Source organism: Synechococcus sp. R50.1 (assembly GCF_047462115.1).
Classification (GTDB): Bacteria; Cyanobacteriota; Cyanobacteriia; order Thermostichales; family Thermostichaceae; genus Thermostichus.
Genome location: NZ_JANSIN010000017.1, coordinates 1 through 44,184 on the forward strand (window position 1 = coordinate 1; position 44,184 = coordinate 44,184).

Sequence of the window (44,184 nt, forward strand, 5' to 3'; positions counted from 1 at the left end):
GTTTGGAAACAAACAGAATGCTATCGCTGCATAGTTGAACAGTGATGTTCAGCAGTGTTCAGCGTAAATGTATCAGCACGGCATTCACACTTTGGTGTACAGTCCCCTCTGCCGAGGTCTGCTGAGCGGACGGATGACGCCACAAACCACCTTCCCTTCAGGGGATATGCGAGCCGGGATCGACCCCAAGTTTGTTGAACCGCGCTACTCCCAGTACCTAAAGGCGGCAGAGGCATTGAGCCGGTTTGCTCAGGATCGCTATGGCAAGACCTTGGCTCAGTTGGCGGTGCGCTGGCTGCTGGATCAACCAGGGGTGAGTGTGGCGCTGTGGGGGGCACGCAAGCCCTATCATCTGGAGGCAATATCCGGCCTTTGGGGCTGGTCGTTGGATGCGGAAGCGATGCAGACCATCGAGGATATTTTGCAAAGGTATGTTCCCGAGTCCATTCCCCCCAGCTTTATGTCCCCGCCTGCCCGCGCTGCCTAGTTGTTGCTTTCTGTTCCCTTGCCGTTTGCGTTAGCGGTGGGGAGCACTTTGTCGCCGGGATCCCAGTCCTACGATTGAGTTTGGCAAAAAATGGGATGTAGAGCCCTGTCCTACCGCTACATAACTGGCCAGTAGGGCGAGGGGGCTGTTAACCACGGGAGAACAAAGATGGCCATCCCAGATGCATTCGCGTCAGCAGTGCGGAGCACTTTGACCCATAAAGCAGACAGGCCAAGGGATCCGGCTGACCAGAATGGGCCCACAGCGCCTTCTCAGGCGGGATCCCTGATTCTCCAGGTGGGGGGCATGAGTTGTGCCGGCTGCGTCCGCACTGTCGAGCAGGCTCTACTGAGACAGCCGGGGGTGGTCAAGGCCAGCGTTAACCTGGTTACCGAGTCGGCCCTTGTGGAATTTGCCCCTGGACTCCGGCCCGACCCGCAGCACCTGGCCCAGATTTTGACAGAGGCAGGGTTTCCCAGCCGCTACAGTTCAGAGGGTGAGGCCCTCTCCGGCGGGAGTTCCGTTCGCGTCAGCGGTGCGGAGCACTCTCAAGATCCCTCTTCCCCTCCCGGTGGGTGGGAAGAAGCCTTGGATGTGCCTGCGGATCCCCTCTCTCGGCAGCGACAGCAGACCCGACACCACATTCGCCAAGCGCTCACCGCCGCTTTTTTGCTGCTGATTTCTGCCGCCGGACACTTGGATCTCTTCGCCCGTCTGGGCTTGCCCCTCCTTAATGATGTCTGGCTGCACTGGGGCTTGGCGACCTTGACTTTTGTCGGCCCGGCTCGCGGCATTGTCCTAGATGGTTGGAGAGGGGCGCGGCGGCTGGCCCCCAACATGAACACCTTGGTTACCCTGGGATCCGGATCGGCCTACCTGGCCAGTCTAGCGGGGTTGTTGGCCCCTCAGGTGGGCTGGGAGTGCTTTTTCGACGAGCCCGTCATGATGCTCAGCTTCATCCTGTTGGGACGGGCCTTGGAACAGCACAGCCGCCTGCGGGCGGCCAGCAGCCTGCAATCGCTGGTGAGCTTGTGTCCCAGTTTGGCTCGGCGGGTTCAGCCTGCAGAGAAGGCGGGATCTCTGGCTTCCAGCCCAGAGGGGAACCTGGATCTGGGATCCCAAACCGGAGAATGGTGCCCTGTCGAACAGGTGCGAGTGGGGGATTGGCTCCAAGTGCGGGCCGGCGAACAGATCCCGGTGGATGGAGAAGTCATTGCCGGCCAGGCCACGGTCAACGAGGGGATGCTGACAGGGGAACCCTTGCCGGTGCTGAAACAAGCGGGGGATTCCGTGGTGGCGGGAACGCTGAACCAATCGGGGTTGCTGCTGTGCCGGGCGACGCGCACCGGGAAAGACACCACCTTGGCCCAGGTCATTCGCCTGGTGGAAGAGGCCCAAGCTCGCAAGGCCCCCATCCAAGGGATAGCCGACCAGGTGGCGGGCTACTTCACCTATGGGGTGGTCACGCTGGCCATTCTCACCTTTGGGTTCTGGTACTGGATTGGGATCCCGCTTTGGGGGAGCGGCGGTGCGGAGCACTTCGTCCTGGCGGGGTTCAGCCTGCACGCCCATCTGCATCTGGGTGACCATCCCCCTCACCCCACACCCCTGCTCAGCAGCCTCAAGATGGCCATTGCCGTTTTGGTGGTGGCCTGCCCCTGTGCTTTGGGATTGGCTACGCCGATGGCCATCCTGGTGGGTACCGGGCTGGGAGCCGAGCGGGGCTTGCTCATCCGAGGGGGAGATGTTCTGGAGAAAGCCCATCGCTTGCAAACGGTGGTCTTCGACAAAACCGGCACCCTCACCCAAGGGGATCCCCACCTGACGGACTGTCTCAGCCTTGACCCCTCCCTGGATCCCAATCGCCTGCTCCAACTGGCGGCCACAGTGGAAAGCGGCACTCGCCACCCCCTGGCGCAAGCCATTTTGCAAGCCGCCCGCACCCAGGGTTTGCCGTTGCTCTCCGCCGGCGAGTTTCAAACCCAACCGGGGATAGGAGTCGCCGCCCAAGTGGAAGGGCAGGAAGTGGTGTTGGGATCCCTGGATGGGCTGGCTGCTTTGGGGATCCCGCTGTCCCAGGAGGCCCAGGCCCAGGCCGAGGTGCTACTGGCAGCCGGCAAAACGGTGGTGGGCGTGGCTCTAGGGGGATCCCTGGTGGGGCTGCTGGCAGCCCAGGATCCCTTGCGGCCTGATGCGCAGGCAACACTGCGACAACTGCAAAAGATGGGCTTGCAGGTGATGCTGCTTACTGGCGATCGGGCTGAGGTGGCCAAGCAGGTAGCCGAAGCTCTGCAAGTGCCCGGGATCCGCGTTATCGCCGAGGTTCACCCGGCAGACAAAGCTCAAGTCATCCGCGACCTGCAGACCCAAGGCCAGAGAGTTGCCATGGTGGGAGATGGCATTAACGACGCTCCGGCTTTGGCCCAAGCCGATGTGGGCATCGCCCTGCACTCAGCCACTGATGCGGCCTTAGAAACCGCCGATATCATCCTCATGCGCAACCGCCTCTGGGATGTGGTGGAAGCTATCCGCCTCAGCCGCGCCACCTTCCGCAAGATCCAGCAGAACCTCCTCTGGGCCTTTGGCTACAACCTGGTGGGGATCCCAGTGGCAGCAGGCGTGCTCCTACCCCCCTTTGGCATTGGGCTTAGCCCGGCAATCGCTGGGGGTCTCATGGCCTTGAGTTCCCTCAGTGTAATCCTCAATTCACTCCTCTTGAGGCGAACTTTTGTACCCCGTAGATCTTCGAGTAGCCGCAGCTAAAAAAGTGTTAAAAACTACGAATGACTAAGTATCGATCGTTAAGTCTTCCGAGGTTTTACCGAGCTTCTGACACAATTTCCGCTGCATCCAAGCCAAAAATTCGGCAACTTCGTACATTTGATTATACATTTGATTAAAAAGATTAATCCGCTTTAACTTTTGAGGATTTGGTTGTAAGACTAGGCCGAAACCAAGCTGTAAGCGCATCTTCTGGTTTCTTGCTTAGCAAAGCAAAAACCGTGAAAATACTGAGAAAGCGCATCTTGCAGCGGTGAAGGGAGCAAAAGTATGGCGATGCTTGGAGATCTTCAGGAATTTTCCTTATGCGACCTGTTGCATTTAATGGAAAAGGGTAAGAAAGCAGGGCAATTATCCATCTGGGCACCCAATGGCATTCAGCGGATTTGGTTTTACCAAGGTCGGGTGGTCGCCGCCCTCGCCCCTGAAGAAAAGCATCGTTTGGAAAGCCTGCTGACGCGCTTTGGCTTGGTGGACGAGCAGGTGGTCAGCCAGTTGGTCGCTAGGGGCTTGGAGGAGCCTCTGGGGCGTTGCCTGCAGCGGCAAGGGTTGATCTCGCCCGTAGATTTGGCCAAGCTCTTTCGCCATCAACTGCAAACCGGCCTCTACAGCCTCTTCGCCCTCAAATCCGGACAGTTCAGCTTTTTGCCCAATGTGCCGTTGCCGTATCAAGAGATGACTGGCTTAAGCAAGGAAGCTTCGGCTGTAGTTTTGGAAGGGCTGCAGCAGCTCAAGAGGGATCAACGTTGGGAAGAAAACTTGCCCCAGCCGGACAGCTACTTCTGTCGCACCAGCTTTGAGCTACCTCTGTACAAGCTTTCACCGCTGGAGTGGTCGATCTTGGAGCAGGTCTCCCCTTCCCGCAAGCTGGCCGACCTGGCACGGGCATTGGGGGCCGACTTGTTGGAGGTGCGCTATGCCTGCGCCCGTCTGGCGAAGCTGGGGTTGATCAGCCCTTGTGAGGGGCCAACGGTTCTGGCTCGGTCTGGTCACTGGGAGCTGTCCAAGTCGATTGCTGAGGAGGTGAATCCCGAGCCGGTGAGGGAGAGGCTGGGGGCAAGGGTGCCCGGTTTTCAGGATGAGAGCGGCCCGGTTAAGCCTTCTCTGGTCAGTCGATTGGCCACCCTCCTCAAGGGCATGCGCGAAAAGTGAGGTAAACCTAACGGAAAAAAACAATCTTCTGGCTTTGTAAAGAACTTGGAAGGGTCTATAACTTTTCTCTAACTTCCGCTCACAGAGAAAGCAAAAATAGGAGTTCTATCTTACGAAGCGACATGATCCAACACAAAGCTGAAACAAAGGAAACTAGAACTCTTCTGTGAAGGGCTTCCGAGTGCTGCCTAATTGTATTCCTTGATAGATTTTCCCGGATAGTAAGTGTAACTGCTGGCGCGCAGAGTACCTAGCTACAAAGAACACAGCCGTTGATACACGGTTGTTGTCCGAGAGTACATGTACAAGAATGGGGATGTCTGAAATGTTACTAAGGCATTGATTTCCACTTATCCCACCGAATCAGAGGCTCGAAAAAATCTTATGGCCATAGTTGGAGACCTCCAAGAATTTTCCTTGCCCGATCTGTTGCAGCTGATCGAGAGAGGCAGCAAAACAGGACAGCTCTGTATTTGGGCGCCCAGAGGTATCTACAGGATCTGGTTTTACCAAGGTCGGGTCATTGCTGCCCTACCACCTCAGGAAGAACACCGCCTGGAGAGCTTGCTGGCCCATTCCGGCTTGGTGAGCGAGCGGGTGGTCGAGAAGCTGGCTTCCTTTTGCGGCTCGGAAGAGCCTCTGGGGCGTTGCTTGCAGCGGCAAGGGTTGATTACCCCAGCAGCCCTGGCCAAGCTCTTCCGCCATCAACTGCAAACCGGCCTCTACAGCCTCTTTGCCCTCGAATCCGGCCAGTTCAGCTTCCTGCCCAACGTGCCCATGCCCTACCGAGAAATGACTGGCCTCAGCAAAAGCGCTACCGCTGCCGTCCTGGAAGCCCTGCAGCAGCTCAAGCTAGAGCAGCAGCCCGAAAAAGACCTGCCAGAGCCCGATAGCTGCTTTTGGCGTACCAGCACCGAACTGCCTCTGTTCAAACTTTCTGCGCTGGAGTGGGGGATCCTGGAGCAGGTGTCGCCTTCTCGCAAGCTGACGGCTTTGGCTCAAGCACTGGGGGCAGACCTGCTGGAGGTGCGCTATGCCTGTGCCCGTCTGGCCAAGCTGGGGTTGATCAGCCCCTGTGAGGGGCCAACGGTTCTGGCTCGGTCTGGTCACTTGGAGCTGTCCAAGTCGATTGCTGAGGAGGTGAATCCCGAGCCGGTGAGGGAGAGGCTGGGGGCAAGGGTGCCTGGTCTCCAGGATGAGGGCGGCCCCGTCAAGCCTTCTCTGGTCAGTCGATTGGCCACCCTCCTCAAGGGCATTCGCGAAAAATAAAAGCATAGGGATATTTGCAGTCATGTTTTCGGTTTTCGGGTAGAAACATTAGAAATAGGGAATCAGCAGGGAGATGTAGGATGGCTAATCTGTCCTCTTTGCAGGCGATCCTCCAGAGCTATGTTGCCAACACACCGGAAGTCCAGGGAGCAGCAGTGGTCACCCCCGACGGGCTACCTTTAGCTTCCACACTGCCTGTGGGTATGGATGAAGAGAGAACCTCTGCTATGTCGGCTGCCATGCTTTCTTTGGGCGAACGGATTGGGAGAGAGCTAGGGCGCGGAGCCATAGAGAGAGTTTTTGTACAGGGGGAAAAAGGATACGGGGTTTTAACCAGTTGTGGCCCCGATGCCGTCTTGCTGACAATTGCCAGCCATGAAGTCAAGCAAGGCTTGCTCTTTTTGGAAATTAAGCGAGTCGCGGCAAGCATTGCAGAGGCAATGAAGTAAGAAAATCAAATGTGGAGGCTAAGTTTTTGATTCTGTCCTGACGTTGAGGGAAGTATGGCCATTAAACCTTCTGAGCTGCTCCAAGTCCTGATCTCACGCACGCAATTCACAGATGATGACAAGAAAATTTTGCAGCAAAGCGCCGACTGGGGCAGCAGCATTGCTGCAGAAATGTCGGATACGTTTTACAACTACCTGGATCGCGATGCTGAGATGGCAGCTGTCATTGCCAAGCATAACCGGCAGCGGCTGGGCCAAACTTTTGCCGACTGGTTCAAGGAAATGTTCACGGGCATGGACAATTGGGGCCCCCAGTATGCGGATCGCCGCTGGAAAATCGGCATAGTTCATGTGCGCGTTGGGATCGGCCCTCAACATGTTGTGCCTGCTATGGCCACAGTTGTGCAGGAGGTCAGTCGGCGGTTGGTGAAAGAAGGCAAGCCTGAGCAGTTGCGCACCAGCTTGAGCAAGGTCTGTATGATTGACCTCTCTTTTATTGAGCAAGCTTACCTTGAGGTGGCCTATAACGCCGTGCAACAGGAAACAGGCATGAGCGAGGCTTTATTCAAACGGTTAATTGCCAATGGTGCCAACAGTTTAATTTGAGTTGTTTGAGTTAGAGTGGGCTCTTGCTTACTCTACTTGCTTAATTTCTCTACCTTCTTGGGCTGAGGTGCTTGAGTTTCTGGGATCCCTCTGGAGCAGAGCTGGCGTTGATATCTTTTTTAGATTATCTTAGAAGCAACCTGGAGATAGCTTTACCTCCCGTGCGGCACATCGGTGCACTCCCCCGAGTTTTATTCAGCTTTGTCGCTAGAGCTTAGTCTGAGGCCAGTTTATGGGAAATATCTTGCGAATTGTTGTAACAGGGCCGGTGGGAGCTGGAAAGTCTACCTTTATTCGCACGATTAGCGAGATTGAGGTAGTAGACACCGATTGCAAAGCAACGGACGAGGTGGCAGAGCTGAAGAAAACCACGACGGTAAGCATGGACTTCGGCCGCTTGAGAATTGGAGAGGATGAAGAAGAGATGTGGCTGCATCTCTACGGCACTCCCGGCCAGTCTCGCTTTAACTTTATGTGGGATATTTTAATTAAGCGCGCCCACGGCTATGTTCTTCTGGTGCCTGCGCACTTGCCGGGCCAATTTCGCAACGCCCAAGCTATTCAATCTTTTATGAAAGCCAGGACAAGTGCCCCCTGCGTGATTGGGATCACTCACGTCGATCAACCCAATGCCTGGGATCCAGAAGACATTTTGTTAATTTTGGGGAATCAAGATGGCGCGATTCCCCACACCACTTTGAATGCTCAAGAGCCATCTTCTGTTGCCAACACGTTGCTTCTGTTGGTTGAGCAAATGATGCCCCAGGTGGTTGTTTGAACAGATTTTCAGGTATCCAGCAGGCTACAGCTTTTTTTAGCAACATCGACCCTAGCCAACACAGGCGTATCTTTTGTGGGACAGGGATCCCTCCCGTGAAGCCGAAAAACGGGAGATTGGATTCGGTGGAGATTTGCCGCATAATGAAATGTCCTGAGTGATCTTTCTTGCCAGCCATTGAACCAAGGGGATCCCTGCTGTGTTGCTTCTCGATTGCTCTCCCCTGACCCTTTCCCCAGAAGAAGCGCGGGAGAAACTGTTGTATCTCCTCGCCCAACTGGCCTATCGAGAAGGCTCCTTTACCCTCACTTCTGGACAGAAGAGCCCCCACTACATCAACTGCAAGCCGGTCACCCTCCATCCCCAGGGGGCTTATTGGGTGGGATCCCTGCTACACCGGCTGTTGCCTCCCGAAACCGAAGCAGTGGCCGGAATGACGCTGGGAGCGGATCCCTTGGTGACGGCGGTGAGTTTGGCCTCTCTGCATGCTGAACCCGCCAACCTACCCGCCTTGATCGTGCGCAAAGAGCCCAAGGGGCACGGTACGCAGGCCTGGATCGAGGGGCCAGAACTGCCGGCGGGCAGCCGGGTTTGGATCTTGGAAGATGTCGTCACCACCGGCGGCTCGGCCCTCAAAGCTGTAGAGCGGGTGCGGGCAGCCGGCTATCGGGCGGAAGGGATCCTGGCTTTGGTGGATCGGCTGGAAGGGGCAGAAGACCGCTACCGAGAAGCAGGGATCGCCTTTCGTCGCCTATTCACCCTTCCAGAAGTGCAGGCTTGCCATCGGGCCTTGACCTCAGGAAAATCAAAGGACTAGCCTGCCCCCTTGGTGAGCATCAAAGCTTTGGAGAGCGGACATGCTGCCCCCTGCCTACTCAGCTCTGCCCAGCCGAAATCTGCCGAGCCTACCGCATCGGGCGCGGGTGGCTGTGTACGTGGTGATGAACATCGAGCACTTCACTTTTGGCAAGCTGGGCACAGCCATTCAACCCCATCTCACCAGCTCCCCTGAGATCGCCAACTATGGCTGGCGGGACTACGGCAATCGGGTGGGCATTTGGCGCTTGTTTGAGCTGTTTGCCGAGCTGGGGATCCCGGTAACTGCCGCCCTGAACGCGGAAATGGTGGAGCTTTACCCCCCCATCATTGAAGGGATCCGCCAATACGGCTGGTCGGTGTTGGCCCACGGCTGGAACAACTCTACCGGCCACAGCGGCCTGGCCCGTGACGTCGAACAGGAGCTCATTGAGCGCAGTTTGTCCCTTTTGGAAAAGGTGTCGGGATCCCGCCCTTGGGGCTGGCTGACGCCGGGGTTTTCCGTTAGCGAGAACACCTTTGACCTGCTCAAGGCTGCCGGGATCCGCTACACCACCGACTGGGTAAACGACGACCAACCCTACTGGCTGCAGACTGCCGCCGGCCCTCTCTTGGGGATCCCCTACACTCTAGAGGCCAACGACATCAGCCTTTGTCTGAGCGCCCGCCTGCCGGCAGAAGCCTTTGCCCAAGCCCTCATCGACCAGTTTGATCAACTGTGGCAAGATGGGGAACGCTCCCCCCGCGTCATGGCCATCGGCCTACATCCTTTCATTGTCGGGCAGCCTCTGCGGATGGGATCCCTGAAAAAAGCCTTGCAGCACATCCAATCTCGCCCTCAGACTTGGCTCACCACCGGTGATGGCCTCTACGACTGGTATGCCCAAGCCTGCCCTGCTCCTGAGACGCCCTGACGGGATCCCCTGGCCAGAGGGAAAAGCGCGTCTTGGCCTTGGATCCTGCTCATTTTTTAACTTTGTTCTAATTTTGTCTTGTCTGGAGCTGTCCACCGTGGCTCCAGAAGTGACAGCATAGGCGGTGAAACCACCTAGGGCAAAAGGGCTTGGCCATGCGCATGGGCAGACTCAGTGGGATCCTCCTGCACCCCACCTCGCTACCGGGGCCATTTGGTATCGGCGATCTGGGGCCATCGGCTTATCGCTTTGTGGACTTTCTGGTGGAGAGCGGCCAACGCCTCTGGCAGGTTCTTCCTCTTGGGCCGACCGGCTGGGGCAACTCCCCCTACATGAGCTTTTCCTCCATTGCCGGCAACCCGCTTCTCATCAGCCCGGAGCTATTGGTGGGGGCCGGTTGGCTGGATCCCAACAGTTGGCAGGATCTGCCCCAATGGCCAACGATCCAAGCCGGGTCTGCCGAGCGGGTGGACTACGAAACCGTGATCCCCTTCAAGCTGGGCCTGCTGCACCGCGCCTGGGCAACCTTCAAAGAAAAAGCGTCCGCCGCCGACTGGGAAGCCTTCCAAGCCTATTGTGCTGCCGAAGCCGATTGGTTGCCCGACTATGCCCTGTTCATGGCCCTCAAGGATGTGTACGGCGAGCAAGAGTGGAACCAATGGGATCCGGCCTTGGTGCGACGGGATCCGCCGGCCCTGCAAGAGGCTCGCGACCGCTATGCCGATGCCATTACCGAGCAGATGTTTTGGCAGTATCTGTTCGCCCAGCAGTGGGGATCCTTGAGGGAGTATGCCCATCGGCATCAAGTGCAGCTCATCGGGGATGTGCCCATCTATGTTGCCCCCAACAGTGCCGACGTGTGGGCCAACCGGGAGCTGTTTCACCTGGATGAACAGGGACGGCCTTTACAAGTAGCCGGTGTGCCGCCGGACTATTTCAGCCCCACCGGGCAGCGCTGGGGCAACCCCCTCTACAACTGGGAAGTGCTCAAGGCCCGTGGCTACGACTGGTGGATCAAACGCATGCAGGCCATTCTCAAGCAAGTGGATTGTGTGCGCATCGACCACTTTCGCGGCTTCGAGAGCTACTGGGCCATTCCGGGCGATGCGGAAACAGCTGTGGAAGGGGAGTGGCAAAAAGGGCCGGGAGCAGATTTCTTTCAGGCCCTGGCCGACAAGCTGGGGGAAATCCCGGTGATTGCCGAAGATCTGGGAGACATTACGCCCGAGGTGTTGCAACTGCGGGATCAATTTGGCTTGCCCGGCATGAAGGTGTTGCTCTTTGCCTTCGGCTCTGGGCCCGATAACCCCTATTTGCCCCATGCCTATGAGCGCAACTTTGTCGTTTACACCGGCACCCACGACAACAACACGGTGGTGGGCTGGTTTCATGACCCGGATCGCTCGGAGTGGGAAAAACAAAACCTGCTGCGCTATTTGGGCTGCCAGGGATCCGGGGGCATCCATTGGGATCTGATCCGCTTGGCCCTTTCTTCCGTAGCCGACCTGGCCATCATTCCCCTGCAGGATGTGATGGGGCTGGGGGCAGAGGCGCGCATGAACTTCCCCGGCACCACCGAGAACAACTGGGCCTGGCGCTACCGCGAAGAGATGCTGCGGCAGGACATGATCCAGCGGCTGGCCGAGATGAGCGTGACCTATGGGCGCATCTCTCCTCAAGAGTTGGAGCAACGGCGAGCAGCCCTAGCCCAAGAACGGGCGGCAGGATCTTCTCAAGCTGCCCCCAGCCTCGTCTAATGCTGGATCCCGCCCATCAGCAGCCCGATCCGCTCTTCGGTGGCCTCTTCAGGCCTGAGTTCTCCTACCAGGCGGCCCTCATGGATCACCAAAATGCGATCCGACAAGCTGATCACCTCATTCAAATCCGCCGATACCAGCAGCACCCCCATGCCCTGATCCCGTGCCTGCAGGATGCGGCGATGAATGGCCTCGATGGCCCCCACATCCACCCCCCGCGTCGGCTGGGCAGCCACCAGCACCTTGGATCCACAGGAAAGCTCCCGTCCCACAACGATCTTCTGGGCATTGCCCCCAGAATAGCGGCGGGCCGTCAGGGAAATGCTGCGGGGGCGAACGTCGAAGCTCTCCACCACCTGGCGGGCATGTTGGTCAATGGCCTCTTCCCGAAAAAATCCCAACCAGCCGGTATACGGCTTTTGATGGTGATCCCCCAGGATCAGGTTGTCGCGGGTGGGGAAATCCAGCACCAAACCTCTCACATTGCGATCTTCGGGGATATGACTCAGACCCCAGCAACGCACCTGTCGGGCCGAAGCAGACAGGGATCCGGCTCCATAGCGAATTTGGCCGCGGTAGCTTCTCAAGCCGGTGATCGCCTCCACCAATTCCGTTTGGCCGTTTCCCTCCACACCGGCAAGGCCCACAATCTCGCCGGCACGTACCTGGAAGCTCGCCCCCGCCACCGCCGGCTTCCGCCCCGGTATATCCACCCACAGATCTCGCACATCCAGCAACACCTCCCCAGGGGTAGCGGCCTTTTTTTCAACGGTCAGACTGACTTCCCGCCCCACCATCAGCCGCGCCAGTTCCTGGGCATCGGTTTGGGCAGTGGGCAACGTCGCCACCACCTTGCCATCCCGAATGACGGTGACGCGGTCGGCCAGTTGCATTACCTCCTTCAGCTTGTGGCTGATGAAAATGACAGCTCCCCCCCGCCGGGCAAAGCGGCGCAAAAACGCAAACAGCTCGCCTGCCTCCTGCGGAGTCAACACTGCCGTCGGCTCATCCAAAATCAAGATGCGGGCCTTGCGGTAGAGCATTTTCAAGATCTCCACCCGCTGCTGTAGGCCTACCGGCAGATCCTCCACTCTGGCGTCGGGATCCAGATGGAAGCCCATCTCGGCAATCAACTGAGCCACCTCAGCCCTGGCCCGACGGAAATCGACCTGAAAAAGATGGCCGGGTTCGGCCCCAAGAACCACGTTTTCCGTAACCGTCAAGGGATCCACCAACATAAAGTGTTGATGCACCATCCCAATTCCCAACCGAATGGCATCGGCGGGACTGTGAATTTTGGCCGGTTGCCCATCCACTTGAATGGATCCCTCGTCCGGGCTGACCAACCCATAGACGATCTTCATCAGGGTAGACTTGCCCGCCCCGTTCTCCCCCATCAGCGCCAGAATCTCTCCCCAACGCACCTCCAGATCGATGTGGTCGTTGGCCAGCACCAGAGGATAACGCTTGGTGATCCCCTGCAAGCGAAGGGCAATATCGCTGCGATGGGATCCCTCTGCCAAAGAAGGATCAGGCCCACTCATGAGGTGCTTCTTGAACGCCTTTTCCAGCATAGGTTGTGAACTGCCATGCCAGAGGAAAGCATTTCTGGGGGTATTGTGAGAGTCTCTCTTTTTCTAAGCACTATGGTCATTTCGATTCAAACTGGGACACTGCACCCACACCTAAAACGTTGGTCACGTCGTTACGTCGTCGCATCGTCGCGTCAGCGTTGCGGTTCCCGTCAGGGTGCCGTAGGCATAGCAATAGCGCTGCGGAGCAATAATGCACGGGGCCAGAAGGCTTTTTTCAATAGCCCAGGCGTCTTACCCTAGCCTGAAACAACTATGTCTAATAACTAATGGTGCAACATCCAAGGTCGCCCACAGGATTGGGAGCGATATTTTGGCGAGTTTGGATCAGAATTTGAGTGCTGTTCACGCTTGATCAGTTTGGGTTCTCTTCCCCCCTTTGAAATAGGCAAAGAGCTGGAAAGCTGAACCATGGGAACTGAAATGAGACGTTTCCCTTCCTGATTGCAAGAAGGACAATAGGCCGGATCTCGATATTGAGATAAGGGCCGCCATACCTCAAACTCCCCACAGGTTTGACACTTAAACTCATACAGCGGCATCTTCCTATTCCACCCCCTTGAACGAGGCATCGGATAACATTCACCTAGGGAGAATATCTATGTCGAAGATTTGCGTAGGAACAGCCACCGTACAGCAAGCATTGGGAATATCGACGATCCCACTCACTCTGCCCTCCACCGGTGCAGAACTGAGCAGCAGATAAGCTTGTTCTCCCGTAAAGCCGAATTTTTTCAGATATTCGATGGCATTTAAGCAGGCGCGTCGATAGGCAATGTGAACATCCATATAATGCTGCTTACCTGTAAGCTCGTCCACAGAAATGCCCTCAAACACAAGGTATTCCGAGTAACGTGGCTCAACAGGGCCGGGCTTAAAAATGGGGTTAACCAATCTGTACTTCTCAACACCACCCTTGATTAGATCGACGTGGAGATCGATGTAGCCCGACATCTCAATAGCGCCACAAAAAGAGATCTCCCCATCCCCTTGCGAGAAGTGAATATCTCCCATCGACAGCTTGGCACCCTCCACGTAAACCGGGAAGTAGATCCGTGTTCCTTTAGACAGGTTTTTAATATCGCAATTACCGCCGTGCTCTCGCGGGGGCACCGTCCGAGCCGCTTCAGCAGCAACCCGCTCATACTCTGACTTGGGCAAAGTTCCCAAAATTGCGTTCTTGGGATTGGGCAAGGCGGCCAGCACAGGCTGATTGCCGGATAGCCCCGCGCCGTAAGTGCGCAAATCGGGAGCCGAAGCGACCAGCTCAGCTTCCCGCTTATTCCAAGCCGCCAGCAACTCGTGAGATGGGGCACAGCCAATGAGGCCGGGGTGAATGATGCCGGCAAAGCGCACATGGGGAATGTGTCTGGAAGTGGTGTAAATGCCTTGAAAATCCCAGATGGCTTTGGCCGCGTTGGGAAAATGATCGGTGAGGAATCCCCCTCCATTTTCTTTGGCAAAAATACCTGTAAACCCCCACTCGTCTCCCGGCAGTGGCCCAATGTCTAACAGATCGACAACCAGGATATCTCCAGGCTGGGCGCCGTTAACCCAAATAGGCCCACTCAAAACATGGACAACGCTTAGGTCAACCTGCTCAATGTCGGAAGGATCATCGTTGTTTTTGATTTGCCCATCCGTCCAGTCTTTACACTCAATTCGGAATACCTCGCCAGGGTTTACAGAAACCACAGCGGGAATATCAGGATGCCAGCGGTTGTGACCCGGTAGATCCTGTTGATCCATTGGCTTAGTCAGGTCAACTTTAAACAGCGTTTTGGGCATGGGATCCTATCCTTGAGTCATCACTCTGCGGTCAGACTTTGAATGCACAAAAGCCTATCTCCAATAGAGAAGCTAATACTGTAGTAAAAGCTACAATTCATAGTGCTGTTATCTACAATCGCAGAGCGGGAGATGAGGAGCTTAGATCGACAGGCTATTTCACTGCAATTCAAAGTAACTATCAATCAATTCACCAAAGTAACGGCCAATCCATTCGGCGACAGATCGATTTAGCCGTCAGCTCCTAAAGCGTTGCAGGATCCTCTCCAGAAAATCCCTAGAGAACATGGTGGGTTGTCGGCCAAATCCTGATTTTTCAATTAGCCCCCTTGGCTTCCCTTGAGAAAGGGAAACTCAAGCTCTTTCTTGAGATCCTCAGAACCTGGGATCCTCAAGTTCTGAAAACCCAGTTGCCGCAAGCCAGGGATCCCGAATGCCCAAGCTAGTCAAGTGCCTGTAGCTGGGCTAGGAAATCTGCCACCGTCAGGGATCCCAGCTCCTGCCGATGGCGCTGGCGCACGCTCACCGTTCCTGCCGCTTGTTCCTGTTCCCCCACGATCAACATAAAAGGGATCCGGGCCTTCTCGGCATTGCGGATTTTTTTGGGCAAACGATCGCTGTCGGCATCGATGTGGACGCGGATCCCGTGTTCTCGCAGTTGATCCCGCACTTGGGTGGCATAGCCCAAATACTGATCGGAAACGGGCAAAATGCGCACCTGTTCCGGGGCCAGCCAGAAGGGAAAATCCCCAGCGTATTCTTCGATGAGAATGCCGATGAGTCGTTCCAGCGAGCCAAAGGGAGCACGGTGAATCATCACCGGACGCTGCCGGGATCCATCCTCAGCTACGTATTGCAGATCAAAGCGCTGTGGGTTTTGGTAGTCCACCTGAACCGTGCCCAGTTGCCACTCCCGATCCAGCGCGTCGCGGAAAATAAAATCCAGCTTCGGCCCATAGAAGGCTGCCTCTCCGATCCCTTCAAAGTGGGGCATCGACAACTTCTCCACAGCGCGACGGATGGCATTTTCGGCTTTGTCCCAATCTTCGGGGGATCCCAGATATTTGTCCGACTTGGGATCCCGGAAGCTGAGGCGGGCGCGAAAATCCTTGAGCTTGAGCTTATCGAAAACCACCAAAATGAGATCGACAACCTTGAGAAACTCCTCCTCCAATTGATCGGGGCGAACAAACAAATGGGCATCGTCCACCGTGAAGCCACGCACTCGCGTCAGACCTCCCAATTCCCCCGATTGCTCGTAGCGATAAACGGTGCCGAACTCGGCATATCGTAGGGGCAAATCGCGGTAGGATCTCAGCTCGGATTTGTAGATTTGGATGTGAAAAGGACAATTCATCGGCTTCATGACAAAGCCCTGTTCAGCCGCACGCGCCTGCTCATTCTCCGACATCATGGGAAACATATCTTCCCGATACTTTTGCCAGTGGCCGGAGATCTTGAACAAGTCCACACGGGCAATATGAGGGGTAACCACCGGCAGGTAGCCCCGCTTGAGCTGCTCCTGCTTGAGAAAATCCTCCAGCACCGAGCGCAGAATGGTGCCCTTGGGTGTCCAGAGAGGCAGCCCCGGCCCCACCTCATCCGAAAACAAAAATAGGCCCAGTTCTTTGCCCAGCTTGCGGTGATCCCGCCGTTTGGCTTCTTCCAGCCGCCGTTTGTATTCTTTCAGCTCCTCTGGGGTCTCCCAGGCGGTGCCGTAGATGCGTTGGAGCTGCGGCTTGGTTTCATCCCCCCGCCAATAAGCGCCGGCCACACTGAGCAAATCAAAGGCTCTGGGGTTGAGATCTCGGGTGTTTTCCACGTGGGGGCCAGCACAGAGATCCCACCATTCATCCCCCAAGTGATAAATGCTGATGACCTCTCCTTCGGGAATGCTGTCCAAGATCTCCAGCTTATAGGGTTCGCCGAGGGCTTCGATTCTGCGCCTGGCTTCTTCCCGGCTCACCTCCTCGCGGATCACCGGCAAACCTTTTTTGATGATCGCCTGCATCTCTTTTTTGATGCGGTCGAGATCCTCAGGCGTAAAGGGTTCGGGATGGTCAAAATCGTAATAGAAGCCGTAGTCGGTGGTGGGGCCGATGGTCACCTGGGCCTTGGGAAACAGCTTTTGCACCGCCATAGCCAGGACATGGGAAGTGGTGTGGCGGATGCGCTCCAGTTGGGGAGACTCGTGAGTGCGCAGCAGTTTGAGGGTGCTGTTGGCCTTCTGAGGTGATTCGGCTGGCTGAGACATCGGAACCTACTTTGAAACAAACAAATCAAATACTGTGTCCCTATCTTAGGCTGGGGCGAGAGCGGCAGGGATCCCAAGCTGAGTCCATTCCCTTGTTTGCCGAGTCAATCGCAAACCTGACAACTGGGCCCGGAACAAGGGGGGAAAGTACACAGTATCCTAAAGGGGTTGACCCCCACACCCGAGCCATGATCTCTTCGCGCACCGACTTCACGGAATGCCCTGTCGCCTCTGCTCCCCCAGTTTCCGAAACCGGCCCGGCTTCTCGTCCTGAATCTTTGGCTGCCCCCGTTCTGGCCGCCATCGATGTAGGCAGCAACTCTCTCCACATGGTGGTGGTGCGCATCAATCCCCGTATCCCCAGCTTCACCATCATCTCCCGCGAAAAAGCCACCGTGCGGCTGGGGGAATACTGCAACCAGACGGGTGCCCTGACCCCTGCAGCCATGGAGCGGGCCCGAGTGGCCCTGGAACGATTTTGCCGCATTGCCGAGAGCTTTCAGGTGCATTCCATTGTTGCGGTGGCCACCAGTGCTGTGCGCGAGGCCCCCAATGGGCCGGAGTTTTTGAAGCGGATTGAACGGGAGCTGGGCCTGCGGGTGGAGTTGATCTCGGGGCAGGAAGAGGCCCGCCGCATTTATCTGGGAGTGCTCTCGGCGATGGAGTTCCACAACCGGATGCACGCGGTGGTGGATATCGGCGGTGGCTCCACCGAGCTGATCTTGGGCAATGGCCAAGAGCCGGAGTTTCTGCGCAGCATCAAGGTGGGAGCTGTGCGTCTAACCCAGGCTTTTTTGCACCACGATCCGCCCACTTCTGGCGAACTGCAAGCCCTGCGCCAGCACATCCGCGGCATGCTGGAATCCCCCATTGAGCAGATGAAACGGATCGTCGCATCTTCACAACAACAGGGATCCCTGCCTTTGGTGGGCACCTCTGGCACCGTCGAGAGCCTGGCCCAGTGGGATGCCCGCCGTCGTTTGGGCGCTCCCCCCAGTCGCCTGCAGGGGTATGAGTTCAGCTTGGAAGCCTTGCGCGGCTACATCAAAGAGCTGCGATCCCTGACGGTGGCCGAACGGCAAAAACTTCCCGGCCTAGGGGAAAGACGGGGGGAGATCATCCTGGCCGGCGCCCTGATCCTAGAGGAAGTGATGAGCCTGCTGGGGGTAGAGCGGGTTCAATTTTGCGAACGGGCTTTGCGGGAAGGGCTGATCGTGGATTGGATGATCGGCCAAGGCTTGATTGAGGATCGGCTGCGCTACCACAGCTCGGTGCGGCGGCGCAGTGTGCTCAAGCTGGCGGAAAAATATCAGGTGGAGCTGCCCTATGCCGAACGGGTGGCCGAATTTGCCCTCAGCCTCTTCGACCAGACCCGCGGCCTGTTGCATGGTTGGGGATCCCGCGAGCGGGCCCTCCTCTGGTCAGCGGCCATGCTGCACAACTGCGGCCACTTTATCAGCCATGCCGCCCACCACAAACACTCCTACTACCTGATTCGCCATGGGGAACTGTTGGGCTTCAATGAAGAAGAGGTGGAAGTGATCGCCAACTTGGCCCGCTACCACCGCAAATCGCCTCCCAAGAAGAAGCACGAAAACTTTCAGCGCCTCACCGACGAACGGGATCGCCAAATCGTCTTGGAACTGAGCCCCTTGCTGCGCATGGCTTGTGCCCTGGATCGCCGCCGTCTGCAAGCCATCCAAGCGCTGCACTGCCGTTTTCAGCTCTTGGGAGAAGGCTCTCGGCAGATGGAGCTGATTTTGGATCCCAGGCATCCCAATGATGACTGCGCCTTGGAGCTGTGGAGCTTGAACGAGAAGAAAAAAGTCTTCGAACAGCAGTTCAAGCTGCAGGTGATCCCCAAATTGTCCACTCAGATCGAGCGCAGCTCAAATCCTTTTGAGGCAGCAGTTTAGCCCCTGCCCGCAGGAGGTTTCTGGTGGGCACCTGGCAACGGTAGAATGTTTGACGATGAAGCTGTGGTTGTGGGCGGCTCTCCCGCCACTGAATGCTGAGCAAAACGGAGTTGTTGAGATGGCCAAGTTGTTGTTGGGGGATCAAGCCTTTGAGGTCGAGCTACTGACGGATACGCCCACCAATTGGCCGGGAATTAAAGTCATGTCCAAGGGGGCCAAGCTGGATATTCCGGCTGGAACTGTGGTGAAGGTGGAGTCCGAGGATGACCACGCGACCGGGTCCTACAAAGTGGTCTATCGTCTGGCCCCCGCCTATCCCCGCAGTTGGAGGCTGCTCCTAGAGCGGGAGAGCGCTGCTACCGCGCCTCAAGCGGCATCGGCCCCAGAACCAGAGGTCGCTCAGGCCAGCAGCTCAGAAGGAGGGCTGCCGAATAGCGATAAAATCTTCACCATCAAGGTATCCGGCCTTGTGGGAGGAGGCGTGCGCAGAAGCGTTGTCGAGTACAAAGTGCCCTTCAGCCGCCTTTCCCAAGAAGTGAAGCGGATTACCCAAATGGGAGGCAAAATCATCGGCATTGCTGAATCCAATCTGTTAAGCAACCTTGAGTAGCCGGTGGCTTTCTGAGAGACGCTGGGTTCTTTTGCCAAAGCCGCCGATTCAAACTCTCCCAACCAAAACTCTCTTGCTTGGAGAGCATAAGGGATCCCTGCAGTTTTTGGGTAGGCAGCGGCTGCTCCCATACCCCTAACTTAAGAATGGGGTGGTAGGCTGTCATTGGTTTTGCCGTTGTCCAGAAGGCTGCCTTTCCCCTCTGTGCTGGGGGTGGCTTTCTGTTGAGAAAAGGCGTTCCGGTGAGGGCTGAACTACTTGAGCGCCATCGACATGATTGAAAGTGGGGAGTGAGGTCATGACATCTCGACGACATCCAACGCGCTTGGGAGGGTCGATACCCCAAGGCTACTCAGGCTCTGGGTCAACAAAGGGATCCCAGCCATACTCCTCACCCACTTCACGACAGAGCTTTCCCCATCCCCCTCGACGTTCGCCGGCAAAGTCTCGCCTTAGGTCGTTCCACTTTTTCAGCTTGCTGGTGATCCTGCTGGGGTTCGGGACTGGAGCCCTGGTAGCCTGGGCAACTGCTCATCCCGATTGGGTCAGCCGCTTGCCAGGGCTATCGCCGCCTGTAGCCGAGATACCCGCTCCCCGCGCCCATGCCAAAGCGGCTCAACAGCGCTTGCCCCTTCCCCAAGAGCTGCAACTGGAACGGGATCCCTTTGCTTTGGATCCCTTGGCCAGTCTTTCCTATGTGCCCGCCATCATGTACCACGATGTGGTGGCCGGACGCAAACAGGTCTGGTTCGACACTACGGTGGCGGAGCTGCGGCAACATTTTGAGGCCATTAAACAAGCAGGACTTACCCCCATCCACATCGACCAACTCTACAAACACCTGCGGGACGGGGATCCCTTGCCGGAGAAAGCCATTTTGCTCACTTTTGACGACGCTTACCTGGGCCTGTACGAAAACGCCTACCCCCTTCTCAAGGAGTACAACTACCCCGCCGCCTATTTTGTGCAAACCGGGTTTGTCGGCGTGCCCACCAGCAAGGATCACTTCACCTGGGATCAAATGCGGGAGATGGATGCCAGCGGGCTGATCGACTTTGCCGCCCACACCGTCACCCATCCCCCTGACCTGCGGGTGCTAGACGATGCCCGTCTGCGGCGGGAAGTGTTCGACTGCAAGACCAAGCTGGAGCAGGAGCTGGGCCACCCCATCCACTACTTTGCCTATCCCGAAGGCAACCGGGACGAGCGGGTGAAGCAATACCTGGCCGATGCCGGTTACCGGATGTCTTTTACGATGGATCCCGGTTTTACAGGACAATCGCCCAACTTGCTGGAGGTGCGACGCTTTAACCAGTTTCGCATCACCGAGGCCATCATTGGCGCCCGCACCTTCACCCTCAACCGCAGCCCCGACTACCGGCTGGATGTGACCCAACCGTTGGCCTTGACCGACGAAGTGATCGACCAGGTGCGTGTTCTCACCCTTCGCGGCGGGCGGGCGGCTACGGTGCATGCGGAGCGGCGCTACGAGGTCAGCACCCTGGCCCAGCGCTACCAGGCCGATGCCGGCATCAATGGCAGCTTTTTCTCCATCCCTTGGATCAACTCTGCCAGCAATGTCATGGTGGGGCCGGTGATGGCTGCCAACCACAAGACCTTCATCCCTGGTCGCCCCGAAGACGACAAGGTGGTGCGCGGTCGCCCCTTGGTGCTGCTGGGCAGGGATCGCATCCGCTTTGTGCCCTTCGACCCCGATACGATGACCCGCTTGGAGAACATTCGCCAGTTGATGCCGGATGTCACAGATCTGTTTGTGGCCGGTCTGTGGCTGGTCAAGGATGGTCATGCCCTCTCTCAGACGGAGATCGATTCTTTCCGTCTTTCTAGCGCCGCCGAGTTCCGCCCCAGGGCTTTCTTTGGTGTGGATGACCAAGATCAGGTGGTGATCGGAGTTACCAAAACCCATGTCAACGCCGCCACCCTGGCCCGTATTTTGCCCAAAACCGGGATCCGGGAAGCCGTGCTGCTGGATTCTGGCTTTAGCACGTCGCTGGTCTACCAGGGGCAGATCTTGGGCACGGGCCATGCTGCTCCCCATCAGCCTAGCCGTCCTGTGCCCCATGCCACTTTGCTCTACGACATGAACCGCCTCTGGGCCAGGGATCCCCTTCCCGAGGCCAAGGCTGGCTCTGAGGGAGATCGGCTGGAGGGGCTGGTGCAACTTTTGCCCGGCAGCGAGCAAGAGGCGGCCAAAGCCCAACTCAAGAGCATTCTGGCCGGCCAACGCACGTTGAGGCGGGGGGATCGGGGGGCAGCGGTGGTAGCTGTGCAACTGGGGTTGAGCCGTTTGGCCGCTCAGCAGGGACGGCTGGATCTGCTCCCCTCTGGCCCCGATGGGGTGTATGGTCAAGAGGTGGCCCAGGCAATGGCGGAATTGGTGCTAAAAGAGCCCAGCGATGGGTCAGAACCTGTTGCTGAGGGATCCCTTCCTCAAGCCACCCCCACCCCCCTGGTGGCCGGAACGGCGACATCCCCCCACAGCGTGGACATCCTCGATGCTCAACTGCTGCAGCGCCTGCTGGAGCGTGTCCACTGGACTCCTCCCTCGGTACTGGTGGATACGCGCTTGGAACGGTCAGCCTTGCTCCTAGAGCGCAAGCCGGAGCGTAAGCTGCTGCCCAGCGCTTCTGTCCAACCCCACACCGGTGCTCCCAGCCCGACCTCCGGGTTAAGTCGGTAATCTGCGATACAGCCATTCCGCAACAGAGGGTCTATCCTGGCCGAAGAAGTCCGGCTTGCCTCTAGCCCTGGGGGCTAAGTTTGCTGTTTACCCTGCCGGTGGTGCTTAGGAGAGGTGTGCTGAGGGAGGTCATGACATCTGCTGCTGAAGGGGGGGCCGAGAACCCTGGGGCGACCTGGGTAATGGAGAAGCGGTCTCGGCAACCCGGCTGATCCCCTGCGGTCGGCTGCCCAGCTCGAGCCGGGCATGTGGGTACGGCTGTTGTATCCTCCTTCTGTTAAGGGGAGGCTGGGGATCGTCCTCACCCGTGAAAACCGCGACCGCTGGCTGGTGACTCTGGCCGGTGAGGGAGAAGAGGTGGTCCTGTCCCTGGCGGCACGGGAACTGGTACCCCTTGGCTGAGGTTGTCAAGGATATCTTGGCGAGGGCTGGTTCTGTTATCCTGCTCTCAATGCGGTTTTTCAGGTCGCTGCTCTATGGTTGCTGCTCTGGCCTTCAACCCTTCCTCGGATCCCCCTCGATCGCTTCTGCCCGAGGAGATCACCTGGCTGGGCAGCCTCAGCTACAACGAACAGGGCCTGATCCCGGCCATTGTGCAGGACTACCTGGATGGGACGGTGCTGATGGTGGCCTGGATGAACCGGGAGTCGCTGCAGAAAACTTTGGAAACGGGCCGCACCTGGTTCTGGAGCCGGTCTCGCCAGGCCCTGTGGCCTAAGGGGGAAACTTCCGGTCATGTGCAGTGGGTCAAGCAAATCCGCTACGACTGCGACGGCGACGCGCTGGTGATCTTGGTGGAGCAGGTGGGAGATGCGGCTTGCCACACGGGGGCGCGCAGTTGCTTCTTCCGCCCACTGCCAGGGGATCAAAGGGATCCCATCCCGGCAGCAGATACTCTGTCTCAGGTGTTTGCTGTGGTGAAGGCCCGCCAGGCAGATCCCCGTCCCGACTCCTACACCAGCAGCTTGCTGGCCAAGGGAGAGAACGCCATTCTCAAGAAACTCGGCGAGGAAACGGCTGAGGTGGTGATGGCGGCCAAGGATCAAGACCGCGCTGCCCTGGCCCGCGAGGTGGCCGATCTCTGGTACCACTGCCTCGTGGCTCTTGCTCATTATCAGGTGGATATTAAGGATGTCTATCGCCAGCTCCAAGCCCGCCGTTCCGCCAAGTGAAAGGGCCGTGTCCTCCGAAGGCGGCGCCCCTGATCTTCTGGATCCCTCTCTGGACAAAGCCCACCTGGATTTGCGAGCCACGCGGTGTGGACAAGTGGATCTGGAGACGGATCGGGAGACCTTGGCCCGTTACCTAAGAGGCCACGCCCAGTGGATCCAGCGGTGCTTTAGGCCGTTGCAGGTGGAAGCTTTGTCCGCCGAGACCTACCGGCTGCAGTTTTTTCGCATGGGCGGCCTTGGGTTTGAGCTGGAGCCCAGTTTTGGGGTGAGGATCTGGCCGGATGAAGATTACCGGTTTCGCCTGACCTCGATTGAGTTGCCCGGCGATGAGGGAATGCCTTACCGGGTTAACTGCCAAGCCGATTTCCGGCTGGAGGAGCTACAGGGATCCCTGAAAGACCTGCCCACCACCCGTGTTCACTGGGCTCTTCATCTGGAGATCTGGCTGGCTTTGCCCAGGTTTTTGCAGGTTCTGCCCCGCAAGTTGGTTTATCGGGTGGCCCATCAAGTGGTGCAGCAGGTAACCCGGGGTATGAGTGACCGCCTCACCCACAATGTGTGCAGCGATTTCTATCGCTCTATTGGGTGTCCCGATCACCCCTATCGCTTAATTGCAGTGGAAGACAAAGCGTGATATCTTAGGTGCCAAGTAAGTTGCCGGTCAGCTTTCGAGTAGTGCTCCGGCAACCGGCGATGGAGTTCGCCGCAACCGCCTCACTTGGAATTTTTCTATAGAGGAAGAGGGTTCTAACCTCAAAAGCTGAGGCTGATGACTCCTACACTTCTGGGCAAGTCCAGGGGGTAGGGGTCTTTGGCTTTGTTTGAGGCCCCACCCTGCGGACGCGATGGTGCTCCCACTCCTGACGCGGATGGCTTTTTCTCCCTGGGCTGCCCTTCAACACCCTGACGACAAGGAGATGAGGATCTGGTGATGCTGGGCAGTTGGCTGTGGATCTTGGTGATGGGCTTTTTTGTCGGCCAAATCGTGGGTCGGCTGGGGATGCCCCCCCTGCTGGGGATGATCCTCGTGGGGATCTTGCTGGGAGATGTCCTATCCCCGGAGGTGCTGGCAGCGGCGGGGGATCTGCGGGTGGTGGCGGTGATGATCATTTTGATGAAGGCGGGCCTGGGGCTGGATCGGGAGAAGCTGGCCCAGCAGGGATCCGTGGCGCTGCGGCTGGGGTTTTTGCCGGCAGCCTGCGAGGCGGTGGCGGTGGCCCTGTTGAGCACCTGGATCCTGGGGTTGGACTGGCCTACCGGTTTGCTGTTGGGCTGCGTGATTGGGGCGGAGTCGCCAGCCGTGATCGTGCCGGGGATGTTGCGCCTCAAAAGCCTGGGCTGGGGGGTGGCCAAAGGGATCCCGGATGCCATTTTGACCGGCAGCGCCCTTTCCGACGTACTGCTGTTGTTGGGGTTTAGCCTGCTGCTCAGCTTTTTGGGCCAGGGCTCTGCAGAGAGCGTTCGCCTGCTGGGGCTGGAGCTATCGCCGCTGCAGTGGCTGCCGTTCCAAGTGGGGATGGAGATCCTGCTGGGCATAGCCATAGGCTACCTGGGGGCGCGGGTTCTGGTGTCGCTGCTAACCCAACAAAACTGGACCCGCAACAGCGTGCAGGAAGTGCTGCTGGCTGCCTGCATGGCCTTGGGCTTGGTGCTGGCGCCGCAGGTGTGGCCCTATTTTTCCGGCTATCTGGCGGTGATGGCCATGGGGTTTTTTCTGATTGAGCTGGATGCCCCTTTGGCGCGGCGGCTGCGGGGTGGGTTCGATGCCCTCTGGACGGTGGCGGAGATCGTGTTGTTTGTGCTACTGGGAGCGTCGCTGGATCTGGGGGTGCTGGGATCCGTGTTTTGGCCGGGCTTGCTGCTCTTGACCTTGAGTCTGCTGCTGGGGCGGGGCCTGGGTTGGTGGCTTTCCACTCTGGGAAGCAATTGGAACGGGCGGGAGCGGCTGTTTTTGCTACCGGGCAACATGGCCAAGGCGACGGTGCAGGCGGCTATTGGTGGGATCCCTTTGGCCCAAGGGATCCCCGGTGGGGAGATCATTTTGGCTTTGGCGGCTCTGTCGATTTTGGTCACGGCCCCCCTGGGTGCTTGGCTGACCCAGGTGTGTGCTCCCCGGCTTTTGGAAAAAGGAGAGGTGGATCCCACCAAGGTGGGCAGCCAGGGCAAGGTGAGCTTTTTGGCAGCGGTGGATACCTCTCCCCTAGCCGAGGCGGTGTTGCGCAAGGCAGCCGATTTGGCGCGGCGGGTGGATGGGGAAGTGATTGTGCTGCATGTTACCGATGAGCTGCAGGGGAAAGGGGTGGAACAGTTGCGCCAGCTTGCCCAGCGCCTTTTGGCGGATATTCGCCACCAGTTCTGCCTGGCTTCCGGGCCCTTGGCGGAGACCATTGTAAACATAGCCCAGGAGCGGCAGGTTACCGACATAGTCATGGGCAAGCGGGGGCACCGCGGCTGGGAACAAGTGCTAGTGGGATCCACCTCCCAAGCCGTTCTGGAGACCAGCTCTATTCCTGTAATTCTGGTCGAATCTCCTCAAGGAAGTCCTGGGCAGGTCATTAGCCGACCAAAGTAGAGGTTATTTAGCTCTCCGAGGTATCCACCGGTTTTCGGCCAGGGTGAAGCACCTTTTTTCTTTCTTGGTAGGGCAACAACTGGGATCCTCGGGGCCATGGGCAAGCATATCTAAGCAGACCTCAGCCTTTCCTCCAGAGTCACGGGCAACTGAAACATTGTTAACTAAAACCCCATCGCCGAGGTACACAGGCTCCAGGGGCGTAGGTTTTTTGCTGCCGCCCAACAGCCCAGATAAGGTTGTCCAGAAAGCATTCCCTCCTGTATTACTTAATGCAATCGCCACTACATCCTGAAGCCCATCGTTGTTAAGATCGGCAGGCGCTAGCTTTTCGAGGCTTACTCTTAGGAACCCTTCTTCGAGAGGGCTAGAGCCTCTCTGATACTGGCCATTTTGAAAACGAACTCGCTCAATATTTTCGGGTAAAGCAAATATGAGATACTCAGCGTTTAAGAATGCCTGCTGAGCAATAGCTATTGAAATCGGACAGATACCCAAGAGAAAACAGGCTAGCTTAAAAAGCACTCTTTTAGCGGCCATTGCTTCTCTCCTCTTACCAGAAGGACAGGGGAAGCTCGATTCTGTTCGAGGCAAACAAAGGAGAACAAGACCTGCTCAGCTCTAGGTTCTCCTGGGCCGGCAGTTGCTCCCGGCTAGATGAAGACTCTTCTGAAGCTCTCTTTGCCCTTACTCTTCTATCTATGGATTCTAGCCATGGACGTAACGAGCTGCTGCTGTTGATGCTTGTACTGAATCTATGGAGCCGGACATGATCCCTTCTGCCTGGCGCTTTATCCTCCTTCTGGGGATCGTCAGCTTGTGTGCCGATGCCACCTACGAAGGAGCCCGCAGCATTTCTGGAGCTTTTTTGGGATCCCTAGGGGCCAGCGGCACGGTGGTGGGCCTGGTGGCCGGCGGGGGGGAGCTATTGGCCTATGGCTTGCGGTTGGGGGTGGGCTATTGGAGCGACCAGCTGGGCAGGGATCCCTTGCACCGCAGTCGGGGGCACTGGCAGCTCACCACCTTGGGCTATGTCATCAACACGGCGGTGATCCCGGCTTTGGCCTGGGTGGGCAGTTGGCCTTGGGCCGCCGTGCTGCTCTTGGCCGAGCGGACCGGCAAAGGGATCCGCACCCCGCCGCGGGACGTGTTGCTTTCTCATGCAGCCCTGCAGGTGGGTCGGGGCTTGGGGTTTGGCCTGCACGAGACCCTAGATCAGATTGGGGCGGTAGGGGGGCCGCTGTTGGTGGCGGCAGTTCTGAAAGTCGGCTATGGCTTCCGGGGTGGGTTTTTGGCCTTGGGGATCCCGGCGGCAATAGGACTGGGGGTTTTGGGGCTGGCGCAATGGCTCTATCCCAGCCCACGAGACTTCGAGCCGGAGCCGGAGATGACCTCGGCAAAAGGCTTGCCCAGAGTTTTCTGGCTGTATCTGCTGGCGGCAGCCTGTGTGGCCATGGGGTTTGCCGATTTTCCCCTCATTGCTTTCCATCTGCAACGACAGTCGGGAAGCGATGGAGCAGGGATCCCTTTGCTGTATGCCCTGGCTATGGGGGTGGATGCCCTGGCCGCCCTGGGATGTGGCTGGCTGTTCGACCGCGTGGGGCTGTGGAGCTTGCTGGGAGCGGTGGCGGTATCGGCTGGATTTGCGCCGCTGGCCTTTTCCGGTACCTATGCTCTGACGGTGCTGGGCATGGTGCTCTGGGGGATTGGTTTGGGGGCCCAAGAATCCATCATGAAGGCGGCGGTGGCCGGTATGGTAGCTCCCGAGACGAGGGGCTTTGCCTTTGGCCTGTTTACCAGTGTCTATGGATTGGCTTGGTTTGTGGGCAGCGCCCTGATGGGGGTGCTTTACGATTTCTCCCTGACTGGCTTAGTGCTCTTTTCGGTAGTCACTCAAGGGCTGGGGGCGGCTATCCTGCTGGCTCTAGTGTCCAGGAGGCAGGCCGAGGTGGGCTGATGAAAAGCCCCTGCACCAGATTACGGTGCAGCTCTTCGGGGGTTTCGTTTGTGCTAGTGGTGAGGAGCACCATCCCCTCAGGTTTTGGGCCACCTCCAGGAGCTTTTGTCAGAACCCGATTTTCAGAACTGATCCTTCATACCGCGCAGGCGAGCGAAGACCCGCACCGGATCCTGGAGCCCGGTGGCAGCTTGCAGAGCCGGCTGATCCCAGCGCAAGAAGGGGTTGGTGCGTCGCTCCTCGCCCATAGTGCTGGGTACTGTTGGGGATCCCGATTGGCGCAGGGCGGCCACCTTTTGGTAACGGGCCTGCAGGTCGGGATTTCCCCCATCCACCGTCAGGGCAAACCTGAGGTTGTTGAGGGTGTATTCGTGGGCACACCACACCCGCGTCGGTTCAGGCAACTGGCGCAGTTGATCCAGGGATCCCAGCATTTGTTCCGGGGTGCCTTCAAACAGCCGCCCGCATCCCCCGGCAAACAGGGTGTCCCCACAGAAGAGATCCCCGCTCTCGGGAAAGTAATAGGCAATGTGACCCCGGGTATGGCCGGGCACAAACAGCACCGTTGCTTGCCGGCCCGCGAATTCCACTGTTGCTCCCGCCCGCAGCTCCACCGTCTGGCCGGGGATCCGCCCCCGATCCGCCTCGCCGGCATAGACGGCAGCCTGAGGATAGCGGGCCAAAAGCTGCCGATTTCCCCCCACATGGTCGTGATGGTGGTGCGTGTTGAAAATGGCCACCAGCTCCGCCCCCAGCTCGGTCAGCTTTTCCAGCACAGGCTCGGCCACTGCCGGATCCACCACGGCTGCTGTCGCGGTGTCGGAATCGTAGAGCAGATAGATATAGTTATCGCGCAGGGCGGGCAACTGAAGAACGCGCATGGCTCGGCTAACTTTCAAAAATGGCCTGCTCTACATCCTGCCGGCTGAGGGAATAGGGAAAAGATAAAGTTTTCGTGTTGCCGTCTGGGTAGGTGTATCGCACCCAAATGCTGGTTTCTTCCAGACGCAAAATGGCTTTCCAGCCAGGCCGCTCGCAAAACCATTGCTCCACATCTTGCGGGTCGCGGGTGCAGCCCTGATCCTCTAGCCAGCGTTCGATGATGTGGAGGGGGTGATTATACAGGGGCGTAGTTGCGGGGGGCAAAGGCATGGCGAGATTTGAGAGGCGAGATTTGAGAAAAGCAGTCCAACACAGAGTCAACGGCCTATGTTCATTCAAGCACTCCTGATACAGAATCCGAGAACTCCGTCCCAATGCCGTACCAAGACGGTGGGGAGTGCCCACAGAATCAGCTTGCCCCACTCTCTCGCAGCCAAGCGAGGACACCTGCCAACACCAAACACACAACCAGGGTGGATCCCATCAGCAACAGGGCACAAAGCTCACCAGGTGAAAGTGGGCGGGTTTCCATGCGCAGCTCCAGAGAGTCAGCGTCTAGGGATCCCGTCATGCTCAGAGATCCCGTGTTGGCAGTCACCGCCCGTAAGCTGGCATCGTAGATGGCCCGTTTCGTCGGGTTGCTGAGGACAAGGTAGGCCTCCTGCAACTCTTGAAAGCAGCGAATGGCCACTTCCGGGGCCAGGGGAGAAGTATCGGGATGGTAGCGTTTGCTCAACTGCCGATAAGCCCGCCGGATGGCCTCAGGAGACGCCCCTGGAGACAGGCCCAACCGTTGGTAGTAGGTGAGGGAGGTCAACGAGCGCATGCAGGCTAATGGATAAGCGAGACGGTAGGGTCAGCAGAGCGCTTCTCCAGGGAGCTAGACCTTAATCCAGTGTATTACTCGTGCAGCCGCCGGGATCCCCGCAGCAAGCCTCAATAGAGCTTTATTCTTCTTCCTCTTCTTCGGACTTGGCTTTGGGGTAGTAGAAGCCGGTGTTGCGACCGCTGAGAATGGCGCGCCCAATGGTCATGGCTCGCTGGGCCTGGAGCTTAGCTTTGCCCAGCCAGACGGCGTAGCGCCTGCGACTGCGGGCTTTAGAGGTTTTCTTCTTGGGAACAGGCATAGCTTGTACAAGAATACAGCCTTACTAGGCTAGCACTGATCGCGTCAGCGGCGGAGTCCTAGCTTGCACCGCCGATCCCAGCTTTATCCAGGCAAGTGGCCTATCAGCGCTTGACTGAAAGAGGGCGAGCATCTCGGCTCAACAGAGTTGAGATCTGTCAACTCTTCTGTGCAAATCTTCTCAATCCATTTTCCCAACAGCCCTGTAGCCGCTAGAGTATGGGACATCTGCTGGGAACAGGCGATGCCGGGATCCTTAACCCTTAGCCGCCAGGTGATATCGGTCACCGCCCTGAAGCTCTTTTGGATGCAGGCTGTGAGTGAAATGTGGCCCCCCTCAGATTTAGGAGATCGCTCAACCATGCGCAACCTCTCTTCCATCTTGCTGTTCGGGATCCCTCTGGTGAGCCTCAGTTGGACGGGGATCCCGGTGGTGGCCCAATCCGCCAATCCAGCCCTCTGCCAGCAATTTCCCCAAGACATTCGCTGCACCCTCTCTGCCCCCAGACAGGTGGGACAAGCGCCGCAACCCACATCCCGTCCTCGGATTGCGGTCTTGGACTTTGATTTCAGCAGCCTCAGCAATCCCTACAGCATCCGCGAGGCTTCGCGGGGGGTGAGCGACCTGTTGGTGGATCGGCTGGTGAGAGATGGCACCTTTTCCGTCATCGAGCGCTCGCGGCTGGACGCGATCTTGGCCGAGCAGAACCTGGGTCTATCCGGTCGACTGGATGCCAACACCGCTGCTCAGGTAGGCCGGATCCTAGGGGTCGATGCGGTGATCCTCGGCAGTGTGACCCAGTTTGATGTGTCTGTGCGCCGTTCTGGGGGTGGGGCACCGGTCTTAACTCCCTTCGGCAGCTTCCCGCTGGCGGTGGGCGCTGAGTCAGTGGATGCCGATGCCAACGTGCAGCTGAATGCCCGCTTGGTGAGCACCAGTACTGCCGAGATCTTGGCCGTGGTCGAGGGCAAAGGCAACGCCAGCCAGTCGGATAGCACGGTCACGGTTGCCGGCTTTGGCGGGGGATCCGCCACCAGCAACGAAGAGAAGCTGTTGGTATTGGCAAGCCAACAAGCGGTGGAGCAAATTGCCCAGCAGTTGGCCGGTTTTGCCGGGCGCTTGGCAGCTCAGCCTCGCTCTCTGCCAACGGTTGACGCCTTGGTGGCGGATGTCTACGGCAACCAGGTGATCCTGAACAAGGGCAGCCGCGATGGCTATCGGGTGGGATTGATTCTTTCTGTGGAGCGCGTCGTCCGCGAGGTGAAGGATCCGGCCACGGGGACAGTCTTGCGCAAATTGACTGAGCCAGCCGGACAGGTCCAACTGACGGAGGTGGATGACAGCTCCAGTGTGGGACGCATTCTCAGCGGGGCAGGCTTCAAGGTTGGGGATGTGGCCAAGCCTGTCCAATGAGCTTTCCCAAGCCCTATCCTCAGGATCCCTCGATGGGAGCAAAGCCCTGCCGTTGCGTGTTTTCGGTTACGGTGCGCGGCTCTAAAAATTGCAGCAGGTAGTCGGGGCCGCCGGCTTTGGATCCCACGCCGGAGAGCTTGAAGCCGCCGAAGGGCTGCCGCTCCACCAACGCCCCGGTGATCTCGCGGTTGATGTAGAGGTTGCCGACGGCAAAGTCCTGGCGAGCCTGTTGAATGTGAGAAGGGGTGCGGCTGTAGAGACCGCCGGTGAGGGCGTAGGGGGTGGCATTGGCCATCTGCAGAGCAGAAGAAAAGTCCGGCGCTGAGATCACCGCCAAAACCGGGCCAAACAGCTCCCGCTGCGCCAGCTCTGACTGGGGATCCACCTGGCTGAACACAGTGGGGCCGACGAAGTAGCCTTTTTCCGGCACGGGCAGGCTGAGGTCGAGGCGGGCACCAGCCTTAGCCGATTGAATGGCCTGGTGCAGGCGAGCTTGGGCCTCTGCATCGATGACCGGGCCAACTTGGGTGCTGGGGTGGGCTGGATCCCCCACATTCAAAGAGCGCACCGCCTCGACGAGCCGTCCCAAGAACAGGTCGTGAATGGACTGCAAAACGATCGCCCGCGAGCAGGCGGAGCATTTCTGGCCACTGTAGCCAAAGGCGGAGTTGACCACTCCTTTGACCGCCTGATCCAGGTCGGCGCTTTCGTCGATGAGGATGGCGTTTTTGCCCCCCATCTCGGCAATGACCCGTTTGATGTGGTGCTGGCCCGGCTGCAGTTGCGCGGCTTGGGCGAGGATCTGGCAACCCACCGCCTGGGATCCGGTGAAGGCAATCAGGTGCACCCGCCGGTCTTGAACCAACAGGGGGCCAATGGCTTCGCCCACCCCCGGCAGGAATTGAAAAACACCCTCCGGGATCCCAGCTTCGGCAAGGGCCTTGAGGATAAACTCCGCCAGTTTGGCGGCGATCAGCGAAGATTGCTCCGCCGGTTTGAGGAGCACGCAGTTTCCGGCCACCAAAGCCGCCGCTGTCATGCCACAGGGGATGGAGAGGGGGAAGTTCCAGGGGGCGATCACTACCGCCACACCGCGGGGCTGGTAGTGGTAATGGTTGGTTTCGCCGGGCAGGTTGCACTCCCGTCCCCGCTCCAGAGCCTCCATCTGTTGGGCGTAGTAGCGGCAAAAATCGATGGCCTCGGAAACTTCCCCATCGGCCTGGGCAATGGGCTTGCCCACCTCCAGCACCATCCAGGCAGCCAGCTCCGCCCGCTGGGCTTCGATTTGCTCCGCCACCCGCCGCAGGATCCCCGCCCTCACGGCAACGGGGGTGCGCCTCCAGATGGGAAAGCTGGCTTGGGCCGCTGCCAAGGCTTGCTCCACCTGTTCCGGCTCGGTCAACCCAATTTCCGCCACCACCTGTTCAGGATCCGCAGGGTTGAGGGAGAGCATCGCTTGTTGGGTGGGGCGATATTCTCCGGCAATCCAGGGCTGAACCCTCTGACCCAGTTGAGGCCGGATCTCGTCCAATGCCTGAAAAAAGGGATCCCGCTGCTGGGGCTGGCTGAAATCCGTATCGGGAGCGGCGGCAAACGAGAGAGAAGGAGCCTGGAAAACGGATCCCTCGTCCAAGACCGGCGGGGCCAACAGCTGCTCGGGGTTGTAACCCTGAACGCTTTGCCGCAGGAAAGAGGTGTTGGCGGTGTTTTCCAGCAAACGCCGGATCAGGTAGGCCATACCCGGCAGCAGCTCCCCGTAGGGGCAGTACACCCGCACCCGCTGTCCCTTCTGCACCAGGGCCTTGGCCAGGGGATCGGCCATGCCATAGAGCACCTGCAGTTCAAAAGCAGACTGGGGCACCTCCAGCGCTTGGGCGATGGCAATGGCTTTGGCCTGAGAGCGCACATTGTGGCTGGCAATGGCAGCGCGGAGATGGGTGTGGTGCTCCAACAAAAGCTGGGTCATGCGCTCGAAGTTGGCGTCGGTAGCAGACTTGCTGTTGTAAACCGGCTGTGGCCAGTGCTTTTGCGCCGCCAGGATGGTCTCTTGATCCCAGTAGGCCCCCTTGACCAAGCGCACCGTCACCGGGGCTCCCCGCTCTTTGGCCCAGGCGATCAGGTTTTGCAGATCGGTGTAGCTATCCCGCAGGTAGGCCTGCAGCGTCAGGCCAACGTCGGTGCGGCCTCGGAACTCCGGCTCCAGCAGCAGCTCCTGCAAAATGGCCAGGGTGAGGGATTTGTAGCGGTACTGCTCCATGTCGAAATGGATCCTGACTCCCAGAGCTTCTGCCCGGCGCAACAGGATGCGAATCCGTTCCCCCACTTTGGCTTTGGCCCCCAGGGGATCGATGGGATCGAACTGGGAATAGAAGGCTGTCAGCTTTACCGACACTTGCGGCACCGGCTGCGGTTGTGGCCAGGTTTTGACCATCTTTGCCAAATGCTCCATCACCTGCAGATAGCGATCCAGGTAGGATTGGGCTTCCGCTTCGGTGATGACGGCTTCCCCCAGCAAATCCAGCGTGAAAGCCATACCCTGCCGGTGCAGAGCTTCCAGAGTTTTGCTGACTTGCTGCAGGGTTTCTCCGGCAATGTATCGACGGGCCAAGGCTTCCACGGCAGCGGTTAGGGTGGTGGCAGCCAACTGCCCTGGCAGGGAGTCGGGGTCTGCAAAGTTGAGCAGGCTTTTCAGCATTCCCGGCAATTCCACCGCCGGATCTGAAAGATACTCCTGCAAATGGCGGGCCACCTCAGCCTTGCTTTTCAAGCTGGGCAAGACATCAATCAAGCGGAACAACTGGGTGCGCAGGTGGGGGTTCTCCATCGCCCAGGCCAGCAGCTTGTCCTCCCAGCGCAGTTGATCCCGCCACTGGGCCAGCAGGGATCTCTTCTCTCCCCAAAGAGAAGCCAACAGAGATTGGGCAAGAGCTTGGGTTTGAGCCTCGTAGGCGGTAGGAGCACCTTGGGCAACCATCTAATAACTGGGGTGTGAGATCCCTACCATCCTGTCATGGAAAAGAGGGAACCTGAGGCCGATTTTGGGAAGATAATGGCTTATGGGGCCACTGCAAATCCTCAAACAGCTACACCGGGTATAAACAGCTTTGCAGGAGAAACTTATGCAGGCTTTTGTTGCAGGGGCTACAGGAGAAACCGGACGCCGCATTGTCAAAGAGTTGGTGGGCCGCGACATCCCGGTACGGGCGCTGGTGCGCAGCCATGAGCTGGCCGCTCGGGTTTTGCCCCCCGAAGCGGAAGTGGTGGTGGGGGATGTGCTGGATCCGGCCACGCTGGAGACGGGCATGGAAGGATGTACAGTGGTGCTCTGTGCTACAGGTGCTAGGCCCAGTTGGGATCCCTTTCAGCCCTACCGAGTGGATTATGAAGGCACCAAGAACCTGGTAGATGTGGCCAAAGCCAAAGGGATCCAACACTTTGTTTTGATTTCTTCTCTGTGCGTGTCTCGGTTGTTCCACCCCCTCAATTTGTTTTGGCTGATTTTGGTGTGGAAAAAACGCGCAGAAGAATACCTGCAAAAAAGCGGCCTCACCTACACCATCGTTCGACCGGGGGGCCTAAAAAACCAAGACAACGACGATGGCATTGTCCTATCCAAGGCGGATACCCTCTTTGACGGCAGCATCCCCCGCACGAAAGTAGCCCAAGTGGCCGTCGAAAGTTTATTCCAGCCCGCCGCCCAAAATCGCATCCTTGAGATCATCGCCAAGCCGGGTGTGCCCAACCAAGAATGGAGCGCTCTCTTTGCTATGGCAAGGTAGGTACCGAGCTGCATGCATGCTGCATACATTATGACTATGAGCGAGTATGAACGCGGCTCCCAGTTCCTCAGCAGGCTCGAACTTGGTGGGCGCATGGCACTCCTGGAAAGTCGATCCTGCATTGGTCGATAGTCTGCCGCAAAATGTCGGTGCCAAGCTAAACTTCTCGTTTTGCCCTTAACTTCCCTCTGTCTGGGAACCAGAAGACTTGGCCAACTGCTGCAAACAATTTAAGATCTGCGCCTCAGCGTTGGCATCGTGGAGTCGCAACGTCAGGCGGGGCACCCGCAGTGAAGCCGTAATCCGGCCTGAGGGCAGATCCAGCCACACCAGTTGCCCTTGAAAACAGCGACAAGCGGCTCCCCATTCCTGGGCCAGAGCCTCTACCTCTGACCAGGCAAGGCAGCGCGGCAGCAGCAGGTCAGTGGCCCACCCTGCTCCACACTCCCGCCGCCTGAGGATACGCACCTGCATGGATCCCTACATCCGCAAGGACTCCGTCCCGCTGACGCGAGCGGCGTAAAACTCGCACCAGGGATCCCCTTGCTCTCTGGCTTTGGTCTCCTTGCCGTGGAAGAGCCCACCCCGCTGGAAGAGGCGGTTGTAGAAGACTTGATCCAAAACCGGCTTCTGCTGAATGTTGCCGTTGTAGACCAGATTCATCATCGCCGGCACCGCCCCTTGGGCAAAGTAGCAGGCGGGATCCTCTGCCCGTGGGTAGGAAGCCAAAAAGTAGTTGGCTTCGTAGTTGCCGTCAATGGCCACCCGGCAAGACTCGCCGCTCACCACCTCCAAAGCCTGCCAGCGACCCCACCCCAGGCTGCTGGCCACCGCATAGCCGCCGTGGATCCAGTCGGTGTCTTTCTCCAGCATCGGCCCCACAAGGGTTTCCCACTCCACCGATTCCATGATGTTGCCAAAGGTGTAGAACACACAAACATGCCCCGACTCGCGGATGAGAGCTTCCCCCACCCCCATCAGCTCAGCCTGCACCGCCTTCAGCTCCTGTAAAAAGCGATACTGAATGCGGTTGTAGTAGTTGGCAGGCATGCGCGTTAGCAACACGTTAAACGCGCGAATTTGCCCCCGCTCATCTCCGGACAAAGGCAAGCCCCACAGAGCTTCGTTGACCGCGTCATAGTCCACTGCTGTTGTGGGCCGGGGGAACTGGAGCGGCTGCTCGATCAACTTGCCCATCCCTGGACTGGGAGTCAACAACTGGGGCCGCGGCAGCCGAGTAACCTGGATTACACAGTGATCCTTACGGGTAACGGCCATGCACTCCGTTTCTTCTGCCGTGTAGCTCCCCAGCTCGCCAAACGTGGCATCCAGAGCTGCTGCCACATAGCCCACCGCCAAGTGGTCAATGGGACGTGTGCGGTTGACCTGATCCCCGTACTTGCTCAGCCAGCCTTCTGCGTAGTGAGAATGGGCAAGCTGCACTTCCCCGCCTGAAGGTGTCACCTCAAACGCCAGCCGCCCAAACCCCAAAAAACTGAAGATCTGGGCTGCCACTGCCAAGCGCCCTTGGGTCTCCTGAATGCCAAGAGCCTTGAAAGCTCCGTACAGAAGACTGTAAAAGATCTCCTGGGCTGCCGTGCGCAGGATCCCTACTCCATCGATCCAGTCGGGATCTTCGATGGTCTGCTGCAGGAAGAGGTTGTAGTGATGGCAGTGGAAGATAACCGGCTCTCCAAACAGGGAGATCAGCTTGCGGTTGCGGTCGAGATGGAGATGTTCAAGCATGGACAAGTGGGTTGAGATGAATGATAGTGCTCAAAGCAGGCCCCTGAGCGCGGCAACTGCCCTCAGGCAAAGCTCGCCAGCCATTCTCGACTACTCAAACCGGCATGGCAATAGGCAGCCGCTCTCGGCCCAAAAGATCGGCCACTGCCTTGTAGAGAATGCGCAACTCCTGCCGGGTCAGGGTGCCTTTTTCAAGGCGGTTGCGGTCTAGACCTGTTTTCAAAGACAGGCGCAGGGCCACAAAGTTGGGATCCGGAGCGTAGCGCTTGGCATAGTCCATCAGAGCCTGAGCCAAAGACATGGTGCTGTCCTGCACAGGGGGCAGTAGCGGCTTTCCGTCAATCAGAATGGCTTTGATGCGCTCTGAAATGGCTCTGAGGTCGGTGATGGAACGAGTCAGAAACAAGACAAAGTAGGGGCTTTTGGGAAACGCTTTGATGACAACCCGCAGCGCCGGAGTACCTGCCAAGAGGTAGTCCGCCTCTTGGTCGGGGCTGACGGTTTGACAAAGGCGGCTATTGGCCTGCAACAGGTCGCCGGCGTAGGTGCCCAAACGTTCCAGGGCTTGCTCCTCTTGGGAATCGCTGACGTAGGTTACTTTGGCTACTGTAGCACCATCAGTGGCCCGCCCTATCAAAACAGCAATCAAGCCCGGAAGGCCGGCGATGTGCTGTTCAATCACGCTGCTGAGGGTTCGGATAGCCATGATCTGACTCCTTCCTGCGGCTACATGGGATAAGTATATACACGGGATATTGGAGTATCTAGTGAACTAGGATGGATCGGATATTTCCAGAGAAATCTCCTGACCGGCTTAGCTCCAGGGATCCCAGTTCTCGTGAAACTTGCCTTCCAAGATGGCCTGACGCATCTTCTGGGTGTAGCGCATCAGCTCCGTGATGTTGTGGATAGAAAGCAGGGTATAGCCCAGGATCTCCTGGGCGCGGATGAGGTGGCACAAGTAGGCGCGGCTGAAGTGGCGGCAGGTGTAGCAGGGACAGTCGGGATCGATGGGATCCAGGCTGCGGCGGTGCTCGGCATTTTTGATGTTCCAGCGTTTGCCCCGGCTGATCACCGTGCCATGGCGGGCATAGCGGGTGGGGATCACGCAGTCAAACAAATCCACTCCGGCGGCCACAGCGGCCCGCATCTCTGCATAGGTGCCCACCCCCATGAGATAACGGGGGCGATCTGCCGGCAGTAGAGGGGCTGTTTGCCGCACAACGGCGTGCATAAACTCGACCGGCTCCCCCACACTCACCCCGCCAATGGCATAGCCCGGCAGATCCAACCGACAGACCTCTTCCACCGCCCGCCGGCGCAGCTCAGGGTAAACTCCCCCCTGCACAATGCCAAACAAAGCCTGATCTGAGCGGCGATGGGCTTTCACGCACCGTTTCAGCCACTGGGTGGTTCGCCGCACCGCTGCTTCCACTTCCTCAGGGCTGGCAGGGTAGGGCGGGCACTCGTCGAAGGCCATGATCACATCGGCACCCAAGGCATTTTGAATCTGGATGGATAGCTCTGGGGTGAAGTGAATGATGCGGCCATCGAGAGGAGAGCGGAACGTCACTCCCTCCTCGTTAATTTGGCGAATGGCGCTAAGGCTAAAGACCTGAAAGCCGCCTGAATCGGTGAGGATGGGGCCCGACCAGCCCATAAAGCGGTGCAGCCCCCCTGCTGCTTGAATGATGTCCTCGCCGGGCTGTAGGTGCAGGTGATAGGTGTTGCTGAGAATAATATGGGCGCCCGTTTCCTTGAGCTGGGCGGGGGTGAGGGTTTTCACGTTGGCCAAAGTTCCCACCGGCATAAAACAAGGAGTAGGGATCCCACCGTGGGGGGTGACGAAGTATCCTGCCCGCGCTTGAGTGTGGGGGCAAGTGCCCTCGCAGGTGAAGGTAAAGTCGGCCAAGGTCAGCGTTATCGGCTTTAATCTTGTGCGCAGCAGAGCTTAGCACAGATAGAGCCGTCAACGAGGATCCCCTCTTCCCAACACTCCAGACCTCTCAGGAGCCTTGACAGGGATCCCCTGCTTTGGGCACACTTGTAGATCGCCGCGGAACTGGCGGAATGGTAGACGCGCTAGATTCAGGTTCTAGTGGCAGCAATGCCATCGGGGTTCAAGTCCCCGGTTCCGCACTCTCTTTCCTTCAACACTTAGGTTAAGCTATGCCGACATGCCCTGTCGGCCAAGGATAAGTATTGGGGGTGTAGCTCCACGGCCAAATTAGACTCCCTGCTCGCCGTGATGCTTCATCTCTTTCAAGTTGCCCTTAGAGGGTCAATTCGCTCTCAATTTGACTGAGTTTAATGCGGGCAAGAGCTAAGTTCCCTTTTTCTCGGTCTAAGGCTAGGTAGAAAAATAGGCCGTTTATGGTTTTAAGCATACGCATTAGATGGTACTGAGTTTCCAGGATGATTAAAATCTCTTCAATTCTGTCGGTGAACTTAAGTGACTCCGCGACTCGCATCTTAGCGCGAATCACTTCTGTGTTTCCGGCGATTGCCAGCTCCAAGTTAGCTTCAGGAAAAGCGGGGCTGTTGGTGCCCTTATATCCCAAGCACATCCCAGTTTTCCAATCCCCCAGCGCTACCCCCAGTGCTCCATCGATGCTCAGAGCTTTTACCAAACTGTCTTGGAGTTTTTGCATGACTGAGAGTATTCCCCCTTTACAAAGCTCGTCGCTCTATAGTAAGTCTTCCGTTGAGAAATTTCAACTCGAAGCTTGCTTAATTTGCAGGAGCTAGAGTAGCTGACGCAGGCGTGGTGAAAATGTAGCGAACTGAACCAACGGGAAGCTGGTTTGGGGATCGGATCCCTGTAGCTTCCGGTGGAGAGGCTTGGAAGTTATGCTGGGGTTACCTCTTTTACCTTGAGACTATCGACCTCCGAGATCGGTGGATCGGAACCCTTCCTCTCCGCTTAGTTTGACCTATGCCTAAGGCCTCCCTCCCTCCCAACGAAGAGCAGCGGCTGGCTGCCCTGCGGCAGTATCAGATTTTGGACACCGCTCCTGAGAACAGCTTTGACGAACTCGTGCGGCTGGCTGCCCACATCTGCGGCACGCCCATTGCTCTGGTCAGCCTTATCGACGAACACCGCCAGTGGTTTAAAGCCAAATTCGGCGTCGATGTGCAGGAGACCCCACGGGATGTGGCCTTCTGCGCCCACGCCATCTTGTCGCCTAAAGAGCCGCTGGTGGTGCCCGATGCCACTCAGGATCCCCGCTTTGCCGATAACCCGTTTGTCGCTCAAGAGCCCCACATTCGCTTTTACGCTGGCATTCCCTTGGTAACTCCAGAAGGGCAGGCCCTGGGCACGCTTTGCGTTGTCGATTATCAGCCTCGGCACCTGACCCCAGAACAACTGGAGCAATTACAAGCCCTGGCCCATCAGGTGGTGGCCCAACTGGAGCTGCGCCGTACTTTGAGGGAACTGGCTCAGACGCCTCTGCTGCCGGCCCAAAGGTCAAAGGAGGACAAGTCTGCCCGTAAGAGCGGACTTCTTTTCAAGGTTGGCGCTGGTTTTGGCCTGGCTGCCCTGATCTTGGCAGGGATCGCCTACTCCGCCCACCGCGCTGCTTCCCGTCTGCCCCAGATCAACAGGGAGGTAACCCAGCTTCTAGAAGAGCACGAGGTTCTAGAGAAGCTGCTAAGAGAAGTGCAGGCCGCAGAAGTCCACAAGCGCAGCTATCTCCTTACAGGCAATGCGAGCTTCTTACGGAGCTATCAGACAAGCACCGATTCGCTGTTTGCTCTTCTGGATCGGCTACAGGAATTTGCGGCCTTGGATCCCGTGCAGCAAGAGCACCTGAGCCGGCTAGAGCTGCTGCTGGCGCCGTGGCTGAAACTCAACCATGATTTGATTGAGCTGAGGAAGCAAGGGGAGCTATCTGCGGTTCAAGAAGCGCTGCAAAGTCAGGAAGAGGAAAAATTGAGGCAGCGGATTGTCGACGTGGTAGCGTCGCTAGAAGAGGAAGATCACCGCCGGCTGCAGCAAAGTAGCGATCAGTTTCAGCTAGGCTGGAGCCGCACCAGTGCCATCCTGCTAGCGGGTCTAACGTTTACCTACTGCATCTTGGCTGCTGTTTACTCCCTCATTCGCCGAGAAAGTGCTGAGCGGGAAAAGGCAGAGCGATCCCTTAGGCAAGAGCGGGACTTTACCAACGCAGTTATCGATACAGCAGGGGCGTTGGTGGTGGTTCTGGATCCTGAGGGACACATTTTGCGCTTCAACCGCGCTGCCGAGCAGCTTTCTGGCTACTCGCTGGCAGAAGTTAAGAACCGGCTGCTGTGGGATTTGGGTTTGATCCCGCCGGAAGATGTGCCTGGTGTGAAGCAAGCTTTTGAACAGCTCAAGGGCAATCATTCCCTCTTTTTGAATCGCCATGAGAATTTTTGGCGCACCAAGCAAGGGGCACTGCGGCTTATTTCTTGGTCTAACACCGCCCTAATCAACGCTGCCGGCGAGGTGGAGTTTGTCATGGGCACCGGCATCGACATCACCGACCGCAAGCTGGCGGAGCTGGCCTTGAAAGAAAGCGAAGAGCGCTACCGGGATCTCTTTGAAAATGCCAGCGACCTCATCCAAAGCGTGGATGCCGAAGGGCGCTTTTTGTATGTCAACCGCGCCTGGAAAGAAACCCTGGGCTACGACGAAACTCAAATCCAGCAAATGAGGGTTTTCGACATCATCCACCCCGACTATCGGCAACACTGCCAGATGCTTTTTCAAAAGCTCATGGCAGGAGAGCTATTGGAAAACGTCGAGGCGGCCTTTGTAACTGCTAACGGGGAAACGGTCTGGGTGGAGGGCAATGTCAACTGCCACTTTGAAGATGGGGTGATGGTCGCCACGCGGGGCATCTTCCGCAACATCACCGAGCGCAAAAAAGCTGCCGAAGAGCTGGAGCGCCAGAGCCGGCGGGCTCAACTCCTGGCCGATCTTAGCTTAAAGATCCGCCAATCTTTGGATATTGCCGAGATCCTGGAAACGGCGGTAACAGAAATCCAAGCCCTGCTCAAAGCCGACCGAGTCTTGGTCTACCGCTTCCAGCCGGATGGTTCTGGGATCATCTCCAACGAGAAAACTCAGCCGGGGATCCCCTCCTTGATGGGAGAGGTGATCGAGGATCCCTGTTTTCAGGAAAAGTACGCCCAGCTCTACAGCCAGGGCCGCGTTCGCGTTGTTAGCGATGTGGAAAGTGAAGGACTGGAGCCTTGTTACCTAGAGCTGCTGCAAAAAATGCAGGTCAGGGCCAACTTGGTGGTGCCGCTGTTTTTGGAGCAGCAGTTGTGGGGGTTGTTGCTGGCCCACCAGTGCTCCGGGCCCCGTCAGTGGCAACCCTTTGAGATGGAGCTGCTGTCGCAGTTGGCCAACCAAATTGGCATTGCCCTCACCCAGGCAGCCCTTTTGGAGCGGGAGAGAAAGCGCGGCCTCGAGCTGGAACAAGCCCGCAAAGCAGCAGAGCAGGCTGCACAGGCCAAAAGCAGCTTCTTGGCCACCATGAGCCACGAGATCCGCACCCCCATGAACGCGGTGTTGGGGATGACGGGCCTGCTGCTGGAGACCCCCCTCAATGCAGAACAGCGGGACTTTGTAGAGACCATCCGCGTCAGCGGCGATGCGCTGCTCACCCTCATCAACGACATCCTGGACTTCTCCAAATTGGAGGCCGGGGAAATGGAGCTGGAGATCCTGGATTTCGATCTCCGCTCGTGTCTGGAAGAGGTGGCGGATCTGTTTGCCCCCACTGCCCACGCCAAGGGATTGGAGCTGGCGGTGCTTATGCCACCGGAAGTGCCGCGCTACCTGCGGGGAGATGCCTCGCGACTACGGCAAATCCTCAACAATTTGGTAAGCAACGCCATTAAGTTCACCCACCGAGGAGAGGTGGTGATCCAAGCAGAGGTGCTGCAAGAAACCGCTACCCATGTCCACCTCAGGCTCTCGGTGAGAGATACCGGGATCGGGATCCCGGCGGCGGCGCAGAGCAAGCTATTTCAACCGTTTAGCCAGGTGGATGCCTCTACTACCCGCAAATACGGAGGTACGGGACTGGGCTTGGCCATCTGCAAACAACTGACAGAACTGATGGAGGGAACCATCTCGTTGCAAAGCCAGGAGGGACAGGGCAGCACCTTCAGCGTCGAGCTGACTCTGGAGCGGCAGCCCTACGTCCAGCAGCTTGCCCAGCCTTCTGCTCGCATCCCGGTGGATTTGCAGGGCAAGCGGCTGTTGGTGGTGGACGACAATGCCACCAATCGCAAGATCCTGCGCTGCCAGGCCACGGCTTGGGGAATGGTGGTGGAAGAGGCCGAAAATGCCTATCAGGCTATGGACAAACTGCGCCAAGCCGTTCGGGAAGGCAGACCCTTCCCCCTGGCCGTTTTGGATATGCAAATGCCGGAGGTGGATGGGGAAACCTTAGGCCGTTGGATCAAGGCAGATCCGCAACTGGCCGAGACGCAACTGGTGATGATGACCTCCCTGGGACTGGGGGAGCACTCCCGCCGCGCTGCCGAAATCGGCTTTGCCGCCTACTTGGTTAAGCCGGTAAAACAAAGCCGTCTGCAGGAAGCGCTGGTCATGGCCCTGGGGAAATCTTCTGGTTTATCCACTTCGCTCTTGGGAATGAGTCCCGTCCTCCCTCAGACGACCCCCAGGGAGGATCGTCCCCGTCAATCGCTGCGCATTTTGCTGGCAGAGGATAACCCCGTCAACCAAAAGGTGGCTTTGCGCCAGCTCGAGAGTTTGGGCTACAAGGCCGATGTGGTGGCCAATGGTCAGGAGGTATTGGATCTCCTGCAGCAGGTCAGCTACGACCTCATTCTTATGGATTGTCAGATGCCGGTGATGGATGGCTACGAGGCCACCCGCCGCCTACGCCAACAGGAACGGAGATCCGGCCACCGCACAGTGGTGATTGCCATCACGGCCAACGCCATGCAGGAGGATAGGGAGCGCTGCCTGCAGGCAGGTATGGACGACTATCTCAGCAAGCCGGTGCTGAAGGAAGATTTGCAAAGGTTGCTCAACCACTGGAGCCAGCTGATTGCTCAGTCTGCAGGGGGATCCTCCAACCAAGCCGCTTCTGAAGCAGCCTCTCCAGCTTCCCCCGCTGAGAGCCGGGATCCCTCTTCTCCCACCCAGCCCTACCCCATCGACTCTGCCTATCTGGATCAGGTTTCCGGCGGGGATCGGGGGTTTCAGCGAGAGCTATTGCAGGTGTTCATCCAAGATTGTGAAGACCAGCTGCCGCAATTGCGCCAAGCTATTGCCGGTTGCAATGCAGAAGGAATGCGGCGGATCGCCCATCGCCTCAAAGGAGCCAGCTCCAACGTGGGAGCTAATGCTTTTTGCCAAGTGGTTCGCGAGCTGGAACACTTAGGAGTGGCGCTGGCCCAGCAGGGATCCCAAGGTGATCATGACCTAGAATGGGCACGCGCTCTCCAGGCCCCAGAAGACCTAGAACGCATCTTGGCTGATATCCGCCAGTACTTGCAGGATTTGGAAGAGTAGATTCCTAGGGATCCCAAGCCTTCTGCGCTGCTAGCCTTCACTCCCCGCCCCTCTCCCAGTGGAAGAGGAGAGCATGCCTCTAACCCCCAAAACCCTGAACTTTGCTGAATTTACTGAGCTTTAGGCGGTTTGGCAAAAGTCATT

36 protein-coding genes, 1 tRNA gene and 1 riboswitch are annotated in these 44,184 nt (G+C 58.0%); of the genes, 22 read left to right on the plus strand and 15 right to left on the minus strand.

Annotation, left to right across the window (positions count from 1 at the left end; genetic code table 11):
- The first annotated feature begins 67 nt into the window (after nucleotides 1–67).
- The 10 genes from NW870_RS06155 (at nucleotide 68) to malQ (ending at nucleotide 11,009) form a co-directional block, all read left to right on the plus strand.
- The gene (locus NW870_RS06155) at nucleotides 68–487 is read left to right on the plus strand and encodes an aldo/keto reductase (protein WP_414374476.1); all 420 of its coding nucleotides are present in this window, start codon (nucleotides 68–70) and stop codon (nucleotides 485–487) included.
- A gap of 168 nt (nucleotides 488–655) precedes the next feature.
- Nucleotides 656–3,250, plus strand: coding sequence for a heavy metal translocating P-type ATPase (locus NW870_RS06160; protein WP_414374478.1), 2,595 nt, complete (start codon nucleotides 656–658; stop codon nucleotides 3,248–3,250).
- Between the two features lie 288 nt (nucleotides 3,251–3,538).
- A complete protein-coding gene (locus tag NW870_RS06165; protein WP_414374479.1) occupies nucleotides 3,539–4,420 on the plus strand; it encodes a DUF4388 domain-containing protein in 882 nt (293 codons plus the stop codon).
- Between the two features lie 384 nt (nucleotides 4,421–4,804).
- Entirely contained in the window at nucleotides 4,805–5,689 is an 885-nt protein-coding gene (locus tag NW870_RS06170) for a DUF4388 domain-containing protein (protein ID WP_414374481.1), read from the plus strand.
- Nucleotides 5,690–5,769: 80 nt separating this feature from the next.
- The gene (locus NW870_RS06175; protein WP_011433098.1) at nucleotides 5,770–6,138 is read left to right on the plus strand and encodes a roadblock/LC7 domain-containing protein; all 369 of its coding nucleotides are present in this window, start codon (nucleotides 5,770–5,772) and stop codon (nucleotides 6,136–6,138) included.
- Between the two features lie 54 nt (nucleotides 6,139–6,192).
- On the plus strand, nucleotides 6,193–6,744 hold the full coding sequence (locus NW870_RS06180; protein ID WP_414374482.1) for a protoglobin domain-containing protein: 552 nt from the start codon (nucleotides 6,193–6,195) through the stop codon (nucleotides 6,742–6,744).
- A 232-nt stretch (nucleotides 6,745–6,976) separates the two neighbouring features.
- Nucleotides 6,977–7,522 carry a GTP-binding protein gene (locus NW870_RS06185; protein WP_414374483.1) on the plus strand — a complete coding sequence of 182 codons (546 nt, stop codon included), beginning with the start codon at nucleotides 6,977–6,979 and terminating at the stop codon, nucleotides 7,520–7,522.
- 199 nt (nucleotides 7,523–7,721) lie between these two features.
- A complete protein-coding gene (pyrE, locus tag NW870_RS06190; protein ID WP_414374485.1) occupies nucleotides 7,722–8,339 on the plus strand; it encodes an orotate phosphoribosyltransferase in 618 nt (205 codons plus the stop codon).
- A gap of 40 nt (nucleotides 8,340–8,379) precedes the next feature.
- Nucleotides 8,380–9,252: a polysaccharide deacetylase family protein gene (locus NW870_RS06195; RefSeq protein ID WP_414374486.1), complete on the plus strand. Its 873-nt coding sequence runs from the start codon at nucleotides 8,380–8,382 to the stop codon at nucleotides 9,250–9,252.
- A 155-nt stretch (nucleotides 9,253–9,407) separates the two neighbouring features.
- On the plus strand, nucleotides 9,408–11,009 hold the full coding sequence (gene malQ, locus NW870_RS06200; RefSeq protein WP_414374488.1) for a 4-alpha-glucanotransferase: 1,602 nt from the start codon (nucleotides 9,408–9,410) through the stop codon (nucleotides 11,007–11,009).
- On the opposite strand, the gene NW870_RS06205 is transcribed toward malQ, so the two are convergent.
- The 4 genes from NW870_RS06205 to thrS form a co-directional block, all read right to left on the minus strand.
- Nucleotides 11,006–12,553 carry an ABC transporter ATP-binding protein gene (locus tag NW870_RS06205; RefSeq protein ID WP_414356688.1) on the minus strand — a complete coding sequence of 516 codons (1,548 nt, stop codon included), beginning with the start codon at nucleotides 12,551–12,553 and terminating at the stop codon, nucleotides 11,006–11,008. The genes malQ and NW870_RS06205 overlap by 4 nt on opposite strands.
- 314 nt (nucleotides 12,554–12,867) lie before the next feature.
- Nucleotides 12,868–13,173: an FmdB family zinc ribbon protein gene (locus tag NW870_RS06210; protein ID WP_414341588.1), complete on the minus strand. Its 306-nt coding sequence runs from the start codon at nucleotides 13,171–13,173 to the stop codon at nucleotides 12,868–12,870.
- A 10-nt stretch (nucleotides 13,174–13,183) separates the two neighbouring features.
- Nucleotides 13,184–14,389, minus strand: a complete 1,206-nt coding sequence (gene fmdA / locus NW870_RS06215; RefSeq protein ID WP_414356687.1) for a formamidase — start codon at nucleotides 14,387–14,389, stop codon at nucleotides 13,184–13,186.
- 442 nt (nucleotides 14,390–14,831) lie between these two features.
- Nucleotides 14,832–16,643, minus strand: a complete 1,812-nt coding sequence (thrS, locus tag NW870_RS06220; RefSeq protein WP_414374490.1) for a threonine--tRNA ligase — start codon at nucleotides 16,641–16,643, stop codon at nucleotides 14,832–14,834.
- A 188-nt stretch (nucleotides 16,644–16,831) separates the two neighbouring features.
- Between thrS and NW870_RS06225 the strand changes: the two genes are divergently transcribed.
- The 7 genes from NW870_RS06225 (at nucleotide 16,832) to NW870_RS06255 (ending at nucleotide 25,614) form a co-directional block, all read left to right on the plus strand.
- A complete protein-coding gene (locus NW870_RS06225; protein ID WP_414374491.1) occupies nucleotides 16,832–18,559 on the plus strand; it encodes a Ppx/GppA phosphatase family protein in 1,728 nt (575 codons plus the stop codon).
- A gap of 118 nt (nucleotides 18,560–18,677) precedes the next feature.
- On the plus strand, nucleotides 18,678–19,169 hold the full coding sequence (locus NW870_RS06230; RefSeq protein ID WP_414356682.1) for a phycobilisome linker polypeptide: 492 nt from the start codon (nucleotides 18,678–18,680) through the stop codon (nucleotides 19,167–19,169).
- 481 nt (nucleotides 19,170–19,650) lie between these two features.
- Complete coding sequence (locus tag NW870_RS06235) at nucleotides 19,651–21,870, plus strand: polysaccharide deacetylase family protein (protein WP_414374502.1); 2,220 nt, start codon at nucleotides 19,651–19,653, stop codon at nucleotides 21,868–21,870.
- A gap of 261 nt (nucleotides 21,871–22,131) precedes the next feature.
- Nucleotides 22,132–22,272, plus strand: coding sequence for a hypothetical protein (locus tag NW870_RS06240; RefSeq protein WP_414358323.1), 141 nt, complete (start codon nucleotides 22,132–22,134; stop codon nucleotides 22,270–22,272).
- Between the two features lie 74 nt (nucleotides 22,273–22,346).
- Entirely contained in the window at nucleotides 22,347–23,042 is a 696-nt protein-coding gene (gene hisIE, locus NW870_RS06245) for a bifunctional phosphoribosyl-AMP cyclohydrolase/phosphoribosyl-ATP diphosphatase HisIE (protein ID WP_414358320.1), read from the plus strand.
- Between the two features lie 7 nt (nucleotides 23,043–23,049).
- Nucleotides 23,050–23,676, plus strand: a complete 627-nt coding sequence (locus tag NW870_RS06250) for a DUF1997 domain-containing protein (RefSeq protein ID WP_414358319.1) — start codon at nucleotides 23,050–23,052, stop codon at nucleotides 23,674–23,676.
- Nucleotides 23,677–23,722: 46 nt separating this feature from the next.
- A riboswitch (Fluoride riboswitch) is annotated at nucleotides 23,723–23,828 on the plus strand.
- A gap of 145 nt (nucleotides 23,829–23,973) precedes the next feature.
- Complete coding sequence (locus NW870_RS06255; RefSeq protein ID WP_414374493.1) at nucleotides 23,974–25,614, plus strand: cation:proton antiporter; 1,641 nt, start codon at nucleotides 23,974–23,976, stop codon at nucleotides 25,612–25,614.
- Nucleotides 25,615–25,617: 3 nt separating this feature from the next.
- Here the strand turns inward: NW870_RS06255 and NW870_RS06260 are convergent, their stop codons facing one another.
- Entirely contained in the window at nucleotides 25,618–26,154 is a 537-nt protein-coding gene (locus NW870_RS06260; RefSeq protein WP_414357887.1) for a hypothetical protein, read from the minus strand.
- 229 nt (nucleotides 26,155–26,383) lie between these two features.
- Between NW870_RS06260 and NW870_RS06265 the strand changes: the two genes are divergently transcribed.
- A complete protein-coding gene (locus tag NW870_RS06265; protein ID WP_414357885.1) occupies nucleotides 26,384–27,571 on the plus strand; it encodes an MFS transporter in 1,188 nt (395 codons plus the stop codon).
- Nucleotides 27,572–27,693: 122 nt separating this feature from the next.
- Here NW870_RS06265 and gloB read toward each other — a convergent pair whose 3' ends face one another.
- The 4 genes from gloB to NW870_RS06285 all read right to left on the minus strand — a co-directional run bounded on the left by gloB (nucleotide 27,694) and on the right by NW870_RS06285 (nucleotide 29,580).
- Nucleotides 27,694–28,452 carry a hydroxyacylglutathione hydrolase gene (gloB, locus tag NW870_RS06270; protein WP_414357883.1) on the minus strand — a complete coding sequence of 253 codons (759 nt, stop codon included), beginning with the start codon at nucleotides 28,450–28,452 and terminating at the stop codon, nucleotides 27,694–27,696.
- A 7-nt stretch (nucleotides 28,453–28,459) separates the two neighbouring features.
- Nucleotides 28,460–28,723, minus strand: a complete 264-nt coding sequence (locus NW870_RS06275; RefSeq protein ID WP_414351177.1) for a DUF3143 domain-containing protein — start codon at nucleotides 28,721–28,723, stop codon at nucleotides 28,460–28,462.
- Nucleotides 28,724–28,862: 139 nt separating this feature from the next.
- Nucleotides 28,863–29,279 carry a J domain-containing protein gene (locus tag NW870_RS06280; protein WP_414357882.1) on the minus strand — a complete coding sequence of 139 codons (417 nt, stop codon included), beginning with the start codon at nucleotides 29,277–29,279 and terminating at the stop codon, nucleotides 28,863–28,865.
- A gap of 121 nt (nucleotides 29,280–29,400) precedes the next feature.
- Nucleotides 29,401–29,580, minus strand: coding sequence for a 50S ribosomal protein L32 (locus tag NW870_RS06285; protein WP_414374494.1), 180 nt, complete (start codon nucleotides 29,578–29,580; stop codon nucleotides 29,401–29,403).
- Nucleotides 29,581–29,940: 360 nt separating this feature from the next.
- Here NW870_RS06285 and NW870_RS06290 point away from each other — a divergent pair, with 360 nt between their 5' ends.
- Nucleotides 29,941–30,993: a CsgG/HfaB family protein gene (locus NW870_RS06290; protein WP_414357880.1), complete on the plus strand. Its 1,053-nt coding sequence runs from the start codon at nucleotides 29,941–29,943 to the stop codon at nucleotides 30,991–30,993.
- 19 nt (nucleotides 30,994–31,012) lie between these two features.
- Here the strand turns inward: NW870_RS06290 and pruA are convergent, their stop codons facing one another.
- Nucleotides 31,013–33,967 carry an L-glutamate gamma-semialdehyde dehydrogenase gene (gene pruA, locus NW870_RS06295; RefSeq protein WP_414374496.1) on the minus strand — a complete coding sequence of 985 codons (2,955 nt, stop codon included), beginning with the start codon at nucleotides 33,965–33,967 and terminating at the stop codon, nucleotides 31,013–31,015.
- Between the two features lie 145 nt (nucleotides 33,968–34,112).
- Here pruA and NW870_RS06300 point away from each other — a divergent pair, with 145 nt between their 5' ends.
- Nucleotides 34,113–34,772 carry an SDR family oxidoreductase gene (locus NW870_RS06300; RefSeq protein ID WP_414374497.1) on the plus strand — a complete coding sequence of 220 codons (660 nt, stop codon included), beginning with the start codon at nucleotides 34,113–34,115 and terminating at the stop codon, nucleotides 34,770–34,772.
- Between the two features lie 177 nt (nucleotides 34,773–34,949).
- Here NW870_RS06300 and NW870_RS06305 read toward each other — a convergent pair whose 3' ends face one another.
- The 4 genes from NW870_RS06305 to tgt form a co-directional block, all read right to left on the minus strand.
- The gene (locus NW870_RS06305) at nucleotides 34,950–35,246 is read right to left on the minus strand and encodes a hypothetical protein (protein ID WP_414374498.1); all 297 of its coding nucleotides are present in this window, start codon (nucleotides 35,244–35,246) and stop codon (nucleotides 34,950–34,952) included.
- A 6-nt stretch (nucleotides 35,247–35,252) separates the two neighbouring features.
- A complete protein-coding gene (locus NW870_RS06310) occupies nucleotides 35,253–36,518 on the minus strand; it encodes a hypothetical protein (protein WP_414374499.1) in 1,266 nt (421 codons plus the stop codon).
- Between the two features lie 94 nt (nucleotides 36,519–36,612).
- The gene (locus NW870_RS06315) at nucleotides 36,613–37,224 is read right to left on the minus strand and encodes a hypothetical protein (RefSeq protein WP_011432163.1); all 612 of its coding nucleotides are present in this window, start codon (nucleotides 37,222–37,224) and stop codon (nucleotides 36,613–36,615) included.
- Between the two features lie 108 nt (nucleotides 37,225–37,332).
- Nucleotides 37,333–38,442: a tRNA guanosine(34) transglycosylase Tgt gene (gene tgt, locus NW870_RS06320; RefSeq protein WP_414374504.1), complete on the minus strand. Its 1,110-nt coding sequence runs from the start codon at nucleotides 38,440–38,442 to the stop codon at nucleotides 37,333–37,335.
- 132 nt (nucleotides 38,443–38,574) lie between these two features.
- Here tgt and NW870_RS06325 point away from each other — a divergent pair.
- Nucleotides 38,575–38,657 (plus strand) — tRNA-Leu (locus NW870_RS06325).
- Nucleotides 38,658–38,791: 134 nt separating this feature from the next.
- Here NW870_RS06325 and NW870_RS06330 read toward each other — a convergent pair.
- Nucleotides 38,792–39,169 carry a hypothetical protein gene (locus tag NW870_RS06330; RefSeq protein ID WP_414329842.1) on the minus strand — a complete coding sequence of 126 codons (378 nt, stop codon included), beginning with the start codon at nucleotides 39,167–39,169 and terminating at the stop codon, nucleotides 38,792–38,794.
- A 284-nt stretch (nucleotides 39,170–39,453) separates the two neighbouring features.
- On the opposite strand from NW870_RS06330, the gene NW870_RS06335 reads away from it, so the two are divergent.
- A complete protein-coding gene (locus NW870_RS06335) occupies nucleotides 39,454–44,040 on the plus strand; it encodes a GAF domain-containing protein (RefSeq protein WP_414374500.1) in 4,587 nt (1,528 codons plus the stop codon).
- Nucleotides 44,041–44,184: the final 144 nt, after the last annotated feature.

What these genes read in the sequence shown, in the direction of transcription:
- NW870_RS06165 (WP_414374479.1), top strand. Translation starts at nt 3,539, where the DNA reads ATGGCGATGCTTGGAGATCTTCAGGAATTTTCCTTATGCGACCTGTTG.
- malQ (WP_414374488.1), top strand. Translation starts at nt 9,408, where the DNA reads ATGCGCATGGGCAGACTCAGTGGGATCCTCCTGCACCCCACCTCGCTA.
- NW870_RS06330 (WP_414329842.1), bottom strand. Translation starts at nt 39,169, where the DNA reads ATGCAAAAACTCCAAGACAGTTTGGTAAAAGCTCTGAGCATCGATGGA.
- fmdA (WP_414356687.1), bottom strand. Translation starts at nt 14,389, where the DNA reads ATGCCCAAAACGCTGTTTAAAGTTGACCTGACTAAGCCAATGGATCAA.
- NW870_RS06255 (WP_414374493.1), top strand. Translation starts at nt 23,974, where the DNA reads ATGCTGGGCAGTTGGCTGTGGATCTTGGTGATGGGCTTTTTTGTCGGC.
- thrS (WP_414374490.1), bottom strand. Translation starts at nt 16,643, where the DNA reads ATGTCTCAGCCAGCCGAATCACCTCAGAAGGCCAACAGCACCCTCAAA.
- NW870_RS06310 (WP_414374499.1), bottom strand. Translation starts at nt 36,518, where the DNA reads ATGCTTGAACATCTCCATCTCGACCGCAACCGCAAGCTGATCTCCCTG.
- NW870_RS06155 (WP_414374476.1), top strand. Translation starts at nt 68, where the DNA reads ATGTATCAGCACGGCATTCACACTTTGGTGTACAGTCCCCTCTGCCGA.
- NW870_RS06170 (WP_414374481.1), top strand. Translation starts at nt 4,805, where the DNA reads ATGGCCATAGTTGGAGACCTCCAAGAATTTTCCTTGCCCGATCTGTTG.
- NW870_RS06180 (WP_414374482.1), top strand. Translation starts at nt 6,193, where the DNA reads ATGGCCATTAAACCTTCTGAGCTGCTCCAAGTCCTGATCTCACGCACG.
- NW870_RS06230 (WP_414356682.1), top strand. Translation starts at nt 18,678, where the DNA reads ATGGCCAAGTTGTTGTTGGGGGATCAAGCCTTTGAGGTCGAGCTACTG.
- NW870_RS06280 (WP_414357882.1), bottom strand. Translation starts at nt 29,279, where the DNA reads ATGCGCTCGTTGACCTCCCTCACCTACTACCAACGGTTGGGCCTGTCT.
- NW870_RS06160 (WP_414374478.1), top strand. Translation starts at nt 656, where the DNA reads ATGGCCATCCCAGATGCATTCGCGTCAGCAGTGCGGAGCACTTTGACC.
- NW870_RS06285 (WP_414374494.1), bottom strand. Translation starts at nt 29,580, where the DNA reads ATGCCTGTTCCCAAGAAGAAAACCTCTAAAGCCCGCAGTCGCAGGCGC.
- NW870_RS06195 (WP_414374486.1), top strand. Translation starts at nt 8,380, where the DNA reads ATGCTGCCCCCTGCCTACTCAGCTCTGCCCAGCCGAAATCTGCCGAGC.
- NW870_RS06185 (WP_414374483.1), top strand. Translation starts at nt 6,977, where the DNA reads ATGGGAAATATCTTGCGAATTGTTGTAACAGGGCCGGTGGGAGCTGGA.
- NW870_RS06305 (WP_414374498.1), bottom strand. Translation starts at nt 35,246, where the DNA reads ATGCAGGTGCGTATCCTCAGGCGGCGGGAGTGTGGAGCAGGGTGGGCC.
- NW870_RS06175 (WP_011433098.1), top strand. Translation starts at nt 5,770, where the DNA reads ATGGCTAATCTGTCCTCTTTGCAGGCGATCCTCCAGAGCTATGTTGCC.
- NW870_RS06300 (WP_414374497.1), top strand. Translation starts at nt 34,113, where the DNA reads ATGCAGGCTTTTGTTGCAGGGGCTACAGGAGAAACCGGACGCCGCATT.
- NW870_RS06290 (WP_414357880.1), top strand. Translation starts at nt 29,941, where the DNA reads ATGCGCAACCTCTCTTCCATCTTGCTGTTCGGGATCCCTCTGGTGAGC.
- NW870_RS06275 (WP_414351177.1), bottom strand. Translation starts at nt 28,723, where the DNA reads ATGCCTTTGCCCCCCGCAACTACGCCCCTGTATAATCACCCCCTCCAC.
- pruA (WP_414374496.1), bottom strand. Translation starts at nt 33,967, where the DNA reads ATGGTTGCCCAAGGTGCTCCTACCGCCTACGAGGCTCAAACCCAAGCT.
- NW870_RS06265 (WP_414357885.1), top strand. Translation starts at nt 26,384, where the DNA reads ATGATCCCTTCTGCCTGGCGCTTTATCCTCCTTCTGGGGATCGTCAGC.
- NW870_RS06210 (WP_414341588.1), bottom strand. Translation starts at nt 13,173, where the DNA reads ATGCCTCGTTCAAGGGGGTGGAATAGGAAGATGCCGCTGTATGAGTTT.
- gloB (WP_414357883.1), bottom strand. Translation starts at nt 28,452, where the DNA reads ATGCGCGTTCTTCAGTTGCCCGCCCTGCGCGATAACTATATCTATCTG.
- NW870_RS06315 (WP_011432163.1), bottom strand. Translation starts at nt 37,224, where the DNA reads ATGGCTATCCGAACCCTCAGCAGCGTGATTGAACAGCACATCGCCGGC.
- NW870_RS06205 (WP_414356688.1), bottom strand. Translation starts at nt 12,553, where the DNA reads ATGAGTGGGCCTGATCCTTCTTTGGCAGAGGGATCCCATCGCAGCGAT.
- NW870_RS06335 (WP_414374500.1), top strand. Translation starts at nt 39,454, where the DNA reads ATGCCTAAGGCCTCCCTCCCTCCCAACGAAGAGCAGCGGCTGGCTGCC.
- NW870_RS06225 (WP_414374491.1), top strand. Translation starts at nt 16,832, where the DNA reads ATGATCTCTTCGCGCACCGACTTCACGGAATGCCCTGTCGCCTCTGCT.
- hisIE (WP_414358320.1), top strand. Translation starts at nt 22,347, where the DNA reads ATGGTTGCTGCTCTGGCCTTCAACCCTTCCTCGGATCCCCCTCGATCG.
- NW870_RS06260 (WP_414357887.1), bottom strand. Translation starts at nt 26,154, where the DNA reads ATGGCCGCTAAAAGAGTGCTTTTTAAGCTAGCCTGTTTTCTCTTGGGT.